This is a genomic window from Pararhodobacter zhoushanensis (assembly GCF_025949695.1).
Taxonomy (GTDB): Bacteria; Pseudomonadota; Alphaproteobacteria; order Rhodobacterales; family Rhodobacteraceae; genus Pararhodobacter; species Pararhodobacter zhoushanensis_A.
Genome location: NZ_JAPDFL010000001.1, coordinates 505,722 through 560,421 on the forward strand (window position 1 = coordinate 505,722; position 54,700 = coordinate 560,421).

Below are 54,700 nucleotides of genomic sequence, written 5' to 3' on the forward strand. Positions count from 1 at the left end.
GCATCTCGGTTCAGGGTGCCCAGGGTGAGGGCAAGCTGATCGAGGCGCTGCAAGGCATCGACGGCCACGCGCCCGAGGGTGCGACGCGCGAAATCGCCTTTCACTTCGGCTGGACGCCTGAGGCGCTGGAGGGCACCGCGCACGTCACCGCCGCACGCTTCAAGCGCGCAGCCGAGCACCTTACCCTGCCCTGCGATACCGTGCTCACCGCCATCGGTTTCACCGGCGACACGCCCGCCACCGACGACGCGGGCGCGGTCAGCCCCGGCCTTTACGCGACCGGCTGGTATCGCCGGGGTCCGCGCGGCACGATCCCCGAAAACCGCGCCGATGCGCAACAGGTTGCCGCGCGCATCGTTGCTGACCTCGCCGGGACCGCAAGCACCAAAGCGGGCCGCGATGCGCTGACCGCGCGCATCCCGCAAGCCGTGACCTATGCGCAATGGCAGGCCATCGACGCCGCCGAGCGCGCCGCCTGCCCCGCCGACCGCTGCCGCCAAAAGCTGACCACCACCGAACAGATGCTGGCGACCGCGCGCCAGACAGGAGACCTCTGATGCAGATCGCCCTTCTCTACGGCACCGAAACCGGCAATGCTGAAATGCTGGCCGAAGACATCGCCGCGCACCTGTCGGACCACGACGCCAGCGTGACCAACCTGTCCGACTTCCACCCCGCCGATTTCGACACGGACACGTTCTATATTGTCGTCTGCTCGACCTATGGCGACGGCGAACTGCCCGCCTCGGCCCAGCCCTTTGCCGCGAAGATGGAGGCGCAGAAGCCCTCGCTGGACGGTATCCGCTTTGCCGTCTTTGGCATGGGTGACAGCGAATACCCCGAAACCTTCAACTTCGGCGGCAAGCGGATGGAAGAGCTGCTGGCCGGTGCCGGGGCCGAACTGGTCGGCGAGCGCGTGACGCATAATGCCTCGGGCGATGACATGGCCGATGATCTGGCGCTGCCTTGGGTTGACGACATCATCGCCATGGCGGACGCGTGATGCAGGCCGCGCAGGTCCGCGACGCGCTGCAACGCCCGTGGAAACACGGCGAGGCGCTGGAGCTGGCAGGGCTGACCCTGACCGAGCCGCTGGATCTGCGCGGGCTGACGCTGTGCGGCGTCGATTTCACCGGCGCGCGGTTCGAGAGCGGCGTACTGGCCGCAGGCGCGGTGTTCGAGGGGTTGAGCTGGTTCACCGGCGCGTCCTTTGCCAGCGCCGATTTCTCGGGCGCGCTGTTCACCAATGACGCGCGCTTTGACCGGGTGCGGATCGACGGCCCTGCCCGCTTCGATCACGCCGAGTTCCGCGGCACCGCCGGGTTCCGCGCTGCCCGCTTCACCCAAAGCGCCGACCTGTCCGCCGCGATCTGCTACGGCAATGCCGATCTGGCCGAGGCGCGGTTTGACGGCCCGACCACGCTGGTCGGAACCGAATTTCTGGGCGGGCTCTGGGCGCAAGACACACTTCTGCCCGCCGACGCTGACCTGTCAGGCACCGAGGTGCATGGCCGTCTCTGGCTGCGCGGCGCACGGATCGGCAATGCCAAACTGTCCGACCGCGCCTTTGGCATGGCGTTCGGCTACACGTTTTACTGAAGGAAAACGGCCCCCGGCACGCAGCGTTTCACGGGTTAGGCTCTGTTCAACAGGGCCTTGGCCCGGTATTGGAGCCTCAACCGCACGCGACAAAGCCCGAGGACACCATGGCCATTACCCTCTACCAGAACGATCTGCCCGATGGTCTGGATCTTGGCCCGGTGGTGGCCATCGACTGCGAAACAATGGGCCTGATCCCGCACCGTGACCGGCTGTGTCTGGTGCAGCTGTCGGGTGGCGACGGGAACGCCTGTCTGGTGCAGATCAGTCAGGATCAGACCGAAGCGCCGAACCTGACAAAGCTGCTGGCCGATCCGCAGGTGATCAAACTCTTCCACTATGGTCGCTTCGACATCGCAGTGATGTACCACCGCTTCGGCGTTCTGGCCGCGCCCGTCTGGTGCACCAAGATCGCCTCGAAACTGGTGCGCACCTATACCGACCGGCACGGGCTGAAGAACCTGCTGACGGAACTGCTGAACGTCGACATCTCGAAACTGCAGCAGTCCAGCGACTGGGGCGCGGAAAAGATCACCCCGGCGCAGCGCGATTATGCCGCGTCGGATGTGCTGTACCTGCACAAGCTGAAAGCCGGGCTTGAGGTCATGCTGGAACGCGAAGGCCGCACCGAGGTCGCGCAGGCGTGCTTCGATTTCCTGCCGCACCGCGCCAAGCTGGACTTGATGGGCTGGCCCGACATGGACATCTTCTCGCACTGACATGACGATTGCCGAGCACAGCATGGGCCGACCGGGACACAGCAGGGTGGTGGGCATCCTGAAGGTGGTTTTGCCGCTGACCGCGCTGATCCTGTTGTCGCTGGTGTTCATGCTGGCGCGGACGATTGACCCGACCGCTGCCATCTCGAACGCCGAGATCGACGTCGAGGACCGCGCCCGCGATCCGCGCCTGTCGGGTGCGCATTTCGCCGGCGTCACCGACGATGGCGCGGCGCTGACCATCATCACGCAGACCGCCCGCTCGGACCCCAACGCCACAATGCGGCTTGAGGTCACCGGGCTGCACCTGCAGCTTGAGGGACGCGAGGGCGAGACGCTGACGGCCAGCGCCACCAACGGCACCATCGACCGCGGACGCGGCACCTTTGACATGACCGGCGGGCTGGAACTGACCGCGACGCCCGGCTACGATCTGACGGCACAAAGCATGGTCGGACTGCTGGATTCCACCCGTGTCACCATTCCCGGCCCGGTCAGCGGCACCGCTCCGGCAGGCGAGATTACCGCCGGTTCCATGGAGATGCGGGTCGATTCCGGGGATGGTGCGGGTTATCTGCTTGTTTTCGGGGGCGGTGTGCGGTTGAACTATCAGCCTGACAATTGAGGACTCTCAAATGCCGCGTCTCTTGCTCCGCCTGATCACCGTGTTGCTGTTCGCCGCCTCTCCGGTGCTGGCGCAGCAGGGGGTGCAGATCAGCTTTGGTCAGTCCCTGCAACTGGAAGGGACCGCGCTGGAAGTGACGGCAGACGATCTCAGCGTCGACCAGACGACCGGTGCTACCGAATTCACCGGCAATGTCGTGGCCGAACAGGGCGATCTGCACATCTCGGCTCAATCGCTGCGGCTGGTCTATACTCAAGGCACACAGACCGGCAGCCAGCGGATCGCGCGGCTGGTGGCGTCCGGCGGGGTGACGATGGCCACACCGACCGAAGCGTTGGAAGCCCGGGAAGCGGTCTATGACATGGATGCGCAAACGCTGGAAATGACCGGCAGCGTGATGCTGGTGCAGGGCGCCAACATGCTGTCGGGCGAACGCTTTGTTGCCGATCTGCGCTCGGGCTCGGGTCGCATGATGGGCCGTGTGCGCACCATCATCCGGATGGAATGACACCTTATGAGTTCTGCCGAACCGCTGGCCGACGGCCTGCGCATCCAGGGGCTGCGCAAAAGTTACAAGCGTCGCCCGATCCTCAAGGGCATTGATCTCGACCTGCGCCGCGGCGAGGTTGTCGCGCTGCTGGGGCCGAACGGCTCGGGCAAGGCGACGTGCTTTTACTGCGTCGCCGGGCTGGTCCCGGCGGACGGCGGGCGCGTCAGCATCGACGGTATCGACGTGACCGGCTGGCCGATGTACCGCCGCGCACGCATGGGCATCGGCTACCTGCCGCAAGAGATGTCGATCTTTCGCGGATTGTCGGTCGAAGACAACATCAAGGCCATTCTGGAAATCGCCGAGCCTGATCGCGGCACGCGTGAGGCCCGGCTGGAAGAACTGCTGTCCGAATTCCACATCGAAGGCCTGCGCAAATCCCCCGCGCTGGCCCTGTCGGGTGGCGAACGGCGGCGGGCCGAGATCGCGCGCTGTCTGGCCTCGAACCCGGCCTTCGTGCTGCTCGATGAACCGTTTGCGGGCGTTGACCCCATTGCCGTGGGCGACATCCGCGCGCTGGTCGGCGATCTGACCGCACGGGGTATCGGCGTGCTGATCACCGATCACAACGTGCGCGAAACGCTTGAGATCGTGGACAGGGCCTATATCCTTCACGACGGGACCGTGCTGATGACCGGCACGCCCGAAGAGGTGGTGGCCAATGAAGACGTGCGCCGCGTCTATCTGGGTGACAGCTTCCGCTAATTTCCGGGGGCAAAACCCGTGGGCATGAGCCCGCGGCTTGAGCTGCGTCTTGAGCAGCGCCTCGCCCTGACGCCCGAGCTGCGCACCCGGCTGGCCATCCTGCGCATGTCGCCGTCCGAACTGGCCGACGAACTGGCGCGCGAAGCCGGGCGCAATCCCTTCCTGCTGGTCGAAAGCCGTAGCGCCGGGCAGGCGGTGACCTTGTCGGTCGAAGACCGCCAGACCGCCCACGCCGCCCCCTTTCAGGACGACCTGCGCCGCCAGATCGGGCGCATGGTGCTGCCAGAGCGTATCGCTGCCATGGCGCTTTTGCTGATCTCGGAGCTGGGGCCGGACGGGTTGCTGGACACCGACCTTGCCACGCTGGCCGAGGAATACGCGCTGGACGAGGACGAACTGGCCGAGGCCCTCACCGCGCTGCAACGCTGCGAGCCTGCCGGTATCGGGGCGCGCACGGTGGGTGAGGCGCTGGCGCTGCAACTGATCGACAAGGGGTTGAGCACCGATCAGGCAGCGGCGACGGTCGGGCAGCTGGCCGCCTTTGCCCGTCAGGACTGGAAAAGCATCGCCACCGCCCTGGGCCTGTCGCAAAGCGAGGCGCGGGACCGCGCCGACCTGTTGCGCAGTCTCACCGCGCATCCGATCCACGACGATGGCCGGGACGCGGCAACGATCCTGTCGCCCGACCTGAAACTGCTGCGCAAAGCGGGCGAGATCAGCGTTGTGCCGGTTGATTCGAATCGCCCGGTGGCGACGCTGGATCACGCCATGGTTCGCAAGGCCGAGACCGAAAACTTCGCACCCGAGCTGCTGGCCCGAGCCCGCGCGATGCTGGCGGCGCTGGAGCAGCGCGGCAAGACGCTGGCCCGGATCGGCACATGGCTGGCGCAAACGCAGGCGGGGTTCTTTGATCACGGACCGCTGGCGATGGTTCCCGCCACACAACAGGATCTGGCCGCCGAACTGGGCCTGCATCCGTCAACGGTCAGCCGGGCCCTTGCTGGCAAGGCGATTGACGTGGACGGAAGGCTCTGGCCGCTGAGCATTTTCTTCTCGGCCACGCTGCAAAGCGCTGGCGGCCCGGTGTCAGCCCGCGCGGTGCAACGTCAGATCGCCGAGCTGATCGCCGCCGAGCCCGCGGGCAGGCCGCTGTCGGACGACGCGATCACTAGAATGTTGCATGATCGAGGCGTTGACATCGCCCGTAGAACTGTCGCCAAATACAGACAAGGCCTGCGAATTCCCCGTCCTCGACGCGGCGCAGACTGGCCGCTTCAAAACGCGGGGGATGAGTACGCAACGACAGGCCGAGCTGGCGGAAACGCCCGGTGCCGTGTTGGCTCAGGGGTGTCCGTCGTAAGAAGGAGAGGCCCATGCGGTACCAGATCAGTGGAAAACAGATCGATGTTGGCGAGGCGCTCCAGTCGCATGTGAAAAGCGAACTGGGCAACGTGATGGAGAAATACTCCCAGCGGCCGACCGACGCGAATATCGTGTTTTCCCGTGAAGGCCACACCCATGTCTGCAGAATCAACCGTGCACTTGTCGACCGGTCTCACGGCTCAGGCCAAGGGTCAGGCCAACGACATCTACGCTGCCTTTGATGCCTGTTGCGAGCGCATGGACAAGCAGTTGCGCCGTTACAAGCGGCGTCTGAAGGACCACCACCGCGATCGGGTTGCCCCTGTTGAATTCGGTGAGGGTTCCTCGTATATCCTCGCTTCTGACGAAGGGTCGGATGCGGATGAGCCCGATACACTGCAACCCATGATCATCGCCGAGATGGAAGCGCGTATTCCGTCGATCTCGGCCGGTGAAGCGGTGATGCAGATGGAGCTTGCCCATTCACCAGTTCTGGTGTTCCGCAACGAGCGTCACGGGGGGATCAATGTGGTCTACCGGCGCGAAGATGGGAATGTCGGCTGGATTGACCCGCAATAATTCGGTTCGGCCCCCTGCGCAGCGCGCGCGGGGGCCAGACCTATCGGATAGACGGAGCAGGAGCACTGCATGGAATTGGCTGATCTGTTGACGCCCGGGGCAATCCGGGTCTGCAACGCTGTGAAAAGCAAGAAACGCCTGTTCCAGGATCTCGCTGAAATCGCTGCGGCCGCCCACGGGATCGACGAGATCGATCGCTATCGACGCGTTGCAGGAACGCGAAAGCCTTGGACCGACCGGGGTTGGCCATGGTGTCGCCCTGCCCCACGCCCGCATCGACAGCATCGAACGCGTGCGCGGGATCTTCATCCGTCTGGACCGCCCGCTTGACTATGGCTCGGTCGACCGCGCGCCCGTCGATCTGGTGTTTGCGCTGTTCGCGCCCCGCGATGCCGGGGTTGAGCATCTGAAAGCGCTGGCGCTGGTCTCGCGCACGCTGCGCGACCCTTCGGTCTGCGCCAAGCTGCGCGCCAACGAAGACCCCGACAAACTGTTCGCCATCCTGACCGAGACCGCCGACAGCAAGGCCGCCTGAGGCCTAGAACGGCGCGGTTGACCGAAAGGTCATCTGCGCCCCCGTGCGCGGGTGGCGCAGCCGCAGCTCTTCGGCATGCAGCATCAGGCGCGGGTAGTTTAGCGCCGCGCCCGTCGCATAGAGCGGATCGCCCAGAATAGGGTGCCCCATCGCCAGCATATGAACGCGCAACTGGTGGCTGCGCCCGGTCAGCGGCTTCAACGCCATGCGCGTGGTGTCACCGTCATGGCGCAGCACGCGCCAGTCCGTCTGCGACGGCCGCCCGTTCACCGGATCGACCATCTGGCGCGGCCGGTTGGGCCAGTCCACACCCAGCGGCAGATCGACCTGGCCTTTTTGCTCTTCCGGGTGCCCTTGCACGCGGGCGATATACCGCTTCTGCGTCTTGCGCTCTTCGAACTGCCGGCCCAGATGCGCCTGCGCCTGTTGCGTCAACGCAAAGATGATCACACCCGAGGTGTCCAGATCCAGCCGATGCACGAGCAGCACTTCGGGATACTCTTCCCGCAGGCGCGCGATCAGGCAATCCGCCCGATCCTCACCCCGACCGGGGACAGACAGCAGACCAGAGTCCTTATCCGCCACCAGCAGATCGTCATCCAGATGCAGGATACGCGGGGCTCCCGGCGGCGGGGCATAGATGAATTCGCTCATACCCTTGCGGATAGACCTGTGCGCAGGGTCAGTCCAGCGGAACTGCTGGGGACAGCCCTTTCCAATCCACTCACCCGGTCAGCAGCTTTCCGGGACACGCGCCTATGGTCGCGTTCAGGATCGGCCCAGATCGTCCAGATACAGACGCACCGCGTCTTGTACATGGCGGAAACGATCGCCGCCCAGATGCTTGCCGCCATACCAGCGCGTGACCACGATGATATGGTCGCGCAGCCCTTCGCGCTCGAGCATGCGCACGATCACCATGCCCGCGCCGGCCTCGCCGTCGTCGTTCTTCAGCGGTGCGTCGGCGGTCAGCAAGGCCCAGGAGTGATGCGTCGCCTTGGCGAATTTCTTTTTGCGGCACAATTCCTTGATGAACGCCTTCGCCTCATCCTCACAGGTGCACGGACCGCCCGACACCGCATATTTCGACCCGCGGTCGCTGATGACATTCTCAAGGATGCGCATGGTTCAGGCTTAGGCTGCTGCACCAACAGGGGCAAGCCTGAGGGCGGTCATGGCCAAAAGACACGCCGCGGCGATCAGTCCAGCGTGCGGATGAGTTTGCGTTCCAGCGGGGCCAGAACGCTGCGCAGGGTGCTGCCGCGTTTCAGCACCTGTCCGTCGGCACCGATCAGCGCATAGAGCTGCTGGCGCTGGCGCAGGGCCGGAATCTTTTCGACGCGGTAGAGCGGGTTTTCGGCGGCACGCCGAAAGATGCAGAACACAGCCCGGTCGCGCAGCGCCGAAATGCCGTAATCGCGCCACTCACCGGCAGCGACGAACCGACCATAGACCGAGAGGATCTGACCCAGCTCGAACCGATCGTAGCTCACCTGCTCGGTGTAAGACGGCGCAGCGCCGAAATTTTGCACATTCATGGGAAAAATCGTGTCTCTCGCCCGTCGAGAAATCAAGCCTTACACCGGAGATGCGGCAAAATTTTCGGACTTCTCACCGTCTTTGCCCCGTTCTGCCCGCGAATCGCCATGATCCTGCTCGATACCTCACGCCATCGCATGAATGTACCGGGCCTCGTTGGGCCCCCACCCGACGGGAACAAACCCCGGCAAAGCGAAGGACCGGGTGCTGCAAGGCACCCGGTCCGGCTTTATTGCGGCTGACAGTTTATCCGCAGCTAAGCGACACCACGCGCCGACGCGTTTCGCGATCAACCGTCACGTTCAGGCGTTGTGGGTTGTGGTCCATCGTCACCGGGTCGCCCTGACCGATAACCCGCACCGGTCCGGGGGCCGGGAAAGGTTGCGGCGCGACGCTGCCGACAAAGTGCTGCAAACTGTTCGCGCCACAGGTATCCGACGGGTCGGTGCTGATCGGCGCGACCGGCGGTGTGACGCGCGGCGGCTCGGCCATGGGCGGCGACAGGGGCGGCACGTCAGGCACAACCGGCTCCATCGGAGGGGCGGGCCGGTAATACGGGCCCGATGACAGTGGCGGCATCGGCTCGCATGCTGCAAGCAATGCAATGCCGGCAAGGGCTAGGATGGGTCTCATAAACGGACATTCCTCCTGGGTAGGTGGGCAGCGCCAGACGGCGCCACCACTGGACAGGCTCTAATCAAACCAATAGATCGCGAGAATGGCCCAGAAAAAGCACGATCCCAACAGCAAAGTGATCGCCGAGAACCGGCGTGCCCGCTTCGATTACTTCATCGAGAACGATCTCGAATGCGGAATCGTTCTGTACGGGTCCGAAGTGAAATCGCTGCGCCAGGGCGGTGCCAACATCGCCGAAAGCTATGCAACGGTGGAAAACGGCGAGTTGTGGCTGATCAACTCGGCCATCGCCCCCTACCTGCAGGCAAAGACCTGGGGCCATGAAGAACGCCGCAAACGCAAGCTGCTGGTCAGCCGCAAAGAGCTGTCCCGTCTGTGGGCGGCAACCGCGAAAGACGGCATGACGCTGGTGCCGATGGTCATGTACTTCAATGACAAGGGCCGCGTGAAGATCAAGATCGGCGTCGGCAAGGGCAAGAAGCTGACCGACAAACGCGAGACCTCGGCCAAGCGCGACTGGGACCGCCAGAAGCGCCGGTTGCTCAAAGAGCACGGCTGACACTTCGGGTTACCGATTGCATCCAGACTGCCCGCCGGGCAAATTGGCGCAAACGTTCTGACCTGGAGCTTACCGATGAAAACCCGCGCCGCTGTTGCCTTTGAGGCGAAGAAACCGCTCGAAATCGTTGAACTGGACCTCGAAGGCCCCAAAGCGGGCGAAGTCCTGGTCGAGATCATGGCGACCGGCATCTGCCACACCGACGCCTACACGCTGGACGGTCTGGACAGCGAGGGGATCTTCCCGTCGGTGCTGGGCCATGAGGGTGCCGGCATCGTGCGCGAAGTCGGCGCGGGGGTCACATCGGTGAAGCCGGGCGACCACGTCATCCCGCTCTACACCCCCGAATGCCGCCAGTGCAAAAGCTGCCTGAGCGGCAAGACCAATCTGTGCACCGCGATCCGCGCGACGCAGGGCAAGGGTGTCATGCCCGATGGCACCACGCGTTTCAGCTACAAGGGTCAGCCGATCTATCATTACATGGGCTGCTCGACCTTCTCCAACTTCACCGTTCTGCCCGAAATCGCCGTCGCCAAGATCCGTGACGACGCCCCTTTCGACAAGGCCTGCTACATCGGCTGCGGCGTCACCACCGGCGTTGGGGCGGTGATCAATTCGGCCAAGGTCGAACCGGGCGCGAATGTCGTGGTCTTCGGGCTGGGCGGCATCGGCCTGAACGTCATTCAGGGTGCGCGGATGGTCGGGGCCGACAAGATCATCGGCGTCGACATCAATGACGACAAAGCCCAGTGGGGCAAGATGTTCGGCATGACCCATTTCGTGAACCCCACCAAGATCGACGGCGATATCGTCAGCCATCTGGTCGCGCTGACCGACGGCGGCGCGGATTACACGTTCGACTGCACCGGCAACACCACCGTGATGCGTCAAGCGCTTGAAGCCTGCCACCGCGGCTGGGGCGTCTCGACCGTGATCGGCGTGGCCGAGGCGGGGAAAGAAATCGCCACCCGGCCGTTCCAGCTGGTCACCGGGCGGGTCTGGCAAGGTTCGGCCTTCGGTGGCGCGCGCGGGCGGACCGATGTGCCGAAAATCGTCGATTGGTACATGAACAAGAAGATCGAAATCGACCCGATGATCACCCACACGCTGACGCTGGAAGAGATCAACAAGGGCTTCGATTTGATGCACGCCGGCCAGTCGATCCGCTCGGTCGTGGTGTTCTGATGGAACGCATCAACCGCTGGCGCTCTCACGGCGGCTGGCAGGAAGTCTGGCGCCATGACAGCGCCGAGACCGGCACACCGATGGAGTTCTCGATCTTCCTGCCCGATGGCGACGGGCCGATGCCGGTGCTCTGGTTCCTGTCGGGGCTGACCTGCTCCTGGGCGAATGTCACCGAAAAGGGCGAGTTCCGCGCGGCCTGCGCCGAGCACGGGGTGATCCTGATCGCCCCCGACACCTCGCCGCGCGGCGACGGCGTGCCGGATGATCCCGAGGGCGCCTATGACTTCGGTCTGGGTGCCGGGTTCTATGTCGACGCGACAGAGCAGCCCTGGGCCACGAACTACCGCATGCGCAGCTATATCGAGACGGAACTGCCCGCGCTGGTAGCCGCGCATTTCCCGGTCGACATGGCAAGGCAAGGGATCACCGGGCACTCGATGGGCGGGCATGGCGCGCTGACCATCGGGTTGCGCACCCCGGAACGCTTCCGCTCGGTCAGCGCCATCGCTCCGATCTGTGCACCCAGCGACTGCCCTTGGGGGCGCAAGGCGCTGGGGCAATACCTTGGGCCAGATCGTGCGGCCTGGGCAGACTACGACGCCTGCCGCCTGATCGACGCGGGCGCCCGGCTGCCGGCGCTGAAGGTGGATCAGGGCGCGGCGGACGGGTTTCTGGAGACCCAGTTGATGCCCGAGCGGCTGAAGGCTGCCTGCGACGCTGCGAGCCAACCGCTGGAACTGACGATGCATGAGGGGTACGATCACTCGTACTACTTCATCTCCAGCGTCCTGCCCGCCCAGATCGCCTGGCACGCGCAGTACCTGAACAGCTGAGGATTCGCGCCCTGGCGACACGGGTCAGGGGGCCTTGCCCCCCTCTTCGGCTGACGCCGAATTCACCCCCCAGGATATTTAAGGACAGATGATAAGGTTCCGTTAACCATGCGTCATTTTCTGTCTCTAAATATCCACGGGGGTTTCCAAAGGGGGCGCGTGCGCCTCCTTTGGCGGGGGAGCGCGAGGGGCGAGGAGCCCCTCGCTTTGCCCGTCACGCTTGCGCATCGATTTCGGCCAGAAGCTGTGCGTGCCGCGCGATATAGTCAGCGCGCACCTCGCGCGGGGGACGTGGCGTGATGGTGATACCGGCGATCTCAGGCGTGGGGCGGCCAAAAAAGCGGTCGGCTTCGGTTCGGGTGAAGCCCGCGATCTGTGTGGCCTCCAGCCAGGCGCTGAGCGTATCGGCCTTTTTGATCAGCGTTTTCACGGATTTGGGCAGGATCGCCGGCAAGCCAAATCGCAAGTGGATCGCAGCGGTCAGCCGCGTGTCCAAGGCGCCATAGCTGGGCCCGACGGCCGCTTTGACCGGCGAGATCATATCGCCGATAACGTACTCCGGCGCGTCATGCAGCAAGGCCGCCAGGCGCCAGCGCAGCTTGAAGCGGGGGTCCAGCCGACCGGCAAGTGTTTCCACCAGCAGCGAGTGTTCGGCCACGGAATAGGGCCAGTCACCCGTCGTCTGCCCGTTCCATCGCGCGACAAAGGCCAGGCCATGCGCGATATCTTCCAGCTCGATATCCATCGGTGTGGGGTCGAGCAGATCCAGCCTGCGCCCCGAGAGCATCCGTTGCCAGGCCCGTGGCTGTTTCATCGCTATCCCCGTCTGTGGTGCCAGTTCGCAGATAGCGAATGCTGCCCAAGGGGTAAAGGCGACTCACGCCGTCATCCAACCGGGAACCAGAACAGCGATGGCGAGTGCCACAAGCAGGCCGATCACCGCAATCCACAGGCCGGTGCGTGAGTGCCGGGCGGGCGGAGCGCGGTGCACGACGGGTGCATGTTTGGCTGCCTCGAATGCGATGGCGAGGGGGTCGTCATCTTCGTCGGCTTCATCAGTCCAGGCTTCGGCGGACAGGATCGAGGGCGGTTTACGCCCTTTGGGCACGTCAGCGGCGCTTTCCCCATCCGCGCGTATGGTGGCTGCATAGGCCACCCGAACCGCCGGTTCCGTGCCCACCCCTTCGACCGAGGCCATCAGTCCGTCAATGTCGATGCGTCGCACCCGCCCGTCGGGGCTGCGATCCACGGCGCTGTGTGTTTCTGCAGGGGCCGGTGTTGCAGCGCCATCAGGAGGCGGCACGTCGTCCGCCATGGTGGCAGCCGCTTTGCGGCGCGCGCTGCGCAGGCAGGGCCAGCGCCCCGTCAAGGCAGGGCGACGCGCCGGTGGGCGCGGCACAGGGTTGAGATTGCGCAAGATGCCCACCCGCGTCTGACGGTCCTGCCGCGATAACCGTGCGGGCGCGGGTTGATCAAGGTCAGGCGGATGCATGCTGGCCACGTCCAACACCCCTTGCCGGTCAAAACGGTTGTTCTGCCGCCGATCCTGCCGAGAACTTCTTAACAATTCGCAAAAGAAAACGGCCGGACCCAAGGTCCGGCCGCCAAATCCGTTGGGCAACAGCCGATCAGGACGCCAGCGGCGCGCCCGGCTGTCCAGCCTGGCCTTGCTGACGTTGCAGCTGCTGGCGGTACATGCCCATGAAATCGATCATGTCCAGGTTCAGCGGCGGGAAGCCGCCATCGCGGGTGGCGTCGGAGATGATACGGCGCGCGAAGGGGAACACGATGCGCGGGCACTCGATCAGCAGGAACGGGTGCAGCTGGTCGGCGGGCAGCCCGTCGATCAGGAAGATGCCGCCGTATTCCAGCTCGATCAGATACAGGGTCTGACCGGTTTCCTTGTTCTTCGACTCGACCTTGTACTTCGAGATCACCTCGTAATGCCCGTCAGTCTCACGCTTTTTGGCGTCGAGGCTGACCTGCACCTGAATGTCGGGCTGGCCCGGAGGCAGCACGCCATTGCCGCGCACGATCACGTTCTCGAACGACAGGTCGCGCACGAATTGCGCCAGAACCTGAAACTTCACCTGCGGTTGGGCCCCGTTTTGGGCGCCGTTCGGCGCAGCCGGTTGCGGCGCGGCGCCGTTGCCATTCTCGGCCATGAAACTCTCCTGTTTTCGCTAGGTCTTGTGTTGGTTGCGACGGGTTCTAGCAGGTGAAACCCTGCGCCTCAATGGCGCTGGTCGTCGATCCGGCGATCAGGGTCCAGCGGGTCGCGGCCCGGCTCGCGCACGGTAAACTCGCCCTCGACCACGTCATCGGTGCGGTACACATGCGCCGTCGACACGGTTGCCTTGGCCCCGATCGCCCGCACCACGGCGCGTTGCAGGGCCGGGATCAGCAGGGCAAGCCCCAGAACATCGGTCAGAAAGCCCGGCAGGATCAGCAACAACCCGGCAAAGGCGCGAAACGCCCCCTGCGCCAGAAACGTGCCCGGCTCTATCCGCAGGCCGCCCTGCATCATCGCCACCGCGCGGGCCTGTTGACCGCGCAGGATGGACGCGCCCAGCAGTGCGGACAACAAGATGAGCGCAAGTGTCGCACCGACCCCGATCTGACCGCCGATGGCAATGAAAAGCGCGATTTCGATCAACGGCAGAGCGATGAACAGCAGCAAGATGGGCACGAGGCGATTTCCCTTTCGGCGTGATGGTGGACTTAGGCGACAACGCACCCTACATAAGCAACACTCGTTTGAAACCAAGGCTGCCGTCTGCCCGAGGACATTATGGATTCCGCTGTGATACAACTTCTGGTTCTCGCTGGCATTGCGATTTTCCTCATTGTGAAGCTACGCAATGTGCTGGGCACGCGCGACGGGCATGAACGCCCGGCAGCGCCGATCCCGGGCGCGGCGACGCCTGCGCGTCAACGTGCTGGCTTTGAGGTCATCGAAGGCGGCGAAGATCACGATATCACCGACCACGCTCCTGCGGGTTCGGAGACCGCTGTCGCGCTGGCGGCGATGAAACGGATCGAGCCTGACTTTAACGTGACCGAGTTTCTGGGCGGGGCACGCGGGGCCTATGAGATGATCCTCATGGGGTTCGAGCGGGGCTCGATGGACGATCTGGTGCCGTTCCTGTCCCGTGACGTGTTCGAAAGCTTCGACGAGGTTGTGCAGCTGCGCGAACGCGAGGGTCTGCAGGTCGAGGCGACCTTTGTCGGCGTGCGCGAGATTGCGCTGTCGAGCGCAAGGTTCAACGCTGACACGCGCGAAGCCGAAGTGAGCGTGCGCTTTATCGGTGAGCTGACCAGCGTGGTCCGCGACCGTGAGGGCAAGATCGTTGAAGGCGACGCGAACACCGTGAAGCAGGAACGCGACACCTGGACCTTTGCCCGCGTCATGGGTTCGGACAACCCGAACTGGCGGCTTGTCGCCACCGACGACTGATCCCGACAGCGAGGCCCGCGCATGGCTCGCCGCCGCCTGACAGACGACGAGCGTGCGCTGTGGCAGCGCGTGGCGCGTAGCGCGCGTCAGATGCGACCGGAACCTGCGCCCGAGACGCGCGCAGGCCCGGTTCCTGACGCAAAGCCCGCCTTCCCCGAACCGGCCCGCCCGGTCGGGGCCAGCCGCCCGCTGCCCATGCCGCAGGTGATCAAACGCCCCGGCATCAGCACCCCGACCCCCACCATCAAACTGGACCTTGCCGAAACCGTCAGCGAAAGGCTGGCGCGCGAGCCTGTGCGCATGGACCGCAACCTGCACCGCACCATGACGCGCGGCAAGATGGAGCCCGAGGCGCGCATCGACCTGCACGGCATGACCGTGACGCAGGCGCATGGCGCGCTGATCGGCTTTATCCTGTCGGCCCACCAGCGCGGGCTGCGGCTGGTGCTGGTCATCACCGGCAAGGGCCGCAAGAAGGGTGGGGATCACGTCGCGCCGATGCCGGTACGCGCCGGGGTGCTGAAACACGAGGTGCCGCACTGGCTGCGCTCGGCACCGCTGGGGCCGATGGTCATGGAACTGCGCGAGTCGCACCGCAGCCACGGTGGCAGCGGCGCCTATTACGTCTATCTGCGCAAACGTCGCTGAGCGTCAGCGCGACGAACCGTCCGACTCGGCCAGCGTCTCGTCGCCGGTCACCAGCCGCCGCATCCACCACGGCAAGACTGCACGGCCTCCGCGCCGGGTGTCGCCGCTCAATGGGTTCAGGATGATCTCGGTGGTGTTCTGCAAGGTCAGGATCGTTGCCGGCAGCAGCGGAACCGAACCCGACGTTTCCTGCCCCAGCGCCAGATTGAACGCGTTCATCTGCGCAAAGAGCCCGATCAGCGCAGGCGACGACCCGGCGGTGAAATGGCCCGCCCCGGTGCCGAAGGCGCTGACATCGACCAAGGTGACCCCCAGACCGGCCACGTCCTCGGCGTTTGACAGGTTGCCCAGCCGCGACCGTTCGCCGGTCAGGCTGGCGGACAGGGTCAGGACCCGATCGCGCTGCGAGGTGACGATCATGAAGGTCTCGGGCAACGGACCGATCGCGCGGACCTGCTGGCGGAACAGCGCCACGTCGATATCGGGCGAAATCAGGATCACCCCGCCGATTGCCGCCATCGCCGGATCGCGGGTCAGGGCCAGCTGGCGCAGCACCTCCATCGTCAGATGGGCGCCCATGGAATGGCCGATCAGAATGATGCGGCGTGGCCCTGCGGCACGCACCTGATGCAGCATGTCGATCAACCCGTCGCGCGCAAACAGCGCGCTGTCGCGGTCATGCGCATAGGCCAGCGGAGCGCCCAGCGACGGCCACGAATAATGCAGCATCACCCCTGGAATGTGCAGATCGTAGTCCAGCTGCGCGGTGCGATAGACGCCTTCGATAAAGGCGGTGTTGAAGCCATGCACGAACACCACGGCCTCGCGTTGGGCCGACGGCTGCTGGGCCAGCTCGGTCCGCAGGGCGCGGACGAAACCGGGGGTGTTCAGGGCCTCGGTCCCGGCCAGCATGAAGTGGCGCAGCGGATCAGCCTGCGACCGTGGGCGTTGACGCGGGATCGCACCGGGTTCACGGTCCGGCGGAATGGACACCACATATCGCCCATAGGTCACCTCGGGCGAGCGGCTCCAGCCCGGCACCGGCTGCGTCGGGTCCGCCCCGCGCGTGGTGCCGACCAGCACATCTTGCCTGACGGTCCCTTCGGCCGGGCCTTGCACAAAGTCCACCTCTTCGCGCACGGCGCAGGCGGCAAGCAGCGTCAGGGATGCGAAAAGAAACAGGCGCATGGGGTATCGGTCCGGCTGGGGTGCACCGCTTTGATACACGAGCCCTGTAACAAGGTCATGGGGGCTCTGCGCAGAATGTCCTTTGCCCGTGGCTGCGTTGCGCAGTAGAGGGAGAGCATGCGCGATATCCTCACCCCTGCCCGCACCGCCGCTGCCGAACTGCGCCGCCTGTTTGAACCGACGCCGCTGCAACGCAATGACCATCTGTCCAACCGCTTTGGGGCCGATATCTGGCTCAAGCGCGAGGATCTGACGCCGGTACGCAGCTACAAGATCCGCGGGGCGTTCAACGCCATGCGGCGGGTGCTGGACGCGACACCGGATCAGGACACTTTCGTGTGCGCCAGTGCCGGCAACCACGCGCAGGGCGTGGCCTTCGCCTGCCGCCACTTCAGCCGCAAAGGCGTGATCTACATGCCGGTCACCACGCCCCGGCAGAAGATCGACAAGACGCGGATCTTCGGCGGCGATTTCGTCGAGATCCGGCTGACCGGCGATTATTTCGATCAGGCACTCTCGGCCGCGCAGGCGTTCTGCTCTGAGGCGGGCGCGCATTTCCTGTCGCCCTTCGATGACGAAGACGTGATCGAGGGTCAGGCCAGTGTCGGCGTCGAGATTGTCGAGCAACTGGGCCGGATGCCCGACATGATCATCCTGCCGGTGGGCGGCGGCGGACTGTCGTCAGGTGTGAAGCGGTTCTTCGAGGGGCTGGGCGCACAGGTCGCCTTTCGCTATGTCGAGCCGCTGGGCGGCGCGAGCCTGACCGCCGCGCTGCAAGCAGGCACGCCAGTGACGCTGCCCAAGGTCGACAGCTTCGTGGACGGCGCTGCCGTCGCCCGCATCGGCGCCCGCCCGTTCGAGGCGCTGGCCGACGTGGACCCGGCGCATGTGCTGCTGGCCCCCGAGGATCGCATCTGCATCACCATGCTGGAGATGCTCAACGTCGAAGGGATCGTGCTGGAACCGGCGGGCGCGCTGTCGGTCGATGTGCTGCCCGACCTTGCCGATCAGATCGCGGGCAAGACGGTGGTCTGCCTGACCTCGGGCGGGAATTTTGATTTCGAGCGCCTGCCCGAGGTCAAGGAACGCGCCATGCGCTTTGCCGGGCACAAGAAATACTTCATCCTGCGCCTGCCGCAGCGCCCCGGCGCGCTGCGAGATTTCCTTGAGATTCTGGGCCCTGACGACGATATCGCCCGGTTCGAATACCTCAAGAAATCGGCACGGAACTTTGGCTCGGTGTTGATCGGCGTCGAAACGACGCGCGCCGACAACATCACGGCGCTTTTCGCGCGGATGGAGACGGCGGGCTTCGATTTCCGCGATGTCACCATCGACGAAGCGCTGGCGAATTTTCTGGTTTAGGCGGCTCAGGCCGCCTGACGCGACAGGCCGCTCACGAAGGCGGCGCGCGTGTCTTCAAACGACTGGATCAGCTCTGACAGCGTAACCTCGCCCCGGCGACCGGCCATCGCGCTGTCTTCCCCGCGTGCGCAGCGTTCGGCGAAATCCTGAAACCCAAGGTTCAGCGCTGCACCTTTGAGGAAATGCAGGTCTGCCGCCAGGGTTTGCAGATCGGCGTCGACATCCACACGCGCCAGCCGGTCGCTGACTTCCTGCAGAAACACCTCAACAATATCATCAAACCCATCGCCCACATCTGTGCGCAATTGGTTAACGTGTTCCCAGTCGATCATGTCGGCACCTCACTCGGATCGTTTTTAACCGCATTTTTTGTCTTCAACCTTTAAGAGAACACTAGCGCAAAATGGCAAGAAAAAACAATTGCCGGTTTGAGCAGTTGTTAACCTTCTAGGCGGAAAAACTGGAGAACTGTTCTCAAAGGTGTCCCGTGCCCGCCTTCGCCCCAACATCTGACACGCTGCCGATACCGGCGGTTTCCGACCAGGCGATTCAGCATGTTCTGATCGTGGATGACTCACGCGGGCAGCGTATGGTGGTTGAGGCCGGGCTGCGCGGACGCGGGTTTACCGTGCACCACGCTGCCTCGGGACAAGAGGCGCTGGCACTTTGTGCTGAATTGCCGATTGATCTGGTCCTGTCCGACTGGATCATGCCCGGCATCACCGGGATCGAGTTTTGCCGCGCCCTGCGGGCGACGCCGATGGATCGCTACGTCTATTTCATCCTGCTCACCTCAAAATCCGACAAGACGGCCGTCACCGAAGGGCTGGATGTCGGGGCCGATGATTTTCTGGCCAAGCCCGTCGATCCGGGCGAATTGCGCGCGCGGATCAACGCCGGGGAACGCGTGCTGGCGATGGAACGCACCCTGCGCGGCAACAACGCCCTGCTCAGCGACACGCTGCACAAGCTGCGCGCGCTGTATGACTCTCTCGACCGCGACCTGATCGAGGCGCGGAATCTGCAACAATCCTTGCTGCGCGAGCGCGATCATCAGTATGACACCGGCCAGATCAGCCTGATCCTGCGGCCCTCGGGGCATGTCGGCGGCGACATGGTCGGGTTTTTCGACATCTCGCCGGGGGTCGTCGGGCTTTATGCCTTTGACGTGTCGGGGCATGGCGTGACCTCGGCCCTGTTGACCGCGCGGCTGTCGGGCCTGCTGTCCGGCGCTTCGCCCGATCACAACATCGCCATCACCATGGGCCCCGACGGCCCCATCGGCCGCCCGCCGACGGATGTGGCGGATGCGATCAACAGGCTCATGCTGTCCGAAATCCAGACCGAGCGCTACGTGACGCTGATCTATGCCATCATCGACCGCCGCTCAGGTCTGGTACGCATGGTACAGGCCGGGCATCCCCACCCGATCATCCAGCATCAAGACGGCAGTTGCACACAGCTGGGCCACGGCGGCATGCCCGTCGGCCTGCTGGGGGACGCCATCTATCATGAAGTACAGGCAAAGCTGATGCCCGGCGAGCGGCTGCTGCTGATTTCGGACGGCGTCACCGAATGCCCCAATGCGCGCGGCGATGAGCTGGGCCAAGAGGGTCTTGAGGAAACGCTGCGCGACCTTGCCGCGCTCAGGGGCAATGCCTTGCTCAACGCCCTGATGTGGGATCTGGCCCGCTGGCACGGGTCCGAGGATTTCCCTGACGATGTCAGCTGCGCGCTGTTTGAATACATCGACCCCGGCTGAGGCCCCTTACTCGTTGCGCTGCAGCCGCTCTTCGATCGCTTTCAGCCGGGCCAGCACTTCGTCCCGGTATTGATCGGTGCGGGCGTTGCTTTCCTCGTTATGCGCGTCCTGCATCGAGTTGACGATCAGACCGACCAGCAGGTTGACCACCGCAAAGGTGGTGATCAGGATGAAGGGCACAAAGAACAACCAGGCCTGCGGATGGATCTCCATCACCGGGCGCACGATGCCCATCGACCAGCTTTCCAGCGTCATCACCTGAAACAGCGTATAGGCCGAGGCCCCCAGATCGCCGAACCAGTCAGGAAAGCTGGTGCCAAACAGGTTCGTCGCCAGCACCGAGCCGATGTAAAAGATCATCCCCATCAGCAAGATGACCGACCCCATGCCGGGCAGCGCATTCACAAACCCCTCAACCACCCGGCGCAACGTCGGCGCAACCGAGATGACGCGCAACAGCCGCAAGACCCGCAGCGCCCGCAACACGCTGAGCGTCTGCGCGCCGGGGATCAGCGAGATGCCCACGATCACAAAGTCAAAGATGTTCCAGCCCGAGCGGAAAAACTGCCCGCGCAGCGCGAACAGCTTTGCAGCCAGCTCGGCCACAAAGATCGCCAGACAGAGGGAATCGAGCGCGACCACCAGCGGACCGGCCGTGGCCATGATCGCGGGCGAGGTTTCCATCCCCAGCAGGACGGCGTTGATCAGGATGACCACCAGAAGCGTGTTGCGCACGGCTGTGCGGTCCAGAAATGCCAGAATACGGTCGCGCGTTGTCATGATGCCCTGCAGGTTTTCAGGCGATATGGGGCAGCACGAAGCGCGCCGCAAGCTCCACATGCGCCGACCAGCGAAACTGATCCACCACCTGCACCCAATCCAGCCGATAGCCCGCCTGCAGCAGTGTGCGCGCGTCACGGGCGAAAGTCACCGGATTGCAGCTGACATGAGCAATCACCGGCACCTGAGCGCGCGCCAGCTCGGCAATTTGCGCCTCAGCCCCGGCGCGCGGCGGGTCGATCACAACCGCGTCAAACTTTGCCAGCTCGTCAGGCAGCAGCGGTCGGCGGAACAGATCGCGCGCCTCGGTCGTGACCCGTTTGAGTCCCGCGGCATTGCGCCAGCCGTGGTTCAGGGCGTCCAGCATCGGCGCTGACCCCTCGACCGCGTGAACCTCGGCGGTTTCGGCCAGCGGCAGCGCGAAGGTGCCGCAGCCCGCGAACAGATCGGCGACCCGTTTGGCGCTGCCGACCGCCTCAACCACCGCGGCGCGCAGGGCGCTTTCCCCCTGCGGTGTGGCTTGCAGAAACGCCCCCGGCGGCGGCGAGACGCGCGCGCGGCCCATCGCCAGCGTCGGCGGGGCTTCTTGCAGCAGCACCTCACCATTCCACGCCAGCCGCGCCAAGCCATGCGTCCCGGCGATCTGCGGCACCGCAATGCGCAGCGCGGTGTCCAGCGGCTTGCCATCCTCGACCGCCACCTCGACGCCCTCGGCGTAGCGCGTCACGGTCAGCCGCATCTCTCCCTTGCGCGAGCCGCCCTCGACCACCAGCGCCTCAAGCGCCGGGATCACGGCGATCAGCGCCGGGTCCAGCAGGGTGCAGCCGGGAATGGCCGTCACCGTGCCCGAGGCGCGCCCGTGGAACCCCACCAACGCCCCCGACTTCAGCCGCCGCCCGGTCAGCGTCGCCCGGTGGCGCGTGGCAGCGGGCGAGGTCACGGTGGGGCGGAACGCGGCCTCAAGCCCCTGCGCGGTCAGCGCCTGCCGGACCACGCCGGTCTTCCACTCCTCAACGAAATCATCACGCGCATGCTGCAGCGAGCAGCCACCGCAAGCCTTGTAATGCGCGCAGGGCGCAGCCACCCGCTGGGCCGAGGGCGTCAGGATCTTCGGTTGTGCGATGCGCCCCTCGACCACCTCGCCCGTCACCTCTTCACCCGGCAGCGCACGGGCGACGATCACGCCGGGGGCCACACCTTCGGCCCGCAGGTTCAGGCGTTCAATGGTGATCATGCGCGTACCACCGCCGGTGAAAAGGCATAGCCTTCGGGCGACAGGATCGTCGCTTCGCGCAGGCCATGCGGTTTGTCGGCAGGCTGCTCGATCACCGTCCCGCCCTGCGCTTCGGCCTGCAGAACCGCCGCGTCAGGGTCGATCCCGAACAGATAGAGCTGCACCCCCGCCCCGCGCGGCGGGTTCTCTGGCAGCAGATCATGCAGCGGATGCCGGGCAAAGGTGCCGTCCGAATGCAGCTGGATCAACACCGCCCCATGCCGCACCAGCGCAAAGTCATCCGACAGTCGATGGATGCCCAGGCCGAACACCCTGGCCAGAAACCCTGCCATCCCGCGCACATCACGGCACAGCAGGTTCACGCCCAGCCCGCTCAGGCTGCGACCGAATTCCGCCGCATCGACCGTCTCCAGATCCATCACGCCTCTTCGTCCTCATCCACGCCCAGAAAGCCGCCCGACTGCCGCGCCCAGAACCGCGCATAGCGGCCATCGCTGGCAAGCAGCGCTTCATGCGTGCCTTCCTCGACGACATGGCCCGCGTCAAGCACGATGATGCGGTCCATCTTGGCAATCGTCGACAAACGGTGCGCGATGGCCAGCACCGTCTTGCCGGTCATCACCTGCGCCAAAGCCTCCTGGATCTGCGCCTCGACCTCGCTGTCCAGCGCGCTGGTCGCCTCGTCCAGCACCAGAATCGGTGCGTCCTTCAGGAACGCCCGTGCCAGCGCGATCCGCTGCCGCTGCCCGCCCGACAAGCGCACGCCGCGCTCACCCAGCTGCGCCTCGAACCCCTCGCGGCCCGCATTGTCGCGCAACTGCGGGATGAACTCATGCGCCTCGGCGGCGCGGGCGGCGGCATGAACCTCGGCTTCGGTCGCGTCGGGGCGACCGTAGCGGATGTTGTCGCGGGCCGAGCGGTTGAACATCGCCGTGTCCTGCGTGACCATGCCGATCTGGCGGCGAAGGCTTTCTTGCGTGACGCTTTTCACGTCGATCCCGTCGATCCGAACCACGCCTTTTTCGGTGTCATAGAGCCGCAAGAGCAACGACACCAACGTCGATTTCCCCGCGCCCGAGGCCCCGACGATGCCGATCCGCTCACCGGGCCGGATCGTCAGGTTCAGCCCGTCCACACCGCCCGAGCGCCGCCCATAGGCAAAGCTCACATCGTCGAACTGGATTTCGCCCAGCACCGGCGGCATCACCGTCGCGCCCTCGGCATCGCGCAGGGCATGCGGCACGGTCAGGGTGCGCACACCGTCCTCGACCTCGCCGATATTGGCATAGATCCCCATCAGCGTGAAACTGACCCAGCCGGTCATCTGCGCCAGCCGGATTGAAACCGTCCCCGCCGCCACGATGTCGCCGGTCGTGGCCGTCCCCAGCGTCCACAGCCACAGCGTCCCGCCGACCAGCGCGACCGGCAGCACCCCGGCCACCAGCATCAGGCAAATGCGGAACGTGGCCGAGACCCGGCCATAGCCCAGCACCCGGTCGCGATAGGTGTGCATCGCGTCCAGCGCGTTGCGGTCTTCAAAGCTGGCATGGGCGAACAGCTTGACGGTGCGGATGTTGGTGATCGTATCCACCACCTGCCCCGTCACCATCGCCCGCGCCCCGGCCCGGGCCGACGCGCGCTTGCGGATATGCGGGATGAACACCCGGATCAGCGCCAGATATAGCACCGACCAGACCGCCAGCCCCAGTCCCAGCCGCCAGTCTATCGCCCCCATCAGCGCGGCGGATGCGGCCAGCGATGACAGGGCAAAGGCCACGGTGTTGATGCTCTCGCTCACCACCTCGGTCAGGGCGCGCGCGGTCTGGATCTGTTTTTGCGCGATGCGCCCGGCGAAATCATTGTCGAAAAAGCCGATGTCCTGACCCATCGTCCAGCGGTTCAGCCGCGACAGCACCAAAGGGTCGATGTTGGGCGCAATGGTCAGAAAGTTCGCCGCGCTGTTCAGGCCAAAAGCCAGCGGGCGCAAGAGCAGGAAGAACCCGGCAAAGCCCAGCAACATCAGCCAGTTGTCGGCAAAGAACGTCGCCACCTGCCCGCCCGTCGCCGCGTCGATCACCGCGCCCATCACCAGCGCCGCCAGCACCTCGGTCACGCCCCCGGCAGCCGAGATCACCGTGGCAATCCAGATCCCCTTCCACGCACCGCTCAGCGCCCAGCGCACAAAGGACCACAGCGCGCGTGGCGGCGCGCCTTCGGCAGCGCGAAACGGGTTGATCAGGGTCGAAAGTGCCATATGTGCCGCGCGAGATCCGCGCCCTTTCATCTTGCCTCAAATACGCCGGGGCGTGAGCCCGGTACGGGCGAGGGGGGCTGGCCCCCTCCCTTCCTAGTCATCGGTGCCGATGAACCCGCCAGACTGCCGCTCCCAGAACCGCGCATAAAGCCCGCCCTGCGCCAACAGTTCAGCGTGGTTGCCCTCTTCGACAACCCGCCCGTCATCCAGCACCACAATCCGGTCCATCCGCGCGATGGTCGACAGCCGGTGCGCGATGGCGATCACCGTCTTGCCCTCCATCATCCCGTAGAGCGTTTCCTGAATTGCAGCCTCGACCTCGCTGTCCAGCGCGCTGGTCGCCTCGTCCAGCACCAGCACCGGCGCGTCTTTCAGGATCACCCGCGCGATGGCAATCCCTTGGCGTTGCCCGCCCGACAGCTTCACCCCGCGTTCGCCGACGCGCACGTCATAGCCTTTGCGCCCTTCGGCATCGCCCAGCGCCTCGATGAAGTCATGCGCCTCGGCCCGCTTGGCGGCGTCGATCATCTCGGCCTCGGTCGCGTCACCCCGGCCATACAGGATATTCTCGCGCACCGAGCGGTGCAGCAGCGCGGTGTCCTGCTGGACCATGCCGATCTGCGCGCGCAGACTGTCTTGCTGGACGTGGGTGATGTCCTGCCCGTCGATCAGGATGCGCCCGCCCTCGGGGTCATAGAACCGCAAAAGCAGCTTGACGAGGGTCGATTTCCCCGCGCCTGAGCGCCCGATCACACCGATCTTTTCGCCCGGTTTGATGGTCAGCGACAGCCCCTGCAACCCGCCCGAGCCGCGCCCGTAGTGGTGGCTCACGCCGTCCAGCTCGATCTTGCCATCCGCAAAGACCAGCGGCTTGGCCCCCGGCACATCGGTCAAGCTGATCGGTTGCGCGATGGTCTCCATCCCTTCGGCCACAACGCCCATGTTGCGGAAGAACGAACTGACGGCCCACATCAGCCACCCGGTCATCGCATTCAGCCGCAACACCAGAGCCGAGGCCGCCGCGACAATCCCGACGCTGGCCGCGCCCGTGGACCACAGCCACAGGCCCCAGCCGACGACCGAGACGATCAGCAGCCCGTTCAGCGTCACCAGACACAGGTCCATGATGGTGAACAGCCGCATCTCGCGGTTGAAGGTCTGACGCGCGTTCTCGATCGCTTCGCGGGCGTGGTCGAATTCCAGCTCTTGCTGGGCAAACAGCTTGACCGAGTGGATGTTGGAATACGCATCCACCACCCGCCCGTTCACCGCGCTGCGCGCGTCCGAGGCCGCCATCGACGCAGGCCCGATCCGCTTGACCGTCCAGCGCACCAGCATCAGATACAGCGCCAGCCAGACGAGCAGCGGCAGCAGCAGCTGCACATCGGCCCCGGCCAGCAGCACCCCCGCGCCGATGATATAGGCCACGGAATAGGTGAGTGCGTCAAAGATCTGGAACACCGCCTCGCCTGCAGCGGGGGGCGTTTGCATGATCCGGTTGGCGATGCGCCCGGCAAAGTCGTTCTCGAACCAGCCGACGGATTGCCGCATCACTTGCCGGTGAGCGCGCCAGCGGATCAGCGTGCCAAAGTTCGGCAGGATCGCGTTGTTGATCAGACCCACGTCGATGGCCTGCATCACCGGCCGGATCAGCAGCAAGAACAGCGCGGCCAGCAGCAGCTCTATCCCGTGCGACTGCCAGAAGCTACCCGCTTCACTGGTGCCCATCAGATCCACCACGCGGCCCAGATACCACAAGAGCCCCGTTTCGGCGAAGGCAACCAGCATCGAAGCAATGATCGTGACGATGAAAACCTTGCGGAACGGCCGCGCGTATTCCAGCAGGAACGGCAAAAGTTTGCGCGGCGGCGTGTCGTCCTGACGATAGGCGACATACGGGTCAACGAGGGTCTCAAAAAACTTAAACACGGGCGCCGGTCCTTCACTTGTGAAGGCAATCTAGGCCGCGCGCCGGGGTTAGGCCAGACCCAGCCGGGAAAGAAGCGCCTCTTTGCCCAAGCTCAGATCGCTGGCCAGCCATTGCGCCTGCGCCTGCCGTATCGCGGTGCCCAGATCGGGGCCTTGCAGCGCGGGCATCAGGTCGGCGGGTTTGAGGGGAAACTGGGCCTCTGCCCCGCGCTTCACGTCTGCGTGCCAACCTTCCGGCGCGTGGTTTTCAAACAGCGCAGCGCGGCCCAGAACGGCATCCGCGCCCAGCGTTTCGCCAAGGGTCCAACCCAGTGCGGCAGGACTGTGCATTGACCCAAAAGCGTCTCTGATCTTGCCAAATTCGCGGGTTTCAGCCTTCGACAGGCGCAACCCGTCGGCGTCGCCGGTCAACATCGCCAGCCGCCTGAGCCACCCGCCCGGCGCCCCGTCTTCCAGATGCACAAGAACCGGAAGCAAGCGGGCGTCCGCGCCGGGCAGAACGGCGTTCAGAACCCCCGCCTGCGCCATCGCGGCGACGCTGGGTGCGGGATCGGCAGCAGCCAGCAGCTTGCGCAGCTCGGCGGTGACGCGCTCACGCGAAAGCGTCTCTAACATTGCCGAATTCGCCGCACAGGCGGCCAAAGCGTCAGGGTCCAGCCCCTGCGCGGGATCGCCATATTGCGCGTGAAAGCGAAAGAAACGCAGGACGCGCAGATAATCCTCATGAATGCGCGCCTCGGCATCGCCGACAAAGCGCAAGCGGCGCGCCAGCAGGTCCGGCAGCCCGCCCAGCGGGTCGATCACCGTGCCATCGGCCTGCGCATAAAGCGCGTTCATGGTGAAATCCCGCCGCGCCGCGTCCTGTGCCAGATCAGCGCCAAAGGACACGCGGGCGTGGCGGCCAAAGCTTTCGTCGTCGTGGCGAAAGCTGGTGACCTCGAACCCCTCACCCTGCGCGACAATCGTCACCGTGCCATGCGCAATCCCGGTCGGAACGGCACGCAAACCGGCGGTTTCGGCAAGGTTAGACACTGTTTCGGGCAAGGCGTCCGTGGCAATATCCACATCCGTCACCGGCACGCCCAACAGCGCGTTGCGCACGCAGCCGCCCACCGCCAACGCCTGATAGCCCGCGCCCGTGAGCATTCCCAGCACGGCCTGCGTGCCTGGATTGTCCAACCAGACGCCCGAGATTTTCATGCCAGCCTCGCCGCCACCGCGCGCAGCATCCGGGCCGTCGCGCCCCAGATGTAATACGGCCCCCATGGCACGGTGTAATACCCGCGCCGCTGACCCAACCAGGCGCGGCTCTGGATGGCATAGTTGCGCTCGTCCAGCAGATGCGCGAGCGGCACGAAGAACGCCTCTTCGACCTCACCCGCCTCGATCACCGGGGTGAACGGGCCGTTCACCACGCCGACGAACGGGTAGACGGTAAAGCCGGTGACCGTCTCATGCGGCGGCATCGCACCCAGAATGGTCACCTGCGCCGGGTCCAGCCCGACTTCCTCATGGGCCTCACGCAAGGCGGCGGCCTCTGGGTCGGCGTCGGTCGGATCAACCTTGCCGCCGGGAAAGGCGATCTGGCCGGGGTGGTGCTTGAGCGTCGAGGCGCGCTTGGTCAGCAACACCGCCCAGCCGCCCGGCTGCGCGACCAGAGTCATCAGCACGGCAGCGGGCCGCAGCTTCATCCCGTTGGGGCGGAACTGCGGGTTCAGGTCAAAGTCGCTGGATTGCGGGCCGTCGCCATGCAGCGCAGCCCGCATCCGGTCGATCATCTCACTTGCTGGCATCCTGGGCCTCGAAACCGACGGTCTTGGGGTCCAGTACGTAATGCGCGCTGCAGAACTGGCAGTCGGCAGTCACGGTCCCCTCATCGGTGGTCATATAGGCGATGTCCTTGGCCGAGTAGATCGACAGGGACTGACGCACTTTGTCTTCCGAACAGGTGCAGCCAAAGGCGATCGGCTGCGCATCATAGACGCGCGGCTCTTCCTCGTGGAACAGGCGCACCAGCAGATCGGTGGGCTGCACCGAGGGGCCGATCATTTCCAGCTGTTCGACCGTGTCCAAGAGGACATTGGCGCGCGTCCAGTTCTCGGCGTCGTCACCATCGACCAGATCACCCGCCGTCAGCAGCCCCCCTCGCCCGAGCCACCCTCGCCCTTGGCGAAGGGACTGGCCTTGGGCATGTGCTGCAGCATGATGCCACCGGCACGCCATGTCTCGGTCTGACCCGGCAGGGTCGAGCGGCCAAAGGCGCTGGAAAAGCGCGTCGGCAACTGCTCGGACTGCGCGAAATAGGCCTCGGCGCAGTCGGACAGCGAGTTGCCGGCAATCGGCGTGATGCCCTGATAGGGTTGCATGTCCTCACCCTGATGGATGAGAATCGCCATGTAACCCTCACCGATCTGCGGGAATCCGGGCTGATCGACCTCAAGACGTTCCGCGTCATAGCTGGCATAACCGCGAATCTGCGCGGGCGAGCCATCGGTGCCCGGCGCATAGTAATCGGTCGCGATCAGACGCGCGGCCCCTTTGCCGCGAATCTGGATCGACAGACGCCACCGCAGTTTCAGCGTCGGGCCGATCATGGCGGTCAGCAGGATCGCCTCGGCCACCAGATCTTCGATCGGGGCCGGATAATCATGCTGCGACAGGACTTTATCCAGAACGCCATCGACCCGCGCCACACGGCCACGGATATCGCTGCGGTCCAGCTGAAAGGGCAGGACGGTGTCGTCCCAGGCGATTTGCGCACCGAGGGTCATGGGTCAACCTTCACGTAAGGGGCTTGGCTTTGAGGCCGTCATATAGGAATCCATTTCTCAGGGCCAAGGGGCAAAGCTGATCTCGCCCCTTACGAGCAGGCCTTCGCAAAACAAGGGGACGGGCATGAACCCGCGCTTTGGCACCCCGCCTGAACGGGGCCGCCGCTATATCCGCAGGCCAGGGGCCTACGCCGTGCTGTGGCGCGACGGGCAGATCCTGGTGACGCATCAAGCCGCGCCGCAGCCGGAATTCCAGCTACCGGGCGGCGGGGTCGAGGCGGGCGAGTCGCCGATCCAGGCGCTGCACCGTGAGGTGTTCGAGGAAACCGGCTGGCGCATCGCCGCGCCCCGGCGTCTGGGCACGTTCCGGCGGTTCACCTTCATGCCGGAATACGACCTGTGGGCGGAAAAGCTCTGCATGATCTACCTCGCCTTCCCGGTCCGCCGCCTGTCCGCCCCGACCGAGCCGGGACACAGCGCGCATTGGCTGGACCCGCGCGAGGCGGTCGGGCTGCTGGGCAATCCCGGCGATGCGGCCTTTGTCCGGGGGTTGATCGGATGATCGCCCGGCGCAGCCTGTTGTTGCTGATGCTCGCCGCCTGCACCGGCGCGCCCCGGCGGCTGGAGTACGACGGACCCGAGGTTACCGAGATCCGCATTTCCAAAAGCGACCGCCGCATGGCGCTGTATTCCGGTGCCCAGCGCCTGCGCAGTTTTGACATCGCGCTGGGACAGAACCCGCTTGGCCACAAGCTGCAACGCGGTGATCTGCGCACGCCCGAGGGGGTCTACACCATTGACCGGCGCAACCCGAACAGCGCGTTCCATCTGTCACTGGGCATCGACTATCCCAACGCGCAGGACCGCGCGCGGGCGCAGGCCGAGGGGCGCGATCCGGGCGGGGATATCTTTATCCACGGCCACGGCACGCGGCGTCGGCAGGGGGATTGGACGGATGGCTGCGTCGCGGTCACCAACCGCCAGATCGAACAGATCTACGCGATGGTGCGCGACGGCACGCGGGTTGTGATCACAGCCTGAAAGCTACGCCCGGTTCGGCGCAGTCATAGCGATGGGTGCCTGACCTTGCCCCTGTTGCGCCGCCAGTCCCGACCCATCGTCAACGCCCGTGGTCAGCACCCACCACAGCTTGCCGTTGGCATCCTGATGCCAGGCAAAGCCCAGTTGGCGCGCCCGTGGGTCCAGAAGGATCCCGCGCGTATCAGCTTCGGTCAGCCAGGCGGTCAGGGTTTCCAGCTCGGTCTCATACGTCTCGGACAGGGTTTCGCCCAGAAAATGCCCGGTGTAGCCCACGCGCCGCACCCGGTCGATCGGCGACGAGCCGTCCGAGCCAAAGTGCCACGGCCGCCCCTGCAGGGCCATGTCGCGCGCCTGCGTCGCGGCAGCCGAGGTCAGCGCCACGTCAAACTCGACCGGGGCCAGACCCTGTTGCTGGCGCACCGTGTTGATCGCATCCCGCATCCGCGCCTGAATCTGCGGCACATCGCGTTCGGCGATCCGGTACACCACGGCGACCGGTCGTCCATCAGGGCCCAGACGCATCGGCGTGCTTGCCGTCGAGGTGCAGCCAGCGATCAGCGCAAGTGCCACGAGAGCAGGATAAACGAGGCTGGGCATAGAGTTCCTGTGAATAGGCAACGCCCTTGGGCATAGCGAAATCCCTTTAAAAGTTCAAACGCAACTCGCTGTGATGGCAAGCGGTCTCGTTGCGACTGCGGCCATTTTGTCGTATACCTTGCGCAAAAAAATAAACCTGTGAGGCCTATCGATGACCAATGACCCCTTCCGGCGGCTCAGTCGCCGTGGCTTTCTGGCTGGCTCCGCTGCTTTGGGTGGCACGCTTGCTGCCCCCGCCGTCTGGGCACAAACGGCACCGCAAACCAACGCGCTGAACAACTCCACCCAGATGGAAGCCGATCTGGAGAGCACGCCCCGCAACATCTCAAGCTTCCGCACGCTGGAATGGCGCGACTATTTCTCGAACCTGCAACGCGGCGCGATCCTTGCGGATACCGAAAGCCGCTGTGTGCATTTCTGGTCCGAGGATGGCGGCACCTACCGGCTGTACCCGTCGCCGGTTCCGATGACCGATGAGCTGACGCGCCGCGGCCGGACCGAGATCGTGCGCAAGGTTGTCGGCCCTGACTGGCGCCCCACACCGTCGATGCTTGAACGCTATCCTGACTGGCCGCCCTACGTGCCGCCCGGGCCCGACAATCCGCTTGGCACCCATGCGCTGTACCTCAGCTGGCAGTTCTACCGGATCCACGGAACCCACGACACGCGCAAGATCGGACGCCGGTCGTCGAGCGGTTGCATCGGGCTCTACAATGAACATATTGCTGAACTTTATAGCTTTACGCGCGTCGGGACACAGGTGTTGCTAATTTGACGCCATCCCTGTGCCGAGGATGAAAAGCAAAAAGTGCCCCGTTGCATTTGTGCGCGCAAACTGCTTTCAGATTAGGGACGAGGTATCGTCTTGGGTGCGCGTTCCTGTCCTCAAAAATGCAGGGCCGTGCGAATATCTGGAGATTAACATGAAGAAAATCGCTCTCGCTGGCCTTTTCGCTGTCGTCGGCACCGCTGCTCTGGCAACCGGCTATGTTGAGCCGTATGTCGAGCCGGAAGTTGTTGTGGCTCACTCGTCGTCGTCCGTCGGCGGCGTCGTGATCCCGCTGCTGCTGCTGGTTCTGGTTGCCGCTCTGGCTTCCTGATCTGCACACCGCGATCAAGTCTTAAGGGGTCAGGCATCGCTTGACCCCTTTTGCATTTCTACCGCTTCGACAAGGCCCGGCATGGTGTAACACCCCGCCGGGCCTGTCTTTATTGGCACTGCAGCGCAATCAGCCCAGCCAACCGCCCAGATTGTCCTGCGCAATCGCCGCCAACGCATCCATATGCGCCGCGTCATCGTTCAGGCAGGGGATATAGGTGAACGTCTCGCCGCCCGCGTGTTCGAATGCCTCGCGGATTTCTTCCTGGATCTCTTCCAGCGTCTCGATGCAATCAGCCGAAAACGCCGGCGCCATCACCGCGATCCGCTTGACCCCGGATTCCGCCAGTTTCGCCACATACTCAACGGTATAGGGCTTGAGCCATTCCTCGCGCCCGAACACCGACTGGAACGAGGTATGGATCGAATCACCCTCCCAGCCCAGCCGTTCGCGCAGCAAACGCGTGGTTTTCAGGCATTGGCAGTGGTACGGATCGCCCTCGAGCAAATAGCGCTTGGGCATGCCGTGATAGGACGCGATCAGCACCTCGGGCCGTTGCGGCAGCGCGGCATAGGCGCGCTCGACCGACTGCGCCAAAGCGTCGATATAGCGCGGATCGTCGAAATACGCCGCCACCGTGCGCGCCGCCGGTTGCCATTTCTGCCCCATCAGGGCGCGAAAGAACTCATCATTCGCGGTGGCCAGCGTCGCCCCGGCGTAATGCGGGTACAGCGGGAAGAACAGGATCTTCTCGCACCCCGCCTTGACCATCTTGTCCACCACGGATTCGGTCGACGGGTTGCCATAGCGCATGCAGAATTCGACCATCACCTGATCGCCATACGCCGCCTGCATCCGCTCGGTCAGCGCCGCCGTCTGGTCCTTGGTGATCGTCAACAAAGGGCTCTCGCCCTTGTCGTGGTTCCAGATGGATTTGTAATTCTTGCCCGAGCTGAAAGGCCGCCGGGTCAGAATGATCAGCTGCAGGATCGGCTGCCATTTCCACGAGGCCAGATCGACTACCCGCTTGTCCGACAGGAACTCACCCAGATACCGGCGCATCGACCAATAATCATAGTTGTCCGGCGTGCCGAGGTTGGCAATCAATACCCCGACCTTGGCCTTGGCGACAGGCGGGTGGTCAGCGGGTGCATGGGCCAGTCGGCCGCGCGCAGCTTGGTCGGTCATGGGTCGTCCTTTCCGGTGGCGTCCCACAGCTAGCGGCTGGGCAGCGCCGGTCAATCCTTGGCCCGTCAATCCCTGGGCAAACGGGGTGCGGCAAATGGTGCAGGCTCAAGCCCGGTTTCCGCCGTGCCCAGCGCATCCGCCAGCCGATGCGCCGCCGAACCGGGGCGCAGGGGCTTTTGTTGCGTCTCAGACGGCGCCCAGCCGGTCAGGAACAGCGTTTCCACCGTGACAGGCAGTCGTCCCTCGGCATCCGCGAAAACCTCGCTGTAGAGGGCCGCAGCGCGCGCCAGTACCGCGCGCCGCAGCGGCGCCTTGTGCCGCCCGGCCAGCGCGTTCACCTCGCCCATCGCCCGCAGGTCGCGCACCAGATGCAGCAGATCGCGGTACAGCACCGTCCGCGTGAACCCGTCCGCCACCGGCAGCGCAAACCCGGCGCGTTGCAGCAACGCCCCCAGATCGCGGATCTCGCCCATCGGCACCACGCGCGGCGACAGGCCGCCGGTCACGTCGGCCTCGGCCTGCGCCAGCACCGAGCGCAGCTCGTGCAGGCTTTGGCCGCCGAACATAACGCCCATGAACAACCCATCCGGTTGCAGGGCGCGCTGGCTCTGGATCAGCTGGCCCAGCGGGTCATCGGCCCAGTGCAGCGCCAGCGCATGGATCACCAGATCATGCGCGCCGGGTTTCAGATCAAGCACCTCGGTATCGGGGATGATCACCGCACCGGGCAGCCGCCCCTCCCACACTTGCGGAAAAGCTGTGATCACAGCCGGTGCCGTAAACGTTCTGTTAACCTCGGCGAGTCTCTCCTGAACCTCGTCAGCCGCGTCCGCTTGCAGGAACAGCGCGGGATCGCGCAGGGCGCGGGCGCGGAATCGGGCCAGCGCGGCGCGGTCGGTCAGGGCGGGGGAGGTGTCGCATTCATGGGCTTTGTGTTTCGCGTCCCGGCGGGTGAAGTCAAGACCATGCTGCGCGCCGCGCTCGATACGCTCTACCCGCCGCACTGCCTGACCTGCGACGCGGCGGTCACCGAACCCGGCACGCTCTGCGGCCTCTGCTGGGCCGAGACGCCCTTTGTCACCGGCCTGAGCTGCGACAAATGCAGCACCCCCCTGCCCGGCGATCCTGCCGAGGCCCCGCTCCTGTGCGACGATTGCCGCACCACCGCCCGCCCCTGGAGCCACGCCCGCGCCCCGCTGATCTACGGTGCCACCGCGCGCAAACTGGTGCTGGCGCTCAAGCATGGCGACCGGCACGACATCGCCACCCCCGCCGGGCGCTGGATGGCCCGCGTCGCGGCACCGCTGATCCGCCCCGATACGCTGATCGCCCCGGTGCCGCTGCACCGCTGGCGGCTGTTCCGGCGGCGCTTCAACCAATCCGCGCTGCTGGCGCAGGCCATGGCCTGCACGCTTGAACGCCCGCAGTGCCCCGATCTGCTGCTGCGCACCCGCGCCACCACCTCACAGGGCGGGCGCACCCGTCTGGGCCGGTTCGAGAACATGCAGGGCGCAATCGCCGCCCACCCCCGCCGCGCCGCACGCATCGCCGGACGGCATATCCTGCTGGTCGATGACGTGATGACCTCAGGGGCCACGCTGGCTGCGGCGACCGAAGCCTGTTTCGCGGCGGGCGCGGATGATGTCGATGTGATCATTCTGGCCCGCGTGTTGCGTGAGGAATGATGCGACGCCGGTGTTAACGGTTCACAACTGCCCCATAGCGCACTACATCCCTTTGAAACGCGAAAGGATGTCCCATGCCCAATCCTGTCATCGAGATCTACACCTCGCCCTTCTGCGGCTATTGCCACGCTGCCAAGCGGCTGCTGAAATCCAAGGGTGCTGCGTTCACCGAAATCGACGTCATCGCCCACCCCGATCGCAAGCCCGAAATGATCAAGCGCTCGGGCGGCGGCCGCACCGTGCCGCAGATCTTCATCGGCGAGACCCATATCGGCGGCTGTGACGACATGATGGCGCTGGACCGGCGCGGCGGGCTCGACCCGCTGTTGCAGGGCTGAGCCGATGCGCGCGGGGATCGTGCAGCTGAGCGTCGGCGACCTGCCGTCAGAGAACGTCGCTCTCGTGCGCGACGCGGTACGCGAGGCCGTCGCCGGGGGCGCAGGCTTTGTGCTGACGCCCGAGTGCACCAATTGCATCTCGGCGGACCGCAAGCACCAGCAGGGCGTCCTGACGCAGGAAGCCGACGACCCGGTGCTGGCCATGCTCCGCGACGAAGCCGCGCGCGCCGGGATCTGGCTGCTGGCCGGCTCGCTGATCCTCAAGACCGGGGATGACAGCGACCCGCGCTTTGCCAACCGCTCGCTGCTGATCGGCCCCGACGGGGCGATCACGGCGCGTTATGACAAGATCCACCTCTTCGACGTGCAGGTCTCGGAAACCGAAACCTACCGCGAATCCGCCGGCATCCGCCCCGGCGACCGCGCTGTCACCGCACAGACACCCTTCGCCACGCTGGGCATGACCATCTGCTACGACGTGCGCTTCGCCCATCTCTACCGCGCGCTGGCGAAAGCCGGGGCGCAGGTACTCACCGTCCCCGCCGCGTTCAGCCCGGTTACCGGTGCCGCGCATTGGGAAACCTTGCTGCGCGCCCGCGCCATCGAGACCGGCTGCTATGTTCTGGCCCCCGCCCAGACCGGCCAACACCCGCAAACCACCGGCCGCCAGCGCGCCACCCATGGCCACGCGCTGGCCATCGCGCCCTGGGGCGAAGTGATCGCCAACGCCGGAACCGAGCCGGGCGTGATCTTCGCCGATCTCGACATGCGCGCCGTCGACAGCGCCCGTGGCCGCGTTCCCGCCCTCAGCCACGACCGGCCCTATGCCGCGCCGGAGCCGCGCGCGTGAAGCCCGCCGACGACCTCGCGGTCCCGCTCTTTGCCGAGCTGTTCATGACCGATCAGCTGGCCCGTGCCCGGCTGTCCAAAGTGCTGCCCAAAGGGATGGAGCTGTCGCATTTCTCGGTGCTCAACCACCTCGCCCGCACCCAGGACGAGCGCACGCCGGCGCAACTGGCCAAGTCGTTCCACGTTACCCGCGGCGCGATGACCAACACTCTCTCCAAGCTCGAGGTCGCAGGACATATCCACATCCGCCCCGACTGGGACGACGCGCGGCGCAAATTCGTGTCCATCAGCCCCTCGGGCCGCGCCGCGCGCGATGCCGCCCTGCATGCCATCGCACCGATCATCGGCGCGCTGGCCCGCAAGATCGGCATCGACAAGGTGCGGGCCATCCTGCCGGTCCTGCGCGAACTGCGCTCGGAACTGGAATCCGACGACTAAAATTTTCCTAAAATTTTCCGCACCCGAACCGGGTTCATCATCTGTCCGAAAATATCCCGGGGGGTGAAGGCGCGGCACGCGCCGAGGGGGCTGGCCCCCTCACCCGGCCTCAGCGCGGACTGCGCTTGGCCAGAATGCGCTGCAGGGTCCGCCGGTGCATGCTCAGCCGCCGTGCCGTCTCGCTGACGTTGCGGTCGCATTGCTCGTAAACGCGCTGAATATGCTCCCAGCGCACACGGTCTGCCGACATCGGATCTCGTTGGCGGCTCGGGCAATACCGCGCCTTCGTGTTGCAGCAGGGCGTTGACCACTTCGTCGGCATCGGCGGGTTTCGACAGGTAATCCGTCGCGCCAATCTTCACCGCCGCCACCGCCGTGGCGATCGCGCCATAGCCGGTCAGCACCACGATCCGCGCATCGGGCCGTTTGGCGCGCAGGGCTTCCACCACGTCCAGCCCGTTCCCGTCCTCAAGCCGCAGGTCGATCACCGCGTAAGCGGGCGGGCGGGCCAGCGCCAGCGCCTTGCCTGCCGCGACCGATCCGGCCGTCTCGACGGCAAAACCGCGCCGTTCCATCGCTCGGGCAAGACGCTTGAGGAACACCTCATCGTCATCCACCAAAAGCAGCGATGGATCCTCGCCAAGATCGAGCGGGCTATCATCGGCCATGCCAAGTCCCTCGCGTTGTTGAGAACGATCTAGTCGTCATGAGAGGCGAAATCAAATCTGGATGCAAGAATCCAGATAAGGGGCGTTACGCCCGCGAGATGAAGCATTGCGCCGTTTGCGCCACTTGTTCAGCGCTCAGGTCGTGGCGGAACACCTCGACCGTGCCGTGTTCGGGCAAGACCAGATAGGTAAAGGTCGAATGGTCGACGAGGTAGAATTCGTCATCCCCGGCCTGCCGCGAGAAGAACGTGCGATAGGCCCGCGAGGCGGCGCGCACCTGCTCGTCACTGCCGGTCAGGCCGATCATGCGCGGGTGAAAGATACTGGAGAACTCGCCGGCGACGTCAGGCGTGTCGCGCTCGGGGTCGATCGAGATGAACACAGGCTGCACAACGCTGCCTTCGCCTTCCAGAATCTCGGTCGCCAGCGCGTTGCGGGCGCTGTCCAGCGGGCAGACATCGGGGCAGAAGGTGTAGCCGAAATACACCAAACTGGGCATGGTGATAACATCGGTGTCGGTCACCGTCTGCCCGGCGCTGTTGATCAGTTCGAAGGGTCCGCCAATCGACGACAGGCCACCCTGCACCGCTGCCGTCCGGCAGGGCCCAAAGGGATCGTCGCTGTCGGGCGAAAAGGCCATGTAGCCCAACACGCCCAAAAGCCCGGCGATAAATGCCGCAGCACCGATGGTATAGGTCTTGATCATGGCGTCCTCGCGTCCTTGAGAGCCGCTTGATGCCTCAGCCCGGCGCGCGTAACAAGGCGCAAACCCGTGACCGCGACACAAGGCCGCTTGATGGAAAACTCCACCCTGAGCCTGATGAACCGTGATGTGCAGGGCCATTGGGTCCGGCTGGAAACGCTGACACGCGTGCGCTGGTTGGCCGCCAGCGGGCAGGTCCTTGCACTTCTGGTCACCCGCTATCTGTTCAATCTGGACTTTGCGCTGACGCTTTGTCTGGCCGTTGTCGGCGTCTCGGCGGCATCAAACCTGTTGTCGGCCTATCTGTTCCCGCGCACCAAGCGCCTGTCCGAGACCGAGGCCCTGCTCACCCTCGCCTTCGACACCACCCAACTGGCCTTGCTGCTGTTCCTGACCGGGGGCCTCAACAACCCCTTCGCGCTGCTGCTCATCGCCCCCGTCACCATCGCCGCCACGGCGCTGCAAACCCGCTCGACGCTGATCCTTGGTGTGGGCACCGCCATTCTTGCGTCAACGCTGGCGTTTACGTTTGAACCTTTGCGCCTGCCCGATGGCGCACTGTTGCTGCTGCCTGACCTGTTCCGCTTCGGCTTCTGGGCCGCGCTGGTGATCGGGATCGCCTTTATCGGGCTCTATTCCCGCTCGATCGCCGCCGAAAAGCAAACGCTGGCCGAGGCGCTTCTGGCCACCAGCATGGCCTTGGCCCGCGAACAGAAGCTGACAGATCTGGGCGGGGTGATCGCCGCCGCCGCGCATGAACTGGGCACGCCGCTTGCCACCATCAAGCTGGTCTCGTCCGAGCTGATCAAGGCGCTGGATGACCCCGAACTGGCCGACGATGCGCGCCTGATCCGTGAACAGGCCGACCGCTGCCGCGCCATCCTGCACTCGATGGGTCAGGCTGGGAAAGACGATCTGCACCTGCGCAATGCGCCCCTGCGCGCCGTGGTCGATGAGGCCGCCGAGCCCCACGCCAAGCGCGGCAAGATCGTTGTGGTTGATTTCGCCGCCGATCACGGCCGCATGCCGGAAATCCAGCGCCGCCCCGAGATCATCCACGGTGTGCGCAATCTGGTCCAGAACGCGGTCGATTTTGCACAATCGCAGGTCTGGGTCGAAGCGACATGGACCGAGACCCACATCACCCTGCGCGTTATTGACGACGGCCCCGGCTATCCCCCGCATCTGCTGGACCTGATGGGCGAGCCTTACCTGCGCGAGAGGCGCGGCTATTCCCCGCGCAGCGACTCGCGGCCTGAATATGAGGGGATGGGTCTGGGACTGTTCATCGCCAAAACCCTGCTGGAACGCACCGGTGCCGCTGTGCGCTTTGGCAATTGCAGCGAGCACGGCGCACCATTGGGGGTTCCCGGTGAGCCCTGTGGCGCCATGGCCGAGGTTCGCTGGCCCCGCAGTGCCATCGAAAGCAACGCCCGCCGCGCACTTGGGGAAAACGCGCCGATCGGATCCGGCACGTCCTGACCCGACCCTTCCGGCGGCACGCTTTGCCGCGGGTCTTAACGCGGGCTTAACCAATCTGACCGATAGTCGGCGATCTCGGCAAAGACACGCGCGTGTCTTTGCGGACAGCAGACAGGATGGTCCCATGCCCACAACGCTAGGCTTCGCGCTGGTCCTCGTTGGAACCTCGGCCCTGACGGTTGTGGCGATACTGTTGATTGTTTCTGCCGTCCTTCCGTCGCGGTCACGCAGCGGCTCAGGCGTCGGAACGGGCAGCGATGCCGCCTTCTTGTTTGACGGCACCTCGCTGGTCGACGCCAACGCACGCGGTCACGCCTTGCTTGAATCGCTGCGCCAAAGCGACGGTCACAGCATTGACGACTGGGAACGGCTCACCCGGTTTCTCAGCGCGGATATCCCCGATCTGCCGGCCGCAATCGACACCGCGCCCCGGCAGCACCAAACCCGGCTCACCGGGATCAAAGGTTGCGCGACCGAGGTGGTGCTGGACTGGCTGGACGGTGCGCTTCGGCTTACCGTGATCGACGCCCTGTCAGACGAAGGGGCGATACTGCTCGATCGGCTCAGTTTTCGCGCCCTGCAGGATGAGCTGAACCTCTTGCGTCAGATGACCGAATCCGCGCCGCTGCTGTTGTGGCGTGAAGACGCGCAGGGGCAGGTGACCTGGGCGAACGGCGCCTATCTGAAATATCTGACTGACTCGGGCAAAGGCGTGGCTATCGCCTGGCCCCTGCCCGCCCTTTTTCCTGCCGTAACCGTCGGACCCGGCCAGCGCATTTCTCTGCCCAATCCCGATGACGACGGCCAGTCCTGGTTCGATCTGACCCGGGTAAACGGCGGTGAGAGCACGCTGGCCTATGCGCTGCCCGCCGATAACGCCCATCAGGCCGAGCGCACCAAAAGCAACTTTATCCAGACGCTGACCAAAACCTTCGCCACGCTTCCCATCGGTCTGGCCGTGTTCGATCGCGCGCGGCGGTTGCAAATGTTCAACCCCGCACTCACCGATCTGACCGGTCTGGAACCCGAATTTCTGCTGTCGCGCCCGGGGATTGAGGGTTTTCTCAACCGGATGCGCGACAAACACGTCCTGCCCGAGCCGCGCGACTATCGCAGCTGGGCTCGGCGCTTGCTTGAGATCGAAACCAGCGCGCCGGTGGGCGAATTCGAAGAAACCTGGTCATTGCCAAGCGGCCAGACCTTCCGCGTCAGCGCGTCACCCCACCCGGACGGGGCGCTGGCCTTTCTGATCGAAGACATCACCTCGGAAACCCATCACAACCGCCACGTCCGGGCCGAGATGGAAACCAGCCAATCCGTTCTCAACCAGCTGGACGAAGCAATCGCCGTCTTCTCCGCGACCGGCCAGCTGATGCTGACCAATACCGCCTTCAGCCAACTCTGGATGCTTGAAGGCGAGGAATCGCTCAACGCCGTCACGCTGCCCGAGGCGTTGGACAACTGGCGCGAGGCCGGCGACGATCCCGCGCTGTGGTCGCGCGTTGCGGCGCTCAGCCGACCGGGGCAGCATGACGGCCAGCCGGTGAGCGGGCTGATGCGCATGGCGGACGGCGAACAGCTGCGCATCGAAGCGCGGCGCACCTCTACCGGTGCGCTGATGATCTCGTTTGCCCAGATCGAGACACCCGTCAGCACCACCACCCGCGCACAAGTCCTGCACGCCAGCGTATGAAAAAACGCCGGACCCTTGGGGCCCGGCGTTCTCAATGCGCGATACCGGCGTTCAGATCGAGGCTTCGATCCAGCTTTGCAGCGCGGCTTTCGGTGCAGCACCGACCTTGTTGGCAACAACCTGGCCGTCTTTCACCAGAAACAGTGCCGGGATGCCGCGAATGCCCATCGCAGCGGTGATCTGCGGGTTCTCGTCGACGTTCACTTTGGCAATGCGCACGCGGCCGTCGAATTCAGCCGACAGCTCTTCCAGAGCCGGGCCGATCTGACGGCACGGGCCGCACCATTCGGCCCAAAAGTCGATGACAACGGGAAGCTCGCTGTTGCGCACTTCGGCTTCGAAGGTGGCGTCGGTTACGGGGAAAGTGGCCATGGGGTGTCTCCTGACGGCAATCTGAAAGCGGGGGGGATAACTTGTGTTCCCTTCTACCTATGAAGCCACCGCACCCCGGTCAAGGGCAGCACGCGCCAGTGCCGCCGCCACGGCCGCCGGATCCAGCGGCATCAAATGCGCCGTCGCGGTCCACAACAGGGCCGTTTCGATGCGCCGACCGGGGTAAAGCGCGCCCAGCAGATGCGCATAGGCCCCCATCTGGCGCAGCAGCCCCTCGGGCACCTGCGCCGCATCGCGCGGCACGGCACGGTTGGACTTGAAGTCGACGGCCAGAATCCGCTCAGGCGTGATGATCAGCCGGTCGATCAGCCCCCACATCTGCCGCCCGTTCCAGTCGCCCGACAGCGCCACCTCGACCAGCGCCTCACCGCTCAGGATCTCAGCCAGCGCCGGGGCGGCCATCACCGCCATCGCCTCGGCCAGACTGGCCTCGCCGTCGGGCTGCCCCAGGATCAGCGCGCCGCCGTGCAGGGCGCGCTCCGTTTCCGGCAGCGCTGGCAGCTCCTCCAACAGCCGGTGGATCAAACTCCCCCGCGCCAGCGCTACATCCGTCTCATCCCCCGCGCCCGGCAGCGCCTTCGCCCCGCCCAGCGCCGAGGGTGTCAGCGCGCGCAACCCTTCGGGTTCCGGCGGCAGATCGGGCAATTCGGCAAGGTCAGAGCCTTTTTCTGGCGGTTCCGCCCGCGCGCCCAGCGCGGGCCAATCGCCATGCGCGTGGCGCAGCCCCGCCCCGGTCGGCGTGTCCAGCGGCACCGGTGCCAGCGCCGCCATCGCGGTTTCAACCCGGCTGTACCAGCACGGCCCCTCGACGTCGCCCGCCGCACAAACGATCAGCCACCGCTCGGCCCGCGTCAGCGCGACGTACAAAAGCCGGTCGCTCTCTTCCTCGCGCAGCCGCGCGACATCCTCATCCGCCTCACGCTGCTGCAGCGTCGCACCGTCCTTGGTCGCGCGCAGGATCGGCACGCCGCCCACCTCGACCAGCGTCGCCGCGTTTGGCGCTTTGCGCGCTGCCGTGTCAGGCAGGATCACAATCGGCGCTTCCAGCCCTTTCGAGCCATGCACCGTCATCACCCGGATGCTGCGCCCGGCGGATTCCGACTGGCGCTGCACCTCGGCATCCGAAGCCTCAAGCCAGCCCAGAAACCCATCGAGCGACGGGACATGCCCGGTTTCATAGGTCAGCGCCAGATCGACGAAGGCTTCCAGCGCATCTTCAACCTCGGCTCCGAAACGGGCGCGAATCCGCCGCCGCCCGTCATGGCGGGTCAAAATCCGCTCGATCAGCTCATAGGGTCGCAGGAAATCGACCTGCCCGCGCAGATCGTCCAACACCGCGCGCACCGCCGCCAGTGCCGGTTCCTTGCGCAGCCGTTCCCACAGGAACCCCTTGCGGCCATGCGCCAGCCGGAACAGCGCGTCCTCATCCAGCCCGAACAGCGGCGAGCGCAGCGCGACGCCCAGCGACAGATCATCCTCAGGCAGCGCGAGGAACTTGAGCAGCGCGATCAGATCCTGCACCGCCAGCACGTCGCCCAGTTTCAGCCGGTCGGCCCCGGCAATCTCAAGCCCCTCGGCCTTGCACGCCCGGATCAGCGCGTGAAACAGCAAGCGCCGCCGCCGCACCAGGATCAGGAAATCGCCCTCATGCACCGGGCGCGGGCCTTTGCGCGTGTCCAACTGCTCGCCCCGGTCAATGATCGCGCGGATCTGCTGCGCGATCATCCGCGCCAGCTCGACCTCGGCGTTATCCGGCGAGGGGCGGTCGACCGGGCTCTCCCACGGCGTTTCCTCCGGCTTTTCCGGTTTGGGCACGGCGGGCCACAGATCGACCCGCCCCGCCATCGCCGGGAAAAACGCCAGATGCTCGGGCGCGCCGCCAAGGCCGCCGGCCCCGGCCTCGGGCGCAAAGCACTGGTCCACCAGCCGCAGAACCGCGTCCGATGAACGGAAGGAATGCTTCAATTCCTGCAGGCTCAGACCCTGTTCTACCGCCGCCAGCCGCGCGCGAAACTGCTCGCGCGTGCGTTCGAACCCCATCAGATCCGCGCCCTGAAACGAGTAGATCGACTGCTTGCGGTCCCCCACCACAAAGATCGTGCGCAGCTCATCGCGCGCGCCCAGACCGGCAGTGAACTCCTGCGTCAGCAACTCGATCACCCGCCACTGTCCGGGTGAGGTATCCTGCGCCTCGTCCACCAGAATGTGATCGATGCCACCGTCGAGCTTGAACAACACCCACTGCGCGACCTCGCTTTTCGACAAAAGATCGCGCGCCAGACGGATCAGATCGTCGAAATCCAGCCACCCGCGCCGCGCCTTGGCCGCATCGAAGGCCGGCAGCCACAGCCGCGCGAAACGGTGCAGCGCAAAGGCCATATCCCGCGCCGACAGCGCCAGCCGCAGGGCGCGCGCGTCCTCAACCCGCTGACCCAGCGCGTCCAGCGCGTCCAGATCATCCGGCCCGATGCTGGGCGCGGTGCCCTTGGTGACGTGTTTACCGGTCTTGGCGGTGTAGGGTTCCTTGGCCGATGCGCCGGTGAGCAGCTTGCCTTCCAACGCCGGCAAATCCGCCAGCCCCGGCTCGCGCATTCCGCTCAGCGTGTCGGCCAGTTTGTTGTCATTCGGCCCCCCCGTGCGCAGCTTGGGTACCAGACGCGCGAAAAGATCCCCCTCGTCCCCGTCGAAAACAGCCCCCAACAGCTGATCCTCATCAAACCCGCGCGGCAGATCGAACAGCGGGTCCAGATCGGGCATTTCCCCTACAAAAGCGTCTCTATGCTTGCCAAAATCGGCCAGAAGCTTGCCGAATGCCTCTTCGTTCAACCGAACCAACAGCGCGTGCATCGCCCCGGATTCCGGCCCGCGCGCGAAACGGTCCAGCAGTTCCAGCCGCAACTGCTCAAGACTGCGCTCCTCAACCTCGGAGAAGTCCGGCGTCACTGCCGCCTCCAGTGGAAAGCGACGCAGGAGCGACGAACAGAACGCATGAATCGTCTGGATCTTCAGCCCGCCCGGCGTCTCGATCGCGCGGGCAAAGAGGCGACGCGCGCGCGGCAGCAGATCAGGATCGGCGACCTGCTCGCCCATCTCCTGCAGCCGGGCGATCAGCTCGGCATCCTCCAGCATCGCCCATTCACCCAGCCGCTGGAACAGCCGGTTCTGCATCTCGCTGGCGGCGGCCTTGGTATAGGTCAGGCACAACACCCGTTGCGGCGGCGTGCCGTTCAGCAAGAGCCGCGCCACCCGGTCGATCAGCACCTTGGTCTTGCCCGAGCCCGCATTCGCCGCCAGCCAGGTCGAGGCCGAGGGTTCCGCGGCGCGGATCTGGTTCAGCGTGGCCTCATCCATCGGCGTGGCCCACGCGGATCGTCACCGGCTTGTCCGTCACTTCCCATTCCCCCCGGCGCGACAATGCGTCGTAATCGCCGTAATGCGTCTCCAGCTCGACCGCGCGCAGGGCGGTGAAGCCCTGCTCGGGGTCGCGATAGGTCGTGATCAAATCCAACAGCTTGGCCCGGTGTTCCGCCACAGTGCCCGGGTCGCTGGGCGACTCCTGCCGCTTGAAGGCGCTGCCCAGACCGACGAATTCCGCCAGCGTCACGTCGGCAGGGCCAAGGCCAAAGGCATCATCGCCCGCCATCATCGCCAGCAGAACCAGCTGGATGTTGAAGAACTCGATCTGCTTTTTGCTGGGCAGGCTGCCGGTCTTGTAGTCATAGATCTGCAGGCTGCCATCGGGCAGCCGGTCGATCCTGTCGGGCTGGCCGGTCAGTGTGAAGGGCGGATTGGCGAGGGTAATCGCGCCCCGCTCTTCCCGCAGCACCGGCTCGCTGCCCAGTGCCGCGTTCCAGTCGACAAAGTCCCGCGCCGTGCGTTCCAGCCGTGCGCGCCAGTGCAGGCGGGTCGCGACCCAGGGGCAGTGTTCGGCCAAAACAGTCTCTGCGATTGCGAAAAACGCGTCCAGATCGGCAGGCGTGCCGGGTGGATGCGCCTTGACGTAATCGTCGGGCACCTTGTGCAGCACCGTCCCGCGCAGCCGCGCGTCGGCCTGCGGGGCCAGCGGATTGAGCTTGGCCAGCCGCAGGATGCGCTCGGCGTAGATGTGATAGGGATCGCGGATCAGCTTCTCGATCCGCGTCACCGGCAACTCATTCAGCCGCGCCTGCGCGGGTGGGGCCGGGGCGGGACGCGGGCTGCGCGCGGCGCTGGCCGCAGGCACAGCGCGCAGATCGGCCTCCATAGCGTCGGCCAGCGAGAGCCACCGCGCGCCCCGGTCGCGCATCGCGGTCAGCGCGGCCTCGCCGCCCTGCGCCTTCAGCCCGCCGATCAGGTTCGTCAAGCGGTTCAGCCAGCGCGAGGGCACAGTCTCGGCCTCGGCGTTCCGGCGGGCGCGCGACAGCACGACGCGCGGCGCGCAGACGGCTTGCTGGAAGTCATGCGCGGACAGGCCAATCGCCCGCTCGGGCAGCAACAGCCCCGCGTCCAGCCGCATGCGCCGGTTGAACCACGGGTCGGGGCTGGGGGCCGAGGGCCAGGTGCCCTCGGTCAACCCGCCCATGATCACCAGATCGGCCCCCTGCGCGCGCGCCTCCAGCGTGCCCCAGATCATCACCTGCGGATGGCTTTCCAGGACTTCGCGAACCTCGCGGCCAACGAAAAGCGTCTCTAACAAAGCCGAATAGTCACTTCCGAGCATCTCACCGCCAAAGACAGCATGTTCGGTCAGATCGTCGAACAGCGACAGCGCTGCCTCGCCCGCCGCCTCTCTCCACAGCTCGCCGGTGCCGATACCCCCCGCCCCCGCCGCCAGATGTGCGATCAAAGCGGCATGGGCGGCGACCCAGTCGGCCAGCGGGCGCTCTCCCTCACCCGGCAACGCTTCCAGCGCGCCGGTAAGCCAGTCGGCCCAGGCCTTGCGCGCCTCATCACGCGCGGCGAAGCCCTCAAGCGCGGCGCGGTCGGGGAACGGGATCGCTTTGCGCCGCAGGTACAGTTCCAGATCGCGCAGATGCAGCAGATGCGGGCCGCGCTCGGTGGCGCTATGGGCAATGGGGTGTTTGAGCAGGGCAATCAGCGCCTCTGCCGTGACCGGGCGGGTCAGCAGCTCGACGCTCTGGCGCAGGAAACGACCCGGCGCGGACAGCGACAAGGGCCGCCCGGCGCTGTCATCGGGGCGCAGATGCCAGCGGTCGAGCGCGGCAGTGACACGACGCGCAAGCGTACGATCCGGCGTGATTAGAGCCGCTTTTTGCCCCTGAACCGCCGCGTCGCGCAGGCAGAGCGCGATCGCCAGCGCCTCTTGTCGCGGCGTCGCAGCCTCGATCAGCGACAGTGCCGCCGTAGGGCCGGAAAGGTCGCCCAGCCCCGGCCCATCGCGCAGCCATTGGTCGGTCACCGGCGCCGGGCGCAGCGCCAGCGAGACCAGCGCGTTGCGCGCCGGGTCGGGCGCGCTCGCCTGTGTCCACGGCTGCACGGCGCGGGGTTCTGCGCCGACACCCTCCATTAGGTGCGCATAGCGGAACTGCGGGTGGTCCTCGGATTGCAGGGGATCGTCCAGACTGCGCCAGACCGGCCCCGGCAGCGCGAAGTCGAAGCCCGGCAGCACCAGTGCGCCCTGCGGCAGCCGCGCGACGGCCTGCATCAGCAACGCGGTTGGCCCGCGTGACCCGGTTGACCCGGCGATGATCAGCGGATGGGTCGGCGGTTTCTCGGCCCAGTGCGCCGTTAACCGTTCCACCGCCGCGCGCAATTGCGCCTGCCCGCCGGATGCGGGCCCAAGGAACCGCGCGATCAGCCGAATGAAGCGCAAGGACCGGTCCCAGTGCAGCGAGTGTTGGGACACGTCGAGCTGGTCGAGAATGTCCAGTGTCACGGCCTCGCCCTGCATCTCGTCGAGCAGGCGAAACAGGCTCTCGGCCAGCGAAAACGCGGCAGAAGTCGGCCCCAGATCCGGCTCGGCCTGCAGCAGCTGACGGATCAGTTGCGCCAGTTCCAGACGGGTGCGCAGGGGGGCGTCCGTCTCACCCCCGGCTACTTGACCGATCAACCGGAGGCGCGGCAGAAACCCCGGCCCCTGCGCCATCAGCGCAGCGCGCAGACGTTCCTGCATCCGCGCGGTGTTCACCAAAACCTCGCACCGCGCCAGCGCTTCGGGCGAAAGCCCCGCCACACGTTCGCGCAACCCGCGCGCCAGTTCGGCGGGGAAATCGGCGCCCGGCGCGACACCGAAAACGCGGGGACCGTCGAGCGGTTCAAACATCGGCAAGACGCGCCTCCCAGGCTGGATCATCCGAAGCGAAGGCGACAAGCCGCCCCTCGCCTTCCAAAGAAAACTGCAATGTTAGAGCCTGTTTTGGCCGATCTGCGCCCAGTTTCTCGGGCCACTCGACCAGACACAGCGCTGTCTCGAACGCCTCGGTCAGACCCAGCTCGACCGCCTCGTCGGGATGACTGAGCCGGTAGAGATCGGCATGCCAGATCTCGATCCCGGCCTCATAGGTCTGCACCAAGGTAAATGTCGGCGACGGGATATCTTCATCCACCCCCAGCGCCCGGATCAGCGCGCGCGCGAAATGCGTCTTGCCGGCGCCGATCTGGCCGTCAAGCAACAAGACATCGCCCGCGCCGACGACACCCGCCATCGCCTGCGCGAAGCGGTCGGTGGCGTCGGGATCGGGCAGCGAGAGAGGGGGTGAACGGGTTTCATGCCCGCAGCTTAACGCCCGTGCCGGACCCCCGCCAGAGGGGGGTTCTTGCGACCAAGGCCCCCCGCCGCCATATAGGGCAGGACAATGCGAAAGGCTTGACCATGGCAGAAGACAAGTTTCCCGGCTGGCACGGAACCACGATCCTGGCCGTCAAGCGCGGCGGTGAAGTGGTCGTCGCGGGCGACGGGCAAGTGAGCCTGGGCCAGACGGTGATCAAGGGCTCGGCCCGCAAGGTGCGCCGGATCGGGGCACCGGGACGTGAAGTGGTGGTGGGCTTTGCCGGGTCGACCGCCGACGCGTTTACCTTGCTGGAGCGGCTGGAGAAAAAGCTGGAGGCGAGCCCGGGCCAGCTGACCCGCGCCTGCGTCGAACTGGCGAAGGACTGGCGCATGGACAAATACCTGCGCAATCTTGAGGCCATGCTGATCGTCACCGATGGCGATGACCTGCTGGTCATCACCGGCGCGGGTGACGTGCTGGAACCGGAATATGACATCGCCGCGATCGGCTCGGGCGGCAATTTCGCCGCGGCGGCGGCGCGCGGGCTGATGGAGACCGACCTTCCCGCCGAAGAGGTGGCGCGCAAGGCGATGGCGATTGCCGCGTCGATCTGTGTCTACACCAACGGCAACCTGACCGTGGAGAGCATCCGCAAATGACCGACCTGACCCCCCGCGAAATCGTCAGCGAGCTGGATCGCTTCATCATCGGCCAGGCCGACGCCAAGCGCGCCGTCGCCGTGGCGCTGCGCAGCCGGTGGCGGCGTCGGCAACTGTCTGCGGATCTGCGTGACGAGGTGTATCCCAAGAACATCCTGATGATCGGCCCCACCGGTGTCGGCAAGACCGAGATCAGCCGTCGTCTGGCCAAGCTGGCCAAAGCGCCCTTCCTGAAGGTCGAGGCGACGAAGTTCACCGAAGTCGGCTATGTCGGCCGCGATGTCGAGCAGATCATCCGCGATCTGGTGGATGCGGCGATGGCGATGACCCGTGAGGCGATGCGCGAAGATGTCCGTGCCCGGGCGCAGGCGAATGCGGAAGAGCGGGTGCTGGATGCGATTGCGGGCAAGGACTCGCGCTCGGGCACGCGGGATCTGTTCCGCAAGAAGCTGCGCGCCGGTGAGCTGGACGACACGATGATCGAGCTGGAAATCGCCGACGCCGCGCCGTCGATGCCGATGCTGGAACTGCCGGGCATGCAGGCGCAGGGGATGAATCTGGGCGATCTGTTCGGCAAGGCGTTCGGCGGGCGCACGACCAAGAAACGCATGACGGTGATGGAAAGCCACGACATCCTGCTGAGCGAAGAGGCCGACAAGCTGCTGGACGAGGAGGCGGTGAAGGTCGCCGCCGTCGAGGCGGTCGAGCAGAACGGCATCGTGTTTCTGGACGAGATCGACAAGGTCTGCGCGCGGGCCGAAACGCGCGGGGCGGATGTGAGCCGGGAAGGTGTGCAGCGCGATTTGCTGCCGTTGATCGAGGGCACGACGGTTTCCACCAAGCACGGGCCGGTCAAGACGGATCATATCCTGTTCATCGCGAGCGGTGCGTTTCACGTCGCCAAGCCGTCGGATCTGCTGCCGGAACTGCAGGGGCGTCTGCCGATCCGGGTCGAGCTGCGGGCGCTGACCGAGGATGACTTTGTGCGCATCCTGACCGAGACGGACAACGCGCTGACCCGGCAGTATACCGCGCTGATGAAGACCGAGGAGGTCGAGGTGAGCTTCACCGAAGACGGCATCCACGCGCTGGCGCGGATCGCGGCCGAGGTGAACACGGCGGTCGAGAATATCGGCGCGCGGCGGCTCTATACGGTGATGGAACGGGTGTTCGAGGAGCTGAGCTTTGCCGCGCCGGACCGGGGCGGACAATCGGTGGTGGTGGACGCGGCTTTTGTCGAGAAGAACATCGGCGAACTGTCGCGCTCGACCGATCTGAGCCGCTACGTGTTGTAATGTCCCACGATGGGACGAAGCCGTCCCATGAACAAAAACAGGGGGTTAGCGCCGCGCGTTAACCCCCTGTTCACTTGTTCTTGCGCTCAAGCCAGCAGCGCGCAGGCGTAGAAGTCGGTGTCATCGGTTGCTTGCTCAAGCGTGGACCCGGCCTTTTGCAGCACGCGCGCCGACGCCGGGTTGTCGCGTGAGACACCGCCGATCAGGTGTAGTGGGGCCGCCCGTTGCGCCACGTCGAGCAGACCGCAAACCAACTCGGTCGCATAGCCGCGGCCCCAGACGGCTTGATCCAGAAGATAGCCAAGATGCAGACTTGGAACCGGGTCGGCCGTCGTGTTCAGGATCAGCAGCCCGACCAATTCGTGTCCGTTCAACCCACGCAGAACAAACACGTCGCTTTCAACGGCCCGGTCGTCGATCCACGCCGACACCGTCTGTCCCGTCGCCTGACGCTGCATTGATGGGGGAAGATCGCCCAGAACCCCGGCCGACAGAAGGGTGTCGAGCTCATCTTCCAACGCGCGGCGCTGTGCGGGGTCACACAGGATCGGCGCCCAGCGGACAACAGACAACCGCTCGGTGGCAAAATCGGCAATCGGCGCCGGATGGGGTGTCATTCGTCAACCAGATAGGGTGCGAGCCTTTCGCGCACCGCGTCCGGCATCGGGGCCGAGGCGCGGGTTTTGGGGTCGAAGAACACCTCGGTCAGGTCATAGGTCGCGTGCAGCGCGCCGGTTTCGGCGTGGATCATGCGCAGATGGAAGGTCATCGACCGGCCCCCCAACCGCTTGACCGCGCCGTCGATGATCACCCCGTCACCGGCCTTCAGCTCCTTGATGAAATTCGTTTCGGCCTTGGCCGAGACGATGTGGACACCGTGTTCCTCGAGCATCCACGAGATGGGAATGCCAAGGCTGGTGTACAGAAAGAACGACGCGTCATCGAAGAACGGCGCGTAGTGGCGGACGTTCATGTGGCCGAAAATGTCGTGGTGCCACGGGTGGACCACGGCGCGCAGCAGTTCGGGGCGGGGGGCAACGGGATCAGACATTGAGCGTGCGTTTCTCGACATAAACACCGTAGATCGTGGTCAGGATCGACGCGCCGACCATCATCGCCACCCAGTTCGCCATGGCAGCCCAAAGCAGGCCCAGCGGCACGGAAACATCGGCGAGGAAAGACGCGGGAAGGTTGATCAGCCCGCTGCCGACAATCGTGATGATCCCCAGCAAGATCAGCGACGCGCCGCCGTCCTTGGTGGCGGACCATGCCTCTTTCAGCTTCAGGCGGTTCTCGATTGCTGCGGCGGGCAGGACAGGAGACAGACGGTAGGCGAGCCAGATCACGGGGAAAAAGACGATCACGGCGGACAAAATCCCGGCGGCCATGTGGGACTGGGAGCCCGGGCTGAGCACAATGAAGGCGACCACCCCGGCGAGCAGTCCCAGCGGGATCGCCACGATTGCAATGGTCAGGCTGTAAAAGAACCCGGCGACGATATAGCGCCAGATCGCGCTGCCGCTAAAGCGCGGGACAAAAGCGCCCGGCTCTTCTTCCAGCAGGATGTAGCGGTGCCACGCGACGACGACCCACAGGCCGATGATGATCTGCGCGATGTTCAGCAAGAGCAGGCCGGGCGAGGTGAAGACGGCGGGCATGACGGCGTCCGTCGTCGTTGCCGCAGGCGGGTTAAAATACGCAGCACCGGTGAGCTGCAGCAGCACTACCATCACCAGCAGCGCCACGCCGCCGATCCGCAACACGGTGTTGAAATTGCCAAAGACCATGCGCACTGCATGGGTAAAAATCTCGATGCCGCGCATCCTGAACACTCCTTAAACGATGCTGCACTCTCCCCCGATCCCCTCAAGGGTGTCAATTGCCGTTCCCGGCCCGGTTGCAACGCGCCGGGGTGTTGCGCAGGCGGGGTAAAGCGGATAGCCAGTGGCCGTTCAATCCTTGGAGATTTGCCCATGTCCGCGCCCAAGAAAGTCGTGCTGGCCTATTCTGGCGGGCTCGATACCTCGATCATCCTGAAATGGCTGCAAACCGAATACGGTTGCGAGGTTATCACCTACACCGCCGATCTCGGCCAGGGCGAGGAGCTGGAACCGGCGCGCGCCAAGGCCCTGATGATGGGCATCAAGGAAGAGAACATCCATATCATGGATGTTCGCGAGGAATTCGTGCGCGACTTCGTGTTCCCGATGTTCCGCGCCAATGCCGTGTATGAGGGGCTCTATCTGCTGGGCACCTCGATCGCGCGCCCGTTGATTTCCAAACATCTGGTCGAGCTGGCGCACAAGCATGGCGCCGATGCCGTGGCGCATGGCGCGACCGGCAAGGGCAACGATCAGGTTCGCTTCGAGCTCAGCGCCTATGCGCTGGACCCGTCGATCCGCGTGATCGCGCCCTGGCGTGAGTGGGATCTGTCGAGCCGCACCAAGCTGCTGGAATTCGCCGAACAGCACCAGATTCCGATTGCCAAGAACAAGCGCGGCGAAGCGCCGTTCTCGGTCGATGCGAACCTGCTGCACACCTCGTCCGAGGGGCGCATTCTGGAAGACCCGGGTGTCGAGGCCCCCGATTACGTCGCCCAGCGCATCACCGCTGTCGAAGACGCGCCCGATACGCCCGAGTTCATCGAGATCGCCTACGAGCGGGGCGATCCGGTTGCGATCAACGGCGAGGCGATGTCGCCGGCGACGATCCTGACCAAGCTGAACGAGATTGGTGGCAAGCATGGTATCGGCCTGCTCGACTTTGTGGAAAACCGCTTCGTCGGCATGAAATCGCGCGGGGTCTATGAGACGCCGGGCGGCACGATCATGCTGGAAGGCCATCGCGGCATCGAACAGATCACGCTGGATGCGGGCGCGGGTCATCTGAAAGATCTCGATCATGCCGCGCTATGCCGAGCTGATCTACAACGGCTTCTGGTTCTCGCCCGAGCGTGAGATGCTGCAGGCGCTGATCGACAAGAGCCAGGAGCATGTGTCCGGCACGGTCAAGCTGAAGCTCTACAAGGGCTCGGTGCGGACCGTGGCGCGCTGGTCCGAGCATTCGCTCTACAGCGAGGCGCATGTGACGTTCGAAGACGACGCCGGTGCGTATGACCAGAAAGACGCCGCCGGGTTCATCCGCCTGAACGCGCTGCGTCTGAAGCTGATCGCCACGCGCAATGCGCGGGTGGCGGGGAAAGAGTAAACCTTTCCCAACGGTGCAATGAAAAAAACGGGTCGCGGAAACGCGGCCCGTTTTCTTGTTGAGGTCGTCCAGGAGGAGGTCAGCGGTCAGCCTGAGGGGGAACAATCAGCCTGACCGCCGGGTCGAACAGCCCGAAGGCTGCATCCGGTATGGTCCTGAGACCCGGTGAGCCAGTAACGACGATCGCTGCCAGGAAACCGTCGAACCGGGGGTCACCGCCGGTAGATCACATCATCAGCGCGAAGATCCCGATCCACATCAGCGAACCAACGGCGACGGCCAGCGCGATGCCAGCACCGGCAGGCAAGGACGTGCCTTGCTGTTGGGCGGGCGTGTACGGGGTGGCGGCGGTATCGGCACGAGTGTTCATGTCGCGGTCTCCAGATCCTGAGCCACACGATAGCGGCACATCTCTGAAGAAACGCTTAACGGCGGCAAAAAGATGGCAAGGATCGGGCGATTCTGCGCGGGGGTACGGTCAACCGGCGAGAAGTTGCTCAACTTTGGCGCGATCTGGCATCGCCGGGGCCGCGCCGGGCTGCGTCACTTGCAGGGCAGCGGCGGCGGCGGCGTAGCGCAGGGCCTGGGCGGGGGTCGCGCCCCGGTCGAGCGCGGCGGCGAGCGAGCCGGCGAAACAGTCACCCGCGCCGGTGGTATCGACGGGGGTGACGGGGAAAGAGGGTTGGAAAAGCGGCTCTGTGCCTGCAGAAATCCACTCGGCACCCTGTGCGCCACGGGTGACGATCACCGCCTCGACAGGCTGATCGGGCAGCGCAGTGCCGGTGGATTTCACCAGCGCGGCGGCTTCTCCGGCGTTGACCAGCAGATGCGTCACATGGGGCAGGATGGCGCGCAGCGGGTCCGGCGCGAAGGGGGCGGCGGAGTAGAAGACGCGCAGGCCCCGGGCGCGGGCGATCCGGGCGGCTTCAACTTGATGCGAGGTCTCATTCTGCACCAGCAGACAATCGCCCGGCTTTGCCGTCGCCAGCGCCGCGTCGATCATCGCCAGATCCTGCGCCTGATTGGCGCCGGGATGGATGATGATCTGATTCTCGCCCGCGTCATCGACGGCCACGATGGCGTGGCCCGTCCCCTGCCTGACCCGCGCAATGCGGTCCAACGCGATGCCGTGGGCGGTCAGCTGCGCCTCGATCCACGCGTCGCCCCGACCCACGGCACCGATATGCACGACCTTTGCCCCAGCCCTGAGCGCCGCGACGCTCTGGTTGACGCCCTTGCCGCCCAGTCCGGGGGTGTGCGAGCTTGCCGAGAGCGTCTCGCCCGCCTGCGGTAGCGCAGGCAGGCGGTAGACGTGGTCGATGTTGATCGAGCCGAGGCAGAAGACGGTCATTTCGAGACGTGACCCACGCGGCAGGCGGCCATGACGGCCATGTTCATGATGTCATTGACCGTCGCCCCGGTGGACAGGATCTGAATCGGCTTGGGCACGCCGGTCAGGATGGGGCCGATCACCGTGGCCCCGGCCATTTCCTGCATCAGCTTGACCGAGATCGAGGCCGAATGCCGGGCCGGGCAGACGAGGATATTCGCCGGGCCGGTGAGGCGCGAAAACGGATACGCTTCGGCGGCCTTGGGGTTGAGGGCGACGTCGACGGTCATCTCGCCCTCATACTCGAAATCGACGCCGCGCCGGTCGAGCACGTCAGGAGCGACGTGCATTTTCTCGGACCGTTCCGAAATCGGATAGCCGAAGGTCGAGAAGCTGACGAAGGCCACGCGCGGCTCGATCCCCAGACTGCGCGCCACCCCCGCCGAGCGGATGGCGATGTCGGCCAGATCCTCTTCCTCGGGCCATTCATGCACCAGCGTATCGGCGATC

58 protein-coding genes and 5 pseudogenes (2 of these 63 only partly in view) are annotated in these 54,700 nt (G+C 65.3%); 30 read left to right on the forward strand and 33 right to left on the reverse strand.

From position 1 onward, the window contains the following. The 10 genes and pseudogenes from OKW52_RS02560 to OKW52_RS02605 all read left to right on the forward strand — a co-directional run. Positions 1-557, forward strand: partial view of an FAD-dependent oxidoreductase gene (locus OKW52_RS02560; RefSeq protein WP_264504324.1) — the 3' end only. 634 nt of this gene lie to the left of the window's left edge; only the last 557 of its 1,191 coding nucleotides appear in the window; its start codon lies off the left edge, out of view; it ends in the stop codon at positions 555-557. Then, a complete protein-coding gene (locus tag OKW52_RS02565) occupies positions 557-1,003 on the forward strand; it encodes a flavodoxin domain-containing protein (RefSeq protein ID WP_264504325.1) in 447 nt (148 codons plus the stop codon). Before OKW52_RS02560 ends, OKW52_RS02565 begins: the two co-directional genes overlap by 1 nt. Beyond that, positions 1,003-1,599, forward strand: a complete 597-nt coding sequence (locus tag OKW52_RS02570; protein WP_264504326.1) for a pentapeptide repeat-containing protein — start codon at positions 1,003-1,005, stop codon at positions 1,597-1,599. The genes OKW52_RS02565 and OKW52_RS02570 overlap by 1 nt, the downstream gene beginning before the upstream one ends. A gap of 107 nt (positions 1,600-1,706) precedes the next feature. Then, entirely contained in the window at positions 1,707-2,318 is a 612-nt protein-coding gene (locus tag OKW52_RS02575; RefSeq protein ID WP_264504327.1) for a ribonuclease D, read from the forward strand. A 22-nt stretch (positions 2,319-2,340) separates the two neighbouring features. Next, complete coding sequence (locus OKW52_RS02580) at positions 2,341-2,943, forward strand: hypothetical protein (RefSeq protein ID WP_264504328.1); 603 nt, start codon at positions 2,341-2,343, stop codon at positions 2,941-2,943. A gap of 10 nt (positions 2,944-2,953) precedes the next feature. Beyond that, positions 2,954-3,451: an LptA/OstA family protein gene (locus OKW52_RS02585; protein WP_264504329.1), complete on the forward strand. Its 498-nt coding sequence runs from the start codon at positions 2,954-2,956 to the stop codon at positions 3,449-3,451. Between the two features lie 6 nt (positions 3,452-3,457). Then, the gene (gene lptB / locus OKW52_RS02590; protein ID WP_264504330.1) at positions 3,458-4,198 is read left to right on the forward strand and encodes an LPS export ABC transporter ATP-binding protein; all 741 of its coding nucleotides are present in this window, start codon (positions 3,458-3,460) and stop codon (positions 4,196-4,198) included. Positions 4,199-4,222: 24 nt separating this feature from the next. Next, on the forward strand, positions 4,223-5,632 hold the full coding sequence (locus tag OKW52_RS02595) for an RNA polymerase factor sigma-54 (RefSeq protein WP_264504331.1): 1,410 nt from the start codon (positions 4,223-4,225) through the stop codon (positions 5,630-5,632). Then, positions 5,572-6,139, forward strand: a pseudogene (hpf, locus tag OKW52_RS02600) (ribosome hibernation-promoting factor, HPF/YfiA family). Before OKW52_RS02595 ends, hpf begins: the two are co-directional and overlap by 61 nt. Positions 6,140-6,208: 69 nt before the next feature. Beyond that, positions 6,209-6,674: pseudogene (locus OKW52_RS02605) on the forward strand (PTS sugar transporter subunit IIA). Positions 6,675-6,677: 3 nt separating this feature from the next. Here the strand turns inward: OKW52_RS02605 and OKW52_RS02610 are convergent. The 4 genes from OKW52_RS02610 to OKW52_RS02625 form a co-directional block, all read right to left on the reverse strand. Next, the gene (locus tag OKW52_RS02610; RefSeq protein ID WP_264504332.1) at positions 6,678-7,328 is read right to left on the reverse strand and encodes an RluA family pseudouridine synthase; all 651 of its coding nucleotides are present in this window, start codon (positions 7,326-7,328) and stop codon (positions 6,678-6,680) included. Positions 7,329-7,442: 114 nt separating this feature from the next. Further along, a complete protein-coding gene (locus OKW52_RS02615) occupies positions 7,443-7,799 on the reverse strand; it encodes a YigZ family protein (protein ID WP_264504333.1) in 357 nt (118 codons plus the stop codon). A gap of 74 nt (positions 7,800-7,873) precedes the next feature. Continuing rightward, the gene (locus tag OKW52_RS02620) at positions 7,874-8,212 is read right to left on the reverse strand and encodes a DUF2794 domain-containing protein (RefSeq protein ID WP_264504334.1); all 339 of its coding nucleotides are present in this window, start codon (positions 8,210-8,212) and stop codon (positions 7,874-7,876) included. A gap of 247 nt (positions 8,213-8,459) precedes the next feature. After that, positions 8,460-8,792, reverse strand: coding sequence for an I78 family peptidase inhibitor (locus tag OKW52_RS02625; protein WP_264504335.1), 333 nt, complete (start codon positions 8,790-8,792; stop codon positions 8,460-8,462). 139 nt (positions 8,793-8,931) lie between these two features. Here OKW52_RS02625 and smpB point away from each other — a divergent pair, with 139 nt between their 5' ends. The 3 genes from smpB to fghA all read left to right on the forward strand — a co-directional run bounded on the left by smpB (position 8,932) and on the right by fghA (position 11,426). Then, positions 8,932-9,408 carry an SsrA-binding protein SmpB gene (smpB, locus tag OKW52_RS02630; RefSeq protein ID WP_127106267.1) on the forward strand — a complete coding sequence of 159 codons (477 nt, stop codon included), beginning with the start codon at positions 8,932-8,934 and terminating at the stop codon, positions 9,406-9,408. A gap of 75 nt (positions 9,409-9,483) precedes the next feature. Next, positions 9,484-10,593: an S-(hydroxymethyl)glutathione dehydrogenase/class III alcohol dehydrogenase gene (locus OKW52_RS02635; protein ID WP_264504336.1), complete on the forward strand. Its 1,110-nt coding sequence runs from the start codon at positions 9,484-9,486 to the stop codon at positions 10,591-10,593. Then, entirely contained in the window at positions 10,593-11,426 is an 834-nt protein-coding gene (fghA, locus tag OKW52_RS02640; RefSeq protein ID WP_264504337.1) for an S-formylglutathione hydrolase, read from the forward strand. The genes OKW52_RS02635 and fghA overlap by 1 nt, the downstream gene beginning before the upstream one ends. A 214-nt stretch (positions 11,427-11,640) precedes the next feature. Here the strand turns inward: fghA and OKW52_RS02645 are convergent, their stop codons facing one another. From OKW52_RS02645 to OKW52_RS02660, 4 genes are all read right to left on the reverse strand, one after another. Next, on the reverse strand, positions 11,641-12,240 hold the full coding sequence (locus tag OKW52_RS02645) for an HD family hydrolase (protein WP_264504338.1): 600 nt from the start codon (positions 12,238-12,240) through the stop codon (positions 11,641-11,643). Between the two features lie 63 nt (positions 12,241-12,303). Continuing rightward, complete coding sequence (locus OKW52_RS02650) at positions 12,304-12,675, reverse strand: hypothetical protein (RefSeq protein WP_264504339.1); 372 nt, start codon at positions 12,673-12,675, stop codon at positions 12,304-12,306. A gap of 379 nt (positions 12,676-13,054) precedes the next feature. Continuing rightward, positions 13,055-13,591: a protein-export chaperone SecB gene (secB, locus tag OKW52_RS02655; RefSeq protein WP_127106277.1), complete on the reverse strand. Its 537-nt coding sequence runs from the start codon at positions 13,589-13,591 to the stop codon at positions 13,055-13,057. A gap of 68 nt (positions 13,592-13,659) precedes the next feature. Continuing rightward, complete coding sequence (locus OKW52_RS02660; RefSeq protein ID WP_264504340.1) at positions 13,660-14,115, reverse strand: FxsA family protein; 456 nt, start codon at positions 14,113-14,115, stop codon at positions 13,660-13,662. A 102-nt stretch (positions 14,116-14,217) separates the two neighbouring features. On the opposite strand from OKW52_RS02660, the gene OKW52_RS02665 reads away from it, so the two are divergent. Next, on the forward strand, positions 14,218-14,883 hold the full coding sequence (locus tag OKW52_RS02665) for a Tim44/TimA family putative adaptor protein (RefSeq protein ID WP_264504341.1): 666 nt from the start codon (positions 14,218-14,220) through the stop codon (positions 14,881-14,883). Between the two features lie 21 nt (positions 14,884-14,904). Next, entirely contained in the window at positions 14,905-15,531 is a 627-nt protein-coding gene (locus tag OKW52_RS02670; protein ID WP_264504342.1) for a Smr/MutS family protein, read from the forward strand. 3 nt (positions 15,532-15,534) lie between these two features. Here OKW52_RS02670 and OKW52_RS02675 read toward each other — a convergent pair whose 3' ends face one another. Then, entirely contained in the window at positions 15,535-16,719 is a 1,185-nt protein-coding gene (locus tag OKW52_RS02675) for an alpha/beta hydrolase (protein ID WP_264504343.1), read from the reverse strand. A 117-nt stretch (positions 16,720-16,836) separates the two neighbouring features. Between OKW52_RS02675 and ilvA the strand changes: the two genes are divergently transcribed. Next, the gene (gene ilvA, locus OKW52_RS02680; RefSeq protein ID WP_264504344.1) at positions 16,837-18,084 is read left to right on the forward strand and encodes a threonine ammonia-lyase IlvA; all 1,248 of its coding nucleotides are present in this window, start codon (positions 16,837-16,839) and stop codon (positions 18,082-18,084) included. A 5-nt stretch (positions 18,085-18,089) separates the two neighbouring features. Here ilvA and OKW52_RS02685 read toward each other — a convergent pair whose 3' ends face one another. Further along, positions 18,090-18,416, reverse strand: a complete 327-nt coding sequence (locus tag OKW52_RS02685) for an Hpt domain-containing protein (RefSeq protein ID WP_264504345.1) — start codon at positions 18,414-18,416, stop codon at positions 18,090-18,092. A gap of 233 nt (positions 18,417-18,649) precedes the next feature. Here OKW52_RS02685 and OKW52_RS02690 point away from each other — a divergent pair, with 233 nt between their 5' ends. After that, positions 18,650-19,846: a PP2C family protein-serine/threonine phosphatase gene (locus tag OKW52_RS02690; protein ID WP_319800445.1), complete on the forward strand. Its 1,197-nt coding sequence runs from the start codon at positions 18,650-18,652 to the stop codon at positions 19,844-19,846. A 6-nt stretch (positions 19,847-19,852) separates the two neighbouring features. Here the strand turns inward: OKW52_RS02690 and OKW52_RS02695 are convergent, their stop codons facing one another. From OKW52_RS02695 to hslO, 8 genes and pseudogenes are all read right to left on the reverse strand, one after another. Next, complete coding sequence (locus OKW52_RS02695; RefSeq protein ID WP_264504346.1) at positions 19,853-20,626, reverse strand: ion transporter; 774 nt, start codon at positions 20,624-20,626, stop codon at positions 19,853-19,855. Positions 20,627-20,642: 16 nt separating this feature from the next. Further along, a complete protein-coding gene (locus OKW52_RS02700) occupies positions 20,643-21,860 on the reverse strand; it encodes a class I SAM-dependent RNA methyltransferase (RefSeq protein ID WP_264504347.1) in 1,218 nt (405 codons plus the stop codon). Further along, the gene (locus tag OKW52_RS02705; protein ID WP_264504348.1) at positions 21,857-22,279 is read right to left on the reverse strand and encodes a VOC family protein; all 423 of its coding nucleotides are present in this window, start codon (positions 22,277-22,279) and stop codon (positions 21,857-21,859) included. Before OKW52_RS02705 ends, OKW52_RS02700 begins: the two co-directional genes overlap by 4 nt. Beyond that, positions 22,279-24,114, reverse strand: a complete 1,836-nt coding sequence (locus OKW52_RS02710) for an ABC transporter ATP-binding protein (RefSeq protein WP_264504349.1) — start codon at positions 24,112-24,114, stop codon at positions 22,279-22,281. Before OKW52_RS02710 ends, OKW52_RS02705 begins: the two co-directional genes overlap by 1 nt. 93 nt (positions 24,115-24,207) lie before the next feature. After that, positions 24,208-26,043 carry an ABC transporter ATP-binding protein gene (locus OKW52_RS02715; RefSeq protein ID WP_264504350.1) on the reverse strand — a complete coding sequence of 612 codons (1,836 nt, stop codon included), beginning with the start codon at positions 26,041-26,043 and terminating at the stop codon, positions 24,208-24,210. A gap of 48 nt (positions 26,044-26,091) precedes the next feature. Next, a complete protein-coding gene (locus tag OKW52_RS02720) occupies positions 26,092-27,243 on the reverse strand; it encodes a CCA tRNA nucleotidyltransferase (protein WP_264504351.1) in 1,152 nt (383 codons plus the stop codon). Then, positions 27,240-27,836: a CoA pyrophosphatase gene (locus OKW52_RS02725; protein WP_264504352.1), complete on the reverse strand. Its 597-nt coding sequence runs from the start codon at positions 27,834-27,836 to the stop codon at positions 27,240-27,242. The genes OKW52_RS02720 and OKW52_RS02725 overlap by 4 nt, the downstream gene beginning before the upstream one ends. After that, positions 27,823-28,814 (reverse strand): annotated as a pseudogene (gene hslO / locus OKW52_RS02730) (Hsp33 family molecular chaperone HslO). Before hslO ends, OKW52_RS02725 begins: the two are co-directional and overlap by 14 nt. 124 nt (positions 28,815-28,938) lie before the next feature. On the opposite strand from hslO, the gene OKW52_RS02735 reads away from it, so the two are divergent. Together OKW52_RS02735 and OKW52_RS02740 are read left to right on the forward strand one after the other, a co-directional pair. After that, the gene (locus OKW52_RS02735; RefSeq protein ID WP_264504353.1) at positions 28,939-29,376 is read left to right on the forward strand and encodes an NUDIX hydrolase; all 438 of its coding nucleotides are present in this window, start codon (positions 28,939-28,941) and stop codon (positions 29,374-29,376) included. Continuing rightward, a complete protein-coding gene (locus tag OKW52_RS02740; RefSeq protein ID WP_264504354.1) occupies positions 29,373-29,855 on the forward strand; it encodes a L,D-transpeptidase family protein in 483 nt (160 codons plus the stop codon). The genes OKW52_RS02735 and OKW52_RS02740 overlap by 4 nt, the downstream gene beginning before the upstream one ends. A gap of 3 nt (positions 29,856-29,858) precedes the next feature. Here OKW52_RS02740 and OKW52_RS02745 read toward each other — a convergent pair whose 3' ends face one another. Next, positions 29,859-30,452: a CAP domain-containing protein gene (locus tag OKW52_RS02745; protein ID WP_319800446.1), complete on the reverse strand. Its 594-nt coding sequence runs from the start codon at positions 30,450-30,452 to the stop codon at positions 29,859-29,861. A gap of 151 nt (positions 30,453-30,603) precedes the next feature. Here OKW52_RS02745 and OKW52_RS02750 point away from each other — a divergent pair, with 151 nt between their 5' ends. Together OKW52_RS02750 and OKW52_RS02755 are read left to right on the forward strand one after the other, a co-directional pair. Next, positions 30,604-31,227, forward strand: a complete 624-nt coding sequence (locus tag OKW52_RS02750) for a L,D-transpeptidase family protein (RefSeq protein WP_264504355.1) — start codon at positions 30,604-30,606, stop codon at positions 31,225-31,227. Positions 31,228-31,375: 148 nt separating this feature from the next. Continuing rightward, positions 31,376-31,552 carry a hypothetical protein gene (locus OKW52_RS02755; RefSeq protein WP_264504356.1) on the forward strand — a complete coding sequence of 59 codons (177 nt, stop codon included), beginning with the start codon at positions 31,376-31,378 and terminating at the stop codon, positions 31,550-31,552. Between the two features lie 129 nt (positions 31,553-31,681). On the opposite strand, the gene hemH is transcribed toward OKW52_RS02755, so the two are convergent. Beyond that, entirely contained in the window at positions 31,682-32,740 is a 1,059-nt protein-coding gene (hemH, locus tag OKW52_RS02760) for a ferrochelatase (RefSeq protein WP_264504357.1), read from the reverse strand. Positions 32,741-32,805: 65 nt separating this feature from the next. Then, positions 32,806-33,642: a methyltransferase domain-containing protein gene (locus OKW52_RS02765; protein ID WP_264507638.1), complete on the reverse strand. Its 837-nt coding sequence runs from the start codon at positions 33,640-33,642 to the stop codon at positions 32,806-32,808. A 63-nt stretch (positions 33,643-33,705) separates the two neighbouring features. Between OKW52_RS02765 and OKW52_RS02770 the strand changes: the two genes are divergently transcribed. The 4 genes from OKW52_RS02770 to OKW52_RS02785 all read left to right on the forward strand — a co-directional run bounded on the left by OKW52_RS02770 (position 33,706) and on the right by OKW52_RS02785 (position 36,050). Next, on the forward strand, positions 33,706-34,425 hold the full coding sequence (locus OKW52_RS02770) for a ComF family protein (RefSeq protein ID WP_264504358.1): 720 nt from the start codon (positions 33,706-33,708) through the stop codon (positions 34,423-34,425). Between the two features lie 74 nt (positions 34,426-34,499). After that, positions 34,500-34,763 carry a glutaredoxin 3 gene (gene grxC, locus OKW52_RS02775; RefSeq protein ID WP_127106321.1) on the forward strand — a complete coding sequence of 88 codons (264 nt, stop codon included), beginning with the start codon at positions 34,500-34,502 and terminating at the stop codon, positions 34,761-34,763. A gap of 4 nt (positions 34,764-34,767) precedes the next feature. Next, positions 34,768-35,613 carry a carbon-nitrogen hydrolase family protein gene (locus OKW52_RS02780; protein ID WP_264504359.1) on the forward strand — a complete coding sequence of 282 codons (846 nt, stop codon included), beginning with the start codon at positions 34,768-34,770 and terminating at the stop codon, positions 35,611-35,613. Positions 35,614-35,657: 44 nt separating this feature from the next. Beyond that, positions 35,658-36,050, forward strand: a complete 393-nt coding sequence (locus tag OKW52_RS02785) for a MarR family winged helix-turn-helix transcriptional regulator (RefSeq protein WP_264507639.1) — start codon at positions 35,658-35,660, stop codon at positions 36,048-36,050. 109 nt (positions 36,051-36,159) lie between these two features. On the opposite strand, the pseudogene OKW52_RS02790 reads toward OKW52_RS02785, so the two are convergent. Together OKW52_RS02790 and OKW52_RS02795 are read right to left on the reverse strand one after the other, a co-directional pair. Continuing rightward, positions 36,160-36,718: pseudogene (locus tag OKW52_RS02790) on the reverse strand (ActR/PrrA/RegA family redox response regulator transcription factor). An 85-nt stretch (positions 36,719-36,803) separates the two neighbouring features. Beyond that, the gene (locus tag OKW52_RS02795; RefSeq protein ID WP_264504360.1) at positions 36,804-37,424 is read right to left on the reverse strand and encodes an SCO family protein; all 621 of its coding nucleotides are present in this window, start codon (positions 37,422-37,424) and stop codon (positions 36,804-36,806) included. Between the two features lie 90 nt (positions 37,425-37,514). Between OKW52_RS02795 and regB the strand changes: the two genes are divergently transcribed. Both regB and OKW52_RS02805 read left to right on the forward strand, forming a co-directional pair. Further along, complete coding sequence (gene regB, locus OKW52_RS02800; protein WP_264504361.1) at positions 37,515-38,903, forward strand: sensor histidine kinase RegB; 1,389 nt, start codon at positions 37,515-37,517, stop codon at positions 38,901-38,903. A gap of 124 nt (positions 38,904-39,027) precedes the next feature. Next, on the forward strand, positions 39,028-40,596 hold the full coding sequence (locus OKW52_RS02805; RefSeq protein ID WP_264504362.1) for a PAS-domain containing protein: 1,569 nt from the start codon (positions 39,028-39,030) through the stop codon (positions 40,594-40,596). 51 nt (positions 40,597-40,647) lie between these two features. Here the strand turns inward: OKW52_RS02805 and trxA are convergent, their stop codons facing one another. The 4 genes from trxA to tsaE are packed head-to-tail and all read right to left on the reverse strand — an operon-like array spanning position 40,648 to position 47,672. Beyond that, on the reverse strand, positions 40,648-40,968 hold the full coding sequence (trxA, locus tag OKW52_RS02810; protein ID WP_127106333.1) for a thioredoxin: 321 nt from the start codon (positions 40,966-40,968) through the stop codon (positions 40,648-40,650). Positions 40,969-41,025: 57 nt separating this feature from the next. Further along, positions 41,026-44,340: a double-strand break repair helicase AddA gene (gene addA, locus OKW52_RS02815; protein WP_264504363.1), complete on the reverse strand. Its 3,315-nt coding sequence runs from the start codon at positions 44,338-44,340 to the stop codon at positions 41,026-41,028. Continuing rightward, positions 44,333-47,251 (reverse strand): double-strand break repair protein AddB, encoded by a 2,919-nt coding sequence (gene addB, locus OKW52_RS02820; RefSeq protein ID WP_264507640.1) that lies wholly within the window; start codon positions 47,249-47,251, stop codon positions 44,333-44,335. Before addB ends, addA begins: the two co-directional genes overlap by 8 nt. Next, positions 47,244-47,672: a tRNA (adenosine(37)-N6)-threonylcarbamoyltransferase complex ATPase subunit type 1 TsaE gene (gene tsaE, locus OKW52_RS02825; protein ID WP_264507641.1), complete on the reverse strand. Its 429-nt coding sequence runs from the start codon at positions 47,670-47,672 to the stop codon at positions 47,244-47,246. Before tsaE ends, addB begins: the two co-directional genes overlap by 8 nt. Positions 47,673-47,800: 128 nt before the next feature. On the opposite strand from tsaE, the gene hslV reads away from it, so the two are divergent. Together hslV and hslU are read left to right on the forward strand one after the other, a co-directional pair. Next, complete coding sequence (gene hslV, locus OKW52_RS02830) at positions 47,801-48,358, forward strand: ATP-dependent protease subunit HslV (protein ID WP_127106341.1); 558 nt, start codon at positions 47,801-47,803, stop codon at positions 48,356-48,358. After that, positions 48,355-49,653, forward strand: a complete 1,299-nt coding sequence (hslU, locus tag OKW52_RS02835) for an ATP-dependent protease ATPase subunit HslU (RefSeq protein WP_264504364.1) — start codon at positions 48,355-48,357, stop codon at positions 49,651-49,653. Before hslV ends, hslU begins: the two co-directional genes overlap by 4 nt. Positions 49,654-49,739: 86 nt before the next feature. On the opposite strand, the gene OKW52_RS02840 is transcribed toward hslU, so the two are convergent. Genes OKW52_RS02840 through OKW52_RS02850 form a run of 3 tightly spaced genes read right to left on the reverse strand, consistent with a single transcriptional unit; the run spans position 49,740 to position 51,476 of the window. Further along, complete coding sequence (locus OKW52_RS02840; RefSeq protein ID WP_264504365.1) at positions 49,740-50,270, reverse strand: GNAT family N-acetyltransferase; 531 nt, start codon at positions 50,268-50,270, stop codon at positions 49,740-49,742. Beyond that, positions 50,267-50,704: an acyl-CoA thioesterase gene (locus OKW52_RS02845; RefSeq protein WP_264504366.1), complete on the reverse strand. Its 438-nt coding sequence runs from the start codon at positions 50,702-50,704 to the stop codon at positions 50,267-50,269. The genes OKW52_RS02840 and OKW52_RS02845 overlap by 4 nt, the downstream gene beginning before the upstream one ends. After that, positions 50,697-51,476 (reverse strand): hypothetical protein, encoded by a 780-nt coding sequence (locus OKW52_RS02850; protein ID WP_264504367.1) that lies wholly within the window; start codon positions 51,474-51,476, stop codon positions 50,697-50,699. Before OKW52_RS02850 ends, OKW52_RS02845 begins: the two co-directional genes overlap by 8 nt. Before the next feature lie 150 nt (positions 51,477-51,626). Between OKW52_RS02850 and OKW52_RS02855 the strand changes: the two are divergent. Next, positions 51,627-52,860, forward strand: a pseudogene (locus OKW52_RS02855) (argininosuccinate synthase). Between the two features lie 226 nt (positions 52,861-53,086). Here the strand turns inward: OKW52_RS02855 and OKW52_RS02860 are convergent. From OKW52_RS02860 to OKW52_RS02870, 3 genes are all read right to left on the reverse strand, one after another. Next, positions 53,087-53,230 carry a hypothetical protein gene (locus OKW52_RS02860; RefSeq protein ID WP_264504368.1) on the reverse strand — a complete coding sequence of 48 codons (144 nt, stop codon included), beginning with the start codon at positions 53,228-53,230 and terminating at the stop codon, positions 53,087-53,089. 108 nt (positions 53,231-53,338) lie between these two features. Beyond that, entirely contained in the window at positions 53,339-54,211 is an 873-nt protein-coding gene (locus OKW52_RS02865; RefSeq protein ID WP_264504369.1) for a ribokinase, read from the reverse strand. After that, positions 54,208-54,700, reverse strand: partial view of an NADP-dependent malic enzyme gene (locus OKW52_RS02870; RefSeq protein WP_264504370.1) — the 3' end only. Its footprint extends 1,778 nt past the window's final position; only the last 493 of its 2,271 coding nucleotides appear in the window; the start codon falls outside the window, past its right edge; it ends in the stop codon at positions 54,208-54,210. Before OKW52_RS02870 ends, OKW52_RS02865 begins: the two co-directional genes overlap by 4 nt.

Bases quoted from the DNA above. Each gene is read 5' to 3' on its own strand.
- OKW52_RS02700 (WP_264504347.1), bottom strand. From the start codon at position 21,860: ATGATCACCATTGAACGCCTGAACCTGCGGGCCGAAGGTGTGGCCCCC.
- OKW52_RS02720 (WP_264504351.1), bottom strand. From the start codon at position 27,243: ATGAAAATCTCGGGCGTCTGGTTGGACAATCCAGGCACGCAGGCCGTG.
- OKW52_RS02665 (WP_264504341.1), top strand. From the start codon at position 14,218: ATGGATTCCGCTGTGATACAACTTCTGGTTCTCGCTGGCATTGCGATT.
- OKW52_RS02565 (WP_264504325.1), top strand. From the start codon at position 557: ATGCAGATCGCCCTTCTCTACGGCACCGAAACCGGCAATGCTGAAATG.
- secB (WP_127106277.1), bottom strand. From the start codon at position 13,591: ATGGCCGAGAATGGCAACGGCGCCGCGCCGCAACCGGCTGCGCCGAAC.
- OKW52_RS02615 (WP_264504333.1), bottom strand. From the start codon at position 7,799: ATGCGCATCCTTGAGAATGTCATCAGCGACCGCGGGTCGAAATATGCG.
- OKW52_RS02595 (WP_264504331.1), top strand. From the start codon at position 4,223: ATGAGCCCGCGGCTTGAGCTGCGTCTTGAGCAGCGCCTCGCCCTGACG.
- OKW52_RS02575 (WP_264504327.1), top strand. From the start codon at position 1,707: ATGGCCATTACCCTCTACCAGAACGATCTGCCCGATGGTCTGGATCTT.
- OKW52_RS02780 (WP_264504359.1), top strand. From the start codon at position 34,768: ATGCGCGCGGGGATCGTGCAGCTGAGCGTCGGCGACCTGCCGTCAGAG.
- addB (WP_264507640.1), bottom strand. From the start codon at position 47,251: ATGTTTGAACCGCTCGACGGTCCCCGCGTTTTCGGTGTCGCGCCGGGC.
- OKW52_RS02770 (WP_264504358.1), top strand. From the start codon at position 33,706: ATGCTGCGCGCCGCGCTCGATACGCTCTACCCGCCGCACTGCCTGACC.
- OKW52_RS02845 (WP_264504366.1), bottom strand. From the start codon at position 50,704: ATGTCTGATCCCGTTGCCCCCCGCCCCGAACTGCTGCGCGCCGTGGTC.
- OKW52_RS02610 (WP_264504332.1), bottom strand. From the start codon at position 7,328: ATGAGCGAATTCATCTATGCCCCGCCGCCGGGAGCCCCGCGTATCCTG.
- OKW52_RS02580 (WP_264504328.1), top strand. From the start codon at position 2,341: ATGGGCCGACCGGGACACAGCAGGGTGGTGGGCATCCTGAAGGTGGTT.
- OKW52_RS02745 (WP_319800446.1), bottom strand. From the start codon at position 30,452: ATGCCCAGCCTCGTTTATCCTGCTCTCGTGGCACTTGCGCTGATCGCT.
- OKW52_RS02670 (WP_264504342.1), top strand. From the start codon at position 14,905: ATGGCTCGCCGCCGCCTGACAGACGACGAGCGTGCGCTGTGGCAGCGC.
- OKW52_RS02755 (WP_264504356.1), top strand. From the start codon at position 31,376: ATGAAGAAAATCGCTCTCGCTGGCCTTTTCGCTGTCGTCGGCACCGCT.
- OKW52_RS02865 (WP_264504369.1), bottom strand. From the start codon at position 54,211: ATGACCGTCTTCTGCCTCGGCTCGATCAACATCGACCACGTCTACCGC.
- hslU (WP_264504364.1), top strand. From the start codon at position 48,355: ATGACCGACCTGACCCCCCGCGAAATCGTCAGCGAGCTGGATCGCTTC.
- OKW52_RS02795 (WP_264504360.1), bottom strand. From the start codon at position 37,424: ATGATCAAGACCTATACCATCGGTGCTGCGGCATTTATCGCCGGGCTT.
- ilvA (WP_264504344.1), top strand. From the start codon at position 16,837: ATGCGCGATATCCTCACCCCTGCCCGCACCGCCGCTGCCGAACTGCGC.
- OKW52_RS02725 (WP_264504352.1), bottom strand. From the start codon at position 27,836: ATGCCAGCAAGTGAGATGATCGACCGGATGCGGGCTGCGCTGCATGGC.
- addA (WP_264504363.1), bottom strand. From the start codon at position 44,340: ATGGATGAGGCCACGCTGAACCAGATCCGCGCCGCGGAACCCTCGGCC.
- OKW52_RS02740 (WP_264504354.1), top strand. From the start codon at position 29,373: ATGATCGCCCGGCGCAGCCTGTTGTTGCTGATGCTCGCCGCCTGCACC.
- OKW52_RS02750 (WP_264504355.1), top strand. From the start codon at position 30,604: ATGACCAATGACCCCTTCCGGCGGCTCAGTCGCCGTGGCTTTCTGGCT.
- regB (WP_264504361.1), top strand. From the start codon at position 37,515: ATGGAAAACTCCACCCTGAGCCTGATGAACCGTGATGTGCAGGGCCAT.
- trxA (WP_127106333.1), bottom strand. From the start codon at position 40,968: ATGGCCACTTTCCCCGTAACCGACGCCACCTTCGAAGCCGAAGTGCGC.
- OKW52_RS02685 (WP_264504345.1), bottom strand. From the start codon at position 18,416: ATGATCGACTGGGAACACGTTAACCAATTGCGCACAGATGTGGGCGAT.
- smpB (WP_127106267.1), top strand. From the start codon at position 8,932: ATGGCCCAGAAAAAGCACGATCCCAACAGCAAAGTGATCGCCGAGAAC.
- OKW52_RS02805 (WP_264504362.1), top strand. From the start codon at position 39,028: ATGCCCACAACGCTAGGCTTCGCGCTGGTCCTCGTTGGAACCTCGGCC.
- OKW52_RS02850 (WP_264504367.1), bottom strand. From the start codon at position 51,476: ATGCGCGGCATCGAGATTTTTACCCATGCAGTGCGCATGGTCTTTGGC.
- hemH (WP_264504357.1), bottom strand. From the start codon at position 32,740: ATGACCGACCAAGCTGCGCGCGGCCGACTGGCCCATGCACCCGCTGAC.
- OKW52_RS02620 (WP_264504334.1), bottom strand. From the start codon at position 8,212: ATGAATGTGCAAAATTTCGGCGCTGCGCCGTCTTACACCGAGCAGGTG.
- grxC (WP_127106321.1), top strand. From the start codon at position 34,500: ATGCCCAATCCTGTCATCGAGATCTACACCTCGCCCTTCTGCGGCTAT.
- OKW52_RS02735 (WP_264504353.1), top strand. From the start codon at position 28,939: ATGAACCCGCGCTTTGGCACCCCGCCTGAACGGGGCCGCCGCTATATC.
- OKW52_RS02585 (WP_264504329.1), top strand. From the start codon at position 2,954: ATGCCGCGTCTCTTGCTCCGCCTGATCACCGTGTTGCTGTTCGCCGCC.
- hslV (WP_127106341.1), top strand. From the start codon at position 47,801: ATGGCAGAAGACAAGTTTCCCGGCTGGCACGGAACCACGATCCTGGCC.
- fghA (WP_264504337.1), top strand. From the start codon at position 10,593: ATGGAACGCATCAACCGCTGGCGCTCTCACGGCGGCTGGCAGGAAGTC.
- OKW52_RS02645 (WP_264504338.1), bottom strand. From the start codon at position 12,240: ATGAAACAGCCACGGGCCTGGCAACGGATGCTCTCGGGGCGCAGGCTG.
- OKW52_RS02695 (WP_264504346.1), bottom strand. From the start codon at position 20,626: ATGACAACGCGCGACCGTATTCTGGCATTTCTGGACCGCACAGCCGTG.
- lptB (WP_264504330.1), top strand. From the start codon at position 3,458: ATGAGTTCTGCCGAACCGCTGGCCGACGGCCTGCGCATCCAGGGGCTG.
- OKW52_RS02840 (WP_264504365.1), bottom strand. From the start codon at position 50,270: ATGACACCCCATCCGGCGCCGATTGCCGATTTTGCCACCGAGCGGTTG.
- OKW52_RS02785 (WP_264507639.1), top strand. From the start codon at position 35,658: ATGACCGATCAGCTGGCCCGTGCCCGGCTGTCCAAAGTGCTGCCCAAA.
- OKW52_RS02675 (WP_264504343.1), bottom strand. From the start codon at position 16,719: ATGCGCCTGTTTCTTTTCGCATCCCTGACGCTGCTTGCCGCCTGCGCC.
- OKW52_RS02570 (WP_264504326.1), top strand. From the start codon at position 1,003: ATGCAGGCCGCGCAGGTCCGCGACGCGCTGCAACGCCCGTGGAAACAC.
- OKW52_RS02705 (WP_264504348.1), bottom strand. From the start codon at position 22,279: ATGGATCTGGAGACGGTCGATGCGGCGGAATTCGGTCGCAGCCTGAGC.
- OKW52_RS02625 (WP_264504335.1), bottom strand. From the start codon at position 8,792: ATGCCGCCACTGTCATCGGGCCCGTATTACCGGCCCGCCCCTCCGATG.
- OKW52_RS02860 (WP_264504368.1), bottom strand. From the start codon at position 53,230: ATGAACACTCGTGCCGATACCGCCGCCACCCCGTACACGCCCGCCCAA.
- OKW52_RS02710 (WP_264504349.1), bottom strand. From the start codon at position 24,114: ATGGCACTTTCGACCCTGATCAACCCGTTTCGCGCTGCCGAAGGCGCG.
- OKW52_RS02635 (WP_264504336.1), top strand. From the start codon at position 9,484: ATGAAAACCCGCGCCGCTGTTGCCTTTGAGGCGAAGAAACCGCTCGAA.